The sequence below is a fragment of the Pedobacter sp. ok626 genome (assembly GCF_900100435.1).
In the GTDB taxonomy this organism is placed as follows: Bacteria; Bacteroidota; Bacteroidia; order Sphingobacteriales; family Sphingobacteriaceae; genus Pedobacter.
Genome location: NZ_FNEX01000007.1, coordinates 173,015 through 230,685 on the forward strand (window position 1 = coordinate 173,015; position 57,671 = coordinate 230,685).

At 40.2% G+C, this 57,671-nt stretch carries 46 protein-coding genes (2 of these 46 running past the window's edge); 29 read left to right on the forward strand and 17 right to left on the reverse strand.

The annotated features are described in order from the left end of the window. A protein-coding gene (locus BLS35_RS12090; protein WP_090781259.1) for a formimidoylglutamase crosses the window boundary here: on the reverse strand, positions 1–282 show its 5' portion. 900 nt of this gene lie to the left of the window's left edge; only the first 282 of its 1,182 coding nucleotides appear in the window; it begins with the start codon at positions 280–282; its stop codon lies off the left edge, out of view. Positions 283–317: 35 nt separating this feature from the next. On the opposite strand from BLS35_RS12090, the gene BLS35_RS12095 reads away from it, so the two are divergent. The 9 genes from BLS35_RS12095 (at position 318) to BLS35_RS12135 (ending at position 14,144) form a co-directional block, all read left to right on the forward strand. Then, a complete protein-coding gene (locus BLS35_RS12095) occupies positions 318–1,319 on the forward strand; it encodes an NAD-dependent epimerase/dehydratase family protein (RefSeq protein ID WP_371328243.1) in 1,002 nt (333 codons plus the stop codon). Between the two features lie 65 nt (positions 1,320–1,384). Beyond that, the gene (locus tag BLS35_RS12100; RefSeq protein WP_090781261.1) at positions 1,385–2,683 is read left to right on the forward strand and encodes an HAD-IB family phosphatase; all 1,299 of its coding nucleotides are present in this window, start codon (positions 1,385–1,387) and stop codon (positions 2,681–2,683) included. 48 nt (positions 2,684–2,731) lie between these two features. Continuing rightward, complete coding sequence (locus BLS35_RS12105; protein ID WP_090781265.1) at positions 2,732–3,688, forward strand: tryptophan 2,3-dioxygenase family protein; 957 nt, start codon at positions 2,732–2,734, stop codon at positions 3,686–3,688. 25 nt (positions 3,689–3,713) lie between these two features. Beyond that, on the forward strand, positions 3,714–4,778 hold the full coding sequence (locus BLS35_RS12110; protein WP_090781266.1) for a branched-chain amino acid aminotransferase: 1,065 nt from the start codon (positions 3,714–3,716) through the stop codon (positions 4,776–4,778). 91 nt (positions 4,779–4,869) lie between these two features. Next, complete coding sequence (locus BLS35_RS12115; RefSeq protein ID WP_090781269.1) at positions 4,870–6,990, forward strand: S9 family peptidase; 2,121 nt, start codon at positions 4,870–4,872, stop codon at positions 6,988–6,990. A gap of 146 nt (positions 6,991–7,136) precedes the next feature. Continuing rightward, positions 7,137–8,702 carry a tetratricopeptide repeat protein gene (locus tag BLS35_RS12120; RefSeq protein WP_090781271.1) on the forward strand — a complete coding sequence of 522 codons (1,566 nt, stop codon included), beginning with the start codon at positions 7,137–7,139 and terminating at the stop codon, positions 8,700–8,702. Between the two features lie 249 nt (positions 8,703–8,951). Then, positions 8,952–11,720, forward strand: a complete 2,769-nt coding sequence (locus BLS35_RS12125) for a TonB-dependent receptor (protein ID WP_090781273.1) — start codon at positions 8,952–8,954, stop codon at positions 11,718–11,720. 32 nt (positions 11,721–11,752) lie between these two features. Further along, positions 11,753–13,009, forward strand: a complete 1,257-nt coding sequence (locus BLS35_RS12130; protein WP_090781274.1) for a hypothetical protein — start codon at positions 11,753–11,755, stop codon at positions 13,007–13,009. Positions 13,010–13,070: 61 nt separating this feature from the next. Next, positions 13,071–14,144, forward strand: coding sequence for a phytase (locus BLS35_RS12135; protein WP_090781449.1), 1,074 nt, complete (start codon positions 13,071–13,073; stop codon positions 14,142–14,144). 38 nt (positions 14,145–14,182) lie between these two features. On the opposite strand, the gene BLS35_RS12140 is transcribed toward BLS35_RS12135, so the two are convergent. Together BLS35_RS12140 and BLS35_RS12145 are read right to left on the reverse strand one after the other, a co-directional pair. Further along, positions 14,183–15,973 carry an AsmA family protein gene (locus tag BLS35_RS12140; RefSeq protein WP_090781276.1) on the reverse strand — a complete coding sequence of 597 codons (1,791 nt, stop codon included), beginning with the start codon at positions 15,971–15,973 and terminating at the stop codon, positions 14,183–14,185. A 50-nt stretch (positions 15,974–16,023) separates the two neighbouring features. Continuing rightward, the gene (locus BLS35_RS12145) at positions 16,024–17,844 is read right to left on the reverse strand and encodes an AsmA family protein (protein WP_254778851.1); all 1,821 of its coding nucleotides are present in this window, start codon (positions 17,842–17,844) and stop codon (positions 16,024–16,026) included. Between the two features lie 190 nt (positions 17,845–18,034). Here BLS35_RS12145 and miaB point away from each other — a divergent pair, with 190 nt between their 5' ends. From miaB to BLS35_RS12200, 11 genes are all read left to right on the forward strand, one after another. Then, entirely contained in the window at positions 18,035–19,465 is a 1,431-nt protein-coding gene (gene miaB / locus BLS35_RS12150; protein WP_090781278.1) for a tRNA (N6-isopentenyl adenosine(37)-C2)-methylthiotransferase MiaB, read from the forward strand. A gap of 55 nt (positions 19,466–19,520) precedes the next feature. Beyond that, positions 19,521–20,753 (forward strand): sigma-54 interaction domain-containing protein, encoded by a 1,233-nt coding sequence (locus BLS35_RS12155; RefSeq protein ID WP_090781280.1) that lies wholly within the window; start codon positions 19,521–19,523, stop codon positions 20,751–20,753. A 1-nt stretch (position 20,754) separates the two neighbouring features. Next, positions 20,755–21,252: an LptE family protein gene (locus tag BLS35_RS12160; protein WP_090781281.1), complete on the forward strand. Its 498-nt coding sequence runs from the start codon at positions 20,755–20,757 to the stop codon at positions 21,250–21,252. Positions 21,253–21,285: 33 nt separating this feature from the next. After that, positions 21,286–22,401 (forward strand): hypothetical protein, encoded by a 1,116-nt coding sequence (locus BLS35_RS12165; RefSeq protein WP_090781283.1) that lies wholly within the window; start codon positions 21,286–21,288, stop codon positions 22,399–22,401. 12 nt (positions 22,402–22,413) lie between these two features. After that, positions 22,414–22,758, forward strand: coding sequence for a preprotein translocase subunit SecG (secG, locus tag BLS35_RS12170; protein WP_090781285.1), 345 nt, complete (start codon positions 22,414–22,416; stop codon positions 22,756–22,758). Positions 22,759–22,973: 215 nt separating this feature from the next. Next, entirely contained in the window at positions 22,974–23,264 is a 291-nt protein-coding gene (groES, locus tag BLS35_RS12175) for a co-chaperone GroES (RefSeq protein ID WP_090781286.1), read from the forward strand. A 107-nt stretch (positions 23,265–23,371) separates the two neighbouring features. Then, entirely contained in the window at positions 23,372–25,012 is a 1,641-nt protein-coding gene (groL, locus tag BLS35_RS12180) for a chaperonin GroEL (protein ID WP_090781288.1), read from the forward strand. 134 nt (positions 25,013–25,146) lie between these two features. Further along, positions 25,147–31,170: a PKD domain-containing protein gene (locus BLS35_RS12185; protein ID WP_090781290.1), complete on the forward strand. Its 6,024-nt coding sequence runs from the start codon at positions 25,147–25,149 to the stop codon at positions 31,168–31,170. Positions 31,171–31,172: 2 nt separating this feature from the next. Further along, complete coding sequence (locus BLS35_RS12190) at positions 31,173–32,201, forward strand: PorP/SprF family type IX secretion system membrane protein (protein ID WP_090781292.1); 1,029 nt, start codon at positions 31,173–31,175, stop codon at positions 32,199–32,201. A gap of 32 nt (positions 32,202–32,233) precedes the next feature. Continuing rightward, the gene (locus tag BLS35_RS12195; RefSeq protein WP_090781293.1) at positions 32,234–32,890 is read left to right on the forward strand and encodes an MgtC/SapB family protein; all 657 of its coding nucleotides are present in this window, start codon (positions 32,234–32,236) and stop codon (positions 32,888–32,890) included. Positions 32,891–32,946: 56 nt separating this feature from the next. Continuing rightward, entirely contained in the window at positions 32,947–34,374 is a 1,428-nt protein-coding gene (locus BLS35_RS12200; RefSeq protein WP_090781295.1) for an L-serine ammonia-lyase, read from the forward strand. A gap of 18 nt (positions 34,375–34,392) precedes the next feature. Here the strand turns inward: BLS35_RS12200 and BLS35_RS12205 are convergent, their stop codons facing one another. The 7 genes from BLS35_RS12205 to BLS35_RS12235 form a co-directional block, all read right to left on the reverse strand. Continuing rightward, positions 34,393–35,739 (reverse strand): DUF58 domain-containing protein, encoded by a 1,347-nt coding sequence (locus tag BLS35_RS12205; protein WP_090781298.1) that lies wholly within the window; start codon positions 35,737–35,739, stop codon positions 34,393–34,395. A gap of 7 nt (positions 35,740–35,746) precedes the next feature. Continuing rightward, positions 35,747–36,724 carry an AAA family ATPase gene (locus BLS35_RS12210; RefSeq protein ID WP_090781300.1) on the reverse strand — a complete coding sequence of 326 codons (978 nt, stop codon included), beginning with the start codon at positions 36,722–36,724 and terminating at the stop codon, positions 35,747–35,749. Positions 36,725–36,727: 3 nt separating this feature from the next. Beyond that, positions 36,728–37,909: a DUF4350 domain-containing protein gene (locus BLS35_RS12215; protein WP_090781301.1), complete on the reverse strand. Its 1,182-nt coding sequence runs from the start codon at positions 37,907–37,909 to the stop codon at positions 36,728–36,730. Next, positions 37,906–38,631 carry a DUF4129 domain-containing protein gene (locus BLS35_RS12220; protein ID WP_090781303.1) on the reverse strand — a complete coding sequence of 242 codons (726 nt, stop codon included), beginning with the start codon at positions 38,629–38,631 and terminating at the stop codon, positions 37,906–37,908. Before BLS35_RS12220 ends, BLS35_RS12215 begins: the two co-directional genes overlap by 4 nt. Before the next feature lie 2 nt (positions 38,632–38,633). Continuing rightward, positions 38,634–39,512: a hypothetical protein gene (locus BLS35_RS12225; RefSeq protein ID WP_090781305.1), complete on the reverse strand. Its 879-nt coding sequence runs from the start codon at positions 39,510–39,512 to the stop codon at positions 38,634–38,636. A 1-nt stretch (position 39,513) separates the two neighbouring features. Continuing rightward, entirely contained in the window at positions 39,514–40,464 is a 951-nt protein-coding gene (locus tag BLS35_RS12230; protein WP_090781453.1) for a stage II sporulation protein M, read from the reverse strand. A gap of 111 nt (positions 40,465–40,575) precedes the next feature. Continuing rightward, positions 40,576–40,986: a hypothetical protein gene (locus tag BLS35_RS12235; RefSeq protein WP_090781306.1), complete on the reverse strand. Its 411-nt coding sequence runs from the start codon at positions 40,984–40,986 to the stop codon at positions 40,576–40,578. Positions 40,987–41,647: 661 nt separating this feature from the next. Between BLS35_RS12235 and BLS35_RS12240 the strand changes: the two genes are divergently transcribed. Both BLS35_RS12240 and BLS35_RS12245 read left to right on the forward strand, forming a co-directional pair. Then, the gene (locus tag BLS35_RS12240; RefSeq protein WP_090781308.1) at positions 41,648–42,094 is read left to right on the forward strand and encodes a hypothetical protein; all 447 of its coding nucleotides are present in this window, start codon (positions 41,648–41,650) and stop codon (positions 42,092–42,094) included. Positions 42,095–42,233: 139 nt separating this feature from the next. Further along, positions 42,234–42,977 carry an RDD family protein gene (locus BLS35_RS12245; protein ID WP_090781310.1) on the forward strand — a complete coding sequence of 248 codons (744 nt, stop codon included), beginning with the start codon at positions 42,234–42,236 and terminating at the stop codon, positions 42,975–42,977. Here the strand turns inward: BLS35_RS12245 and BLS35_RS12250 are convergent, their stop codons facing one another. The 5 genes from BLS35_RS12250 to BLS35_RS12270 form a co-directional block, all read right to left on the reverse strand. After that, positions 42,978–43,595 (reverse strand): SGNH/GDSL hydrolase family protein, encoded by a 618-nt coding sequence (locus BLS35_RS12250; RefSeq protein ID WP_254778853.1) that lies wholly within the window; start codon positions 43,593–43,595, stop codon positions 42,978–42,980. Between the two features lie 273 nt (positions 43,596–43,868). Continuing rightward, positions 43,869–44,195: a DUF2752 domain-containing protein gene (locus BLS35_RS28280; RefSeq protein ID WP_090781312.1), complete on the reverse strand. Its 327-nt coding sequence runs from the start codon at positions 44,193–44,195 to the stop codon at positions 43,869–43,871. Next, positions 44,196–44,669 (reverse strand): DUF5684 domain-containing protein, encoded by a 474-nt coding sequence (locus BLS35_RS12260; protein WP_090781314.1) that lies wholly within the window; start codon positions 44,667–44,669, stop codon positions 44,196–44,198. 84 nt (positions 44,670–44,753) lie between these two features. Continuing rightward, entirely contained in the window at positions 44,754–45,449 is a 696-nt protein-coding gene (lipB, locus tag BLS35_RS12265) for a lipoyl(octanoyl) transferase LipB (protein WP_090781316.1), read from the reverse strand. Positions 45,450–45,459: 10 nt separating this feature from the next. Next, positions 45,460–46,101, reverse strand: coding sequence for a 4'-phosphopantetheinyl transferase family protein (locus tag BLS35_RS12270; protein WP_090781318.1), 642 nt, complete (start codon positions 46,099–46,101; stop codon positions 45,460–45,462). Positions 46,102–46,168: 67 nt separating this feature from the next. Between BLS35_RS12270 and dcd the strand changes: the two genes are divergently transcribed. The 4 genes from dcd (at position 46,169) to BLS35_RS12290 (ending at position 51,136) form a co-directional block, all read left to right on the forward strand. Further along, entirely contained in the window at positions 46,169–46,705 is a 537-nt protein-coding gene (gene dcd / locus BLS35_RS12275) for a dCTP deaminase (protein ID WP_090781320.1), read from the forward strand. Positions 46,706–46,785: 80 nt separating this feature from the next. Further along, a complete protein-coding gene (locus BLS35_RS12280) occupies positions 46,786–49,485 on the forward strand; it encodes a carboxypeptidase-like regulatory domain-containing protein (RefSeq protein WP_090781322.1) in 2,700 nt (899 codons plus the stop codon). 10 nt (positions 49,486–49,495) lie between these two features. Continuing rightward, positions 49,496–50,257 carry an enoyl-CoA hydratase/isomerase family protein gene (locus tag BLS35_RS12285; protein ID WP_090781324.1) on the forward strand — a complete coding sequence of 254 codons (762 nt, stop codon included), beginning with the start codon at positions 49,496–49,498 and terminating at the stop codon, positions 50,255–50,257. A gap of 3 nt (positions 50,258–50,260) precedes the next feature. Beyond that, positions 50,261–51,136: an SDR family oxidoreductase gene (locus BLS35_RS12290; RefSeq protein ID WP_090781326.1), complete on the forward strand. Its 876-nt coding sequence runs from the start codon at positions 50,261–50,263 to the stop codon at positions 51,134–51,136. Positions 51,137–51,139: 3 nt separating this feature from the next. Here BLS35_RS12290 and BLS35_RS12295 read toward each other — a convergent pair whose 3' ends face one another. Continuing rightward, positions 51,140–52,186, reverse strand: coding sequence for a 3-oxoacyl-ACP synthase III family protein (locus BLS35_RS12295; RefSeq protein ID WP_090781328.1), 1,047 nt, complete (start codon positions 52,184–52,186; stop codon positions 51,140–51,142). Positions 52,187–52,266: 80 nt separating this feature from the next. Between BLS35_RS12295 and BLS35_RS12300 the strand changes: the two genes are divergently transcribed. Further along, complete coding sequence (locus BLS35_RS12300) at positions 52,267–52,548, forward strand: ATP-dependent Clp protease adaptor ClpS (RefSeq protein WP_090781330.1); 282 nt, start codon at positions 52,267–52,269, stop codon at positions 52,546–52,548. Here BLS35_RS12300 and BLS35_RS12305 read toward each other — a convergent pair. Then, the gene (locus tag BLS35_RS12305) at positions 52,535–53,134 is read right to left on the reverse strand and encodes a thioredoxin family protein (protein WP_090781332.1); all 600 of its coding nucleotides are present in this window, start codon (positions 53,132–53,134) and stop codon (positions 52,535–52,537) included. The two genes, BLS35_RS12300 and BLS35_RS12305, sit on opposite strands and share 14 nt — an antisense overlap. Positions 53,135–53,226: 92 nt before the next feature. On the opposite strand from BLS35_RS12305, the gene BLS35_RS12310 reads away from it, so the two are divergent. Together BLS35_RS12310 and BLS35_RS12315 are read left to right on the forward strand one after the other, a co-directional pair. Beyond that, positions 53,227–55,722 (forward strand): TonB-dependent receptor, encoded by a 2,496-nt coding sequence (locus BLS35_RS12310; protein WP_090781334.1) that lies wholly within the window; start codon positions 53,227–53,229, stop codon positions 55,720–55,722. A 26-nt stretch (positions 55,723–55,748) separates the two neighbouring features. Further along, a protein-coding gene (locus tag BLS35_RS12315) for an outer membrane beta-barrel family protein (protein ID WP_090781336.1) crosses the window boundary here: on the forward strand, positions 55,749–57,671 show its 5' portion. Its footprint extends 495 nt past the window's final position; 1,923 of the gene's 2,418 nt are visible here — the first part of the coding sequence; the start codon lies at positions 55,749–55,751; the stop codon falls past the right edge of the window.

Genomic DNA, 57,671 nt, shown 5'->3' on the forward strand with positions numbered 1-57,671 from the left:
TTTGATGTTACCCAAATCGACGATTTTTGTAGTAAAAGCGCCTTCATTTAAACTGTAAAATTGAGACCTAAAATAATCCGGGGCCAATCCACAGCCTTCATTATTTACCGCAGCACGATCGTCCTGCACACCAAAAATGGCAATATCGTACTGTTTTTCGTCCAGCTGAGGGAATTTGTCGGTAAAAAACCCGGCCTTTAAACCTAGCTGACTGGTATAGAATCCCTGTTTAGGCGCAAATTTATCGGGGTTTACTGGAGAAAAAAAATCTGATAAAGACATATTGTGATATAATGTATGGCATCAAATATCTATTTTTGAGCGCATATTTTAATGAACATCCTAAAAAAAATGAAATGATATTGGTTACCGGGGCTACTGGGTTTTTAGGCGCTGAACTCATCCATCAGTTAACCAGCCAAGGCATAAAGCTTAGGGCATTGAAACGCGAACACTCCATTGTTCCGGATTTAATTAAGGACAATAACCTGGTTGACTGGGTAATTGCCGACATAAACGACATTTCGGCACTTGAAGATGCTTTTGAAGACATCCAACAGGTATACCATTGTGCAGCTCTTGTATCATTTGACCCTAAAGATAAAGCCAAACTTTTACGCGTAAACATTGAAGGGACCAGCAATGTGGTTAACCTTTGTGCAGATTTTGGTATTCGCTTACTACATGTAAGCTCAGTGGCAGCTTTAGGTGACGCAAAAAAAGGGGCACTCATTACCGAGAAAGATTCTTGGGAATATGATGCCAAAGCGCATACTTATGCCATTTCGAAATATGAAGGCGAGATGGAAGTATGGCGTGGCATAGCCGAAGGGCTTGATGCGGTTATTGTAAATCCATCAGTGATCATTGGAGCCGGAGCTGGCTTTGAAGGAAGCGGCGCTATTTTTAAATTGGTAAAGGACGGCATGGCCTATTACACCAAAGGAGCTACCGGACTTGTAGATGTAACTGATGTGGCCAAAAGTATGATCGCATTGATGGACAGCAAGGAAACAGCAGAAAGATACATCCTGTCAGCTGAGAATTACCACTACAAACAATTCTTTGGAGAGATCGCTGCAGGCTATGGATTAAAGGCCCCAAATAAAGAAGCAAAACCATGGATGCTAGGCATTGCCTGGCGGGCTGCAAAGCTGGCTTCGCTATTTACACGAAAGCCCGCAGCACTAACCAGCGACGCGGCCAGAAGCAGCTTAAACGAGAGTTTTTATAGCAATCAAAAGATAAAGCAGACTATTTCTATCGAATTTAAGAGAATTAAGCAAAGTATTGAAGAAATCTGCAGTCAGCAGTATTGAAATTCATATATTTGAGGCAATCATTTTGACGATTACGACCGAAAAATACCATTACCTCTAAAAGAATGAAGCAGAAGAATTTTTACATCATTGATTTTGACAGCACTTTTACGCAAGTTGAAGCTTTGGACGAGCTGGCACGCATTTCTCTTAAAAAGCACCCTGAAAAGGAAGCTATATTTCAGAAAATTGAAGATTATACCAACCTTGCCATGGAAGGTAAACTTTCTTTTGGTGAAAGCTTAGCCCAAAGGGTAAGACTTTTGGAAGCCACAGAAGACCATTTGAAACAGCTGATCAAAGTCCTGAAGAAAAAAGTATCTGCATCTTTTTCCCGCAACGCGGCATTCTTTAAGAAACATGCGGATGAAGTCCTGATCGTTTCAGGCGGTTTCAAAGAGTTTATTACTCCTGTAGTAAGTCAATACCACATTAAAAAAGAAAATATCTACGCCAACACCTTTGTAACTACTGGCGATGGCAAAATTATAGATTACGACCATTCTAATCCTTTGAGTGAAGAAGGTGGAAAGGTAAAACTGATGCAGCAAATGAACCTTGAAGGTGATTTGTATGGAATCGGTGATGGTTATTCAGACTTTCAACTTCGTGAAAGTGGCCTAATCAAAAAGTTCTATGCTTTTACAGAGAACATCTCGAGAGAGAGTATCGTTAAAAAAGCAGATCATGTGACCCCAAGCTTTGATGAATTTCTATATGTAAACAACCTACCGCGGGCAATATCTTATCCAAAAAACAGGATTTTATGCCTGATCATTGGAGAGGTTGATCCTAAAAGTATAGAGATGTTGAAGAAAGATGGTTTTTCTATTCGTCATAAAACCAGTTTTGAGGAAAAGTATGTGGCTGATGTACACATGCTGTTGCTAGCCGATGGAGAGAAGATCGCGGATGATCAACTGGAAAAAGCGGTTACACTTAAGACGATTGGTTACCTTGGAAATGCAAAAAACAAGATCGATCTTCAAAAATGCACGGAGCAGGGAATTGTCGTTTTTGATGACACTAAAGCAAACCCACGCAACAATAATTTCATTCCTAAAAGGATGATCGATTTTATGAATACAGGGACTACGCATCTGAGTAGCAACTTCCCTAACCTACAGTTGCCTAGAATTGAAAAATCGCACCGTCTGATTCATATCCATAAGAACGTTCCCGGAATTATGGCGAAGATCAACACGGCCTTTGCTTATCACGACATTAATATTGTGGGTCAGTTTCTAATGACCAATCCAAGCATCGGTTATGTAATTACGGACATCAATGCAGAGTACGACAAACAATTGTTTAAATTCTTAAAGAAGATTGAGCATACGATAAAATTTAGAGTATTGTACTAACAGCATAAGCCTTGGTTTAATTACATTTGTGGGAAACTAACTTACTAAATGGAACTTACACCACAAATCAAAGAAAAGCTGGATAAGCTGCAGGAAAAGTATGCTGCCATGGGGCAGGATATGGCGGCTTATCTGGATGGTCTGTTGTATGCTGACTTTTTAACTTACTGGGATTATATCCACCTGGACACCCTGCTAAGTCTGCAAAGTCCTAAAACCCCCTTCCCTGACGAGGAAATCTTTATCATGTATCACCAGATTACGGAGCTTTATTTTAAGCTTTCGTTACATGAGTGCAAGCAAATTGCTGAACATCCTTCGTTAACCGTCCAATTTTTCACAGAAAGAGTTAGACGTATCAATGCTTATTTCAATGCATTAACAACTTCTTTTGAGGTGATGGTGAACGGCATGGAAAAAGATCAGTTTTTAAAGTTCCGTATGTCGCTGTTGCCTGCCAGTGGTTTTCAATCTGGTCAATACCGAATGATTGAGATCTGTGCGACAAACTTTACCCAACTTATAGATAAAAGCAAAAGAGAAGAGTTGGCGAATGCCGATATTGAAACGCAGTTCGAAAATATCTACTGGAAATTTGGTGCTACTGAACTGGCAACAGGTAAGCAAACGCTGACCCTAAAACAGTTTATCAATAAATATGCCGCCCAGTTTTTACAATTGGTAAAAGACAGGAAGGAAACTAACTTCTCGGCCCTCTACCAGAAACTGGCTAATGAAGGAAGTGATGTTACTGCACTGGCTGACGAGTTGAGAAAGCTAGATCTATATGTGAATGTAGAATGGCCGCTCTCGCATTATAAATCGGCAGTAAGATACCTGGAGCGTGATCCAGTTGACATTGCAGCTACTGGTGGAACCAACTGGCAGAAATACCTGCCTCCGCGCTTTCAAAAAAGAATCTTCTACCCATTTTTATGGACAGCCGAACAGATGGAAGAATGGGGTAAAGGTTGGGTACTTGGTGTACTCAAGGATTTATCGTAAATTTGCATTAAGTAATACTACTACAATGAATGATACACTTGATATAACAATCACTAAAGCTGAAACCAGCAGACTTACAGTAACTGATTTCTCTCAGTTGCCTTTTGGAAAGGTATTTTCTGACCATATGTTTATTGCAGAATATGACAATGGAACTTGGTCTAACCTACAGGTCCTTCCTTACGGTCCTATTCCAATGAGTCCTGCAATTTCTGCTTTACACTACGGACAAGCAATTTTTGAAGGAATGAAGGCTTATCGCCAGGCTAACGGTAAGATCAGTGTTTTCAGACCTGAGAAAAACTTTGAGCGCTTCAACAAATCGGCGGCACGTATGTCTATGCCTGCTATACCTAAAGAAATCTTCATGCAAGGTATTGCTGCATTAATTGATATTGATGAAAAATGGGTACCTGCACAAGACGGTTATTCATTATACATCCGTCCGGTAATGTTCGCTACGGATCCTTATTTAGGTGTTAAACCATCTGATAAATATATTTTTGCTTTATTAACTACACCTACTGGCCCTTACTACAGCAAAGCTTTAAAAGTTAAAATCGAAACTGAATATACACGTGCTGATGATGGTGGTGTTGGTGCTGCCAAAACTGCCGGAAACTATGCCCGTTCTTTATTCCCTTTTGCAGAAGCGCAAAAAGAAGGTTTTGACCAGTTAATCTGGACTGATGCTGCTTCTCATGAGTTTATTGAAGAAGCTGGAACAGCGAACCTGATCTTTGTGATCAATGGTAAATTGGTAACACCTTCGGTAAGAAGTACGGTTTTAGACGGAGTAACTCGTGATACCATCATTACCCTTGCTAAAAAAGCAGGTATCGAGGTTGAAGAAAGACGTGTAAGCGTAAAAGAAGTAATTGAAGGAATCGAAAACGGAACACTTACTGATGCTTTTGCAGCAGGTACCGCAGCAACTGTTACTCCAATCGGTGAAATTGGTTACCAAGGTAAAACTTATACTTTAACTGATCCTTCTACACGTACAATTTCTGCAGGTATTGCAAAAACATTGAATGATATCCGTTACGGATTAGTTCCTGATGAGTTGGGTTGGAACTGGGTATTGTAAATACTAAGCTAATTTAAAATATAATACAGGCGCCTTTATTAAGGGCGCCTTTTTATTGTCAAATCATAAAAAAACTAACGTACTTAACCAAATGAAACTAACCTTAACCCTGGGCCTGGCTGGTGCATTACTGATCAGCATTCCGACATACGCTCAGCTTAAAAAACTGAACCAACAACAAATATTTGCAGGTCAACCTTCACTAACCAAGCCAATGAGTGTAATAACAGGCTGGAGTGATGACAGTCATTACATTGAAATGGACGCAAAAGATCGAAAATTGTATGCGGTTGATGTAAAGTCTGGCGCAAAAACCGCCTACACTCCCCCAGCTCAAAGCAATGTAAATGTAACTGTAGAGCAGAATGATATCTATATCAAATACGGAAAAAACGAGCCTAAGCGTTTAACGAATGACAAGGATGACGAAAAGAACCCAGTACTATCTCCCGATGGAAAATACGTAGCCTTTACCCGCAACAACGACCTGTTTGCTGTAGATACGGAGACCGCAAAAGAGATCAGGTATACCAGTGATGCGACCGATGTAATTTACAATGGTTGGTCATCATGGGTATATTATGAGGAAATTTTAGGTAGACCAACCAACTACCGTGCATTTTGGTGGGCACCCGACAGCAAGCACATTGCTTTCATGCGCTTCGACGACACTAAAGTTCCTATGTTTCCTATTTATGGATCAACTGGCCAGCATGGCTATGTAGAAAAAACACGTTACCCAAAAGCGGGAGATCCAAACCCAGAAGTAAAGGTTGGCTTTGTAAAAACAACCGGAGGTCCGGTAGTTTGGGCCGATTTTAATGAAAAAGACGATCAGTATTTCGGTACGCCTTTCTGGAGTTATGACGGTGCCAATTTAATGGTTCAATGGATGAATCGCGGTCAGGATAACCTGAAGTTCTATACGGTAAACCCAGTTACCGGAGCCAAAAAAGAGATATACGATGAAAAACAATCTTCCTGGATAAGCCTAGATGATCGCGACAGGATTGAGTATCTTAAGGATAAGAAACATTACATTCTGCAAAGTGACAAAACAGGTTGGGCACATTTTTACCTATACACCCTAGATGGCAAACTCATCAATCCAATAACTAGTGGTAAATGGCAAATAAGTCACCTTGTACATGTTGACGAGAAGATTAAGGTGGTTTACTTTATGGCTCGTAAGGAAGCTTCCACCAGAACCGATCTTTACCGTGTTGATTATAATGGAAAGAATTTAAAGCGTTTAACTTTTGGCGACTATACCCATCAGGTACAGTTATCACCAAATGGAACTTACTTCATCACTACCTATTCTAATGTTTCTACACCAACGAAACGTACTTTGCTAGACAATACCGGAAAAGTGATTAAAGAACTTGGAGATAGTAAATCAGCTGATTATGACCAGTATATTTTTGGTAAAACAGAGATGATCACCATCCCTACTGACGATGGCTACAACCTTCCTGCAGTAATCACGTATCCGACTAACTTTGATCAAAACAAGAAATACCCAGTAATCATGAGTATCTATGGTGGACCGAATGCTGGTACAGTAACAAACACCTGGAAAGGAACAGGCAACCAGTGGTGGGCAAACGAAGGGATTATACAAATTGCAGTGGATCACCGTGCCTCGGGACAATTCGGCAAGGCGGGTGTAGCTTTAATGCACCGTAACCTTGGCAAATGGGAAATGAAGGATTATACGACTGCTGCAAGATGGCTAAAAGCTAAACCTTGGGTTGACAACAAAAAGTTATTAATTACCGGGCACAGCTATGGTGGTTATATGACTTGTATGGCTTTAACCATGGGAGCTGGTGATTTTGACTTTGGTTATGCAGGTGCTCCTGTTACCAGTTGGGAGCTGTACGATACGCATTACACGGAACGCTTTATGGACACACCACAGGAAAACCCTGAGGGCTATAAAAATGGATCTGTATTAACCTATGTAAACAACTACAAAGGCTTATTGCGCATTATGCATGGCGATATGGATGACAATGTGCACATGCAGAATACCATCCAATTGATTGATAAACTTCAAAATGCCAACAAGCATTTTGAGCTAATGATTTATCCGGGCGGCAGGCATGGTTGGGGCGGCGTTAAAACTCCACATGACCGCGCTGAAAGGATTCGCTTTTATTACCAAAATCTATTGAACAAACCTGTACCAGAAGAGTTACTAAAGTAAATAACCATAAAGAGCCTGTTGATGAACAGGCTCTTTTTTTGTCCATCTTTATAGCCCCCCTTCAACTTCGATTTAACACTCGCTTAACACTACATGTTTTACTTTTAATTGTGAAACAGTCCAATCTCCAAAGCATTCAAAAACGAATGCTCATATGCCTCCTTTACATCCTTACCTGTTGCTCAGTTATACAGGCAAAGGTTATTGAAAAAAGTGTCATAGACTCCTTAATAAAAAAACAACCTAACGCCGCCTTTATAAAGATTAAAAATGCTTTAAACAAGGCGCTTGCTCAAAACGATTCTATTTCTGCAGCCAACTCTTATCTGTACCTGGCCGAATTATTTTACTATCAGGCCGCCTACCCACAAGCAGTCGACTATTACTACAAGGCAGACCGCATCTTTAGAAAAAGTAATGACTTGACCAACCTGGCAAAAACGGTCAACAAAACCGGGGAAGCTTATTATTATAGCAAGCAATACGACATCTCACTTACAAAATTTCAGGAAGGTTTAGCACTCTACAAAAGACTGAACAATGTGCGAGGGATCGCAGAGTCCTATGGCTTGATTGGTCAAACTTATGAAAAGAGTGGCAAGTATGCTCAGGCCATGAAATATCAACAGCTGGCGCTTAGTGAATTTAACAAAACAAAGGACAAGACCGGTATTGCGAAAATCTATGAAAATCTGGGCAGCATTTATGAAGATGAGCCAAAAATGGACTCTGCCCTAAAGTATTATAATCTTGCGCTAAATCTAAACAAAGCAAACTCAAACGACCTCGCCCAGATAGAGATTATCAATAACATTGGCGATGTTTACAGAAAGACCGGAAAATACAATGAAGCACTCGGTTATACACGTAAGGCCGCACAAATGGCCCTTAACATGAATGATCAATACCAACTGAGTAGTGCATACCGCGATCTTTCGAAAAACTTTGACCTGATGAAAAGGTATGATAGCGCCTATCATTACAGCGAACTGGGTAGGAATATCTTTCTGAGAATCTTCACTGAAGATACCAATAAGCAAATGGCGTTACTACAAACGCTATTTGAAATCCAGCAAAAGGATGCCGCTATTACAGGTTTTGAAAAAGAGAAAAAAGCAAATCAGTTTATCATCATCGCTACAATATTGATTGTTGTTTTGCTGGGCCTATTGGCGGCTAGTATCTTCAGCCGACAACGCCTTAAAATCAAAAACGAGCAACAGCTCAATGAGCAGAATCATGTGCTTTACCTGGCCCAAAAGGATGCCATAGAGGCCGAGCTCGAACTAAAAGGTAAGGAACTAACCAGCAACACGCTCCATGTGATACAAAGCAATCAGTTCTTAGAAGAGTTACGTACTGAGCTGGAGGAAATGATAAAAGACGATAAAAGAGATCAGAAAAAAAGGTTACAGCAAATCGTAACAAAGATTAACCAAAGCACCAGTCGCGATAAACACTGGAAAGAATTCAGCAGCCTGTTTGAACAAATCCATCATACCTTTTTTGACAACCTGAAGAAATATAGTGATGAATTAACCGCAAGCGATTTACGTTTGGTTGCCCTTATTAAAATGAATTTAAACTCGAAGGATATGGCTACTCTTTTTGGTATATCACAGGATAGTTTACGTGTTGCCCGTTACCGTTTGCGGAAGAAACTGGACATCCCGCAGGGCGAAAACCTGAGCACTTTTATACAGACTTTATAGCTGAAAAACGCGATCCACCCGAACTTAACAAATTGTTAATATTACGCTAACCTAATGATAACGGCGTTTTTTGCTACAAATAAAGCCTTAAAAAACAAGCAATTAAGCAAAAACAGTATACGATGTATACGTTCTGTATATAGTCGCTGTAACGCTGTATACATTTTGTACACGGTCGAAATTGACAAGTATCTGCTGGGCTTTACACATTTGCAGCATAATTAAAAACACAAACAAATTATTCGCAAGATGAAGTCAACTTTACAAGTTCTTTTATGCTTATTACTAAGCATAGCCACCGCAAAAGCTACAAGCTTGAAGGGCTATGTTTACGATCAGAAAACCGGAGAAGCCATAACGGGGGCCTCGGTACGTCTGGAAAACACGGACAAAGCAGTGCTCACAGGACTGGATGGGTCTTTCGAGATCAAGCATCCACCAGTAGGGACTTATACACTAAAAGTATCCTATTTAATGTACAAAGCGGTCTTAAAACAAATCGTCATCTTAAAAGAAGACAATCCTACCTTAAAAATTTATCTGTCTGAAAGTAAGGACAAAGATTTAAGTGAGGTTATCATTTCAAGTAAAAGTGATGGGGCTACAGAAAAAACAGCCCGTCGAATTGAGCAAAGATCATTACAGATCGTGAATGTAGTTTCAGGCCGGGCAATAGAGGTTTCTCCTGATTTGACCGTGGCAAACGTTATTCAACGTGTATCAGGCATATCTATTGAAAGAAGCAATAGTGGCGACGGACAGTACGCCATTGTAAGGGGGATGGATAAAAGGTACAATTATACGCTGGTTAATGGGGTAAAGATTCCGAGTCCTGATAACAAATACCGCTACGTGCCATTGGATATTTTCCCTTCTGAATTGTTAGAAAGACTGGAAGTATACAAGACATTAACACCAAACATGGAAGCTGACGCCATTGGTGGTGTTGTAAATATGGTGATGAAAGATGCGCCGGAGAAACTGCGAATCAACGCAAACCTTGCCGCAGGTTACAGCCAACTATTTATAGACAGGGATTTCCTGAGCTTTGATGCTTCCGGGATCAATCATAAATCGCCTTATGAGATCCATGGTAAGAATTACCAGGCGACTACCTCAGATTTCCCAAAAGGGATGGTAGATTATGCAGCTAAACATCCTGCACCAAACGTAGTTGGCGGACTCTCTATAGGCAACCGATATTTCAATGATAAACTCGGAATTTTACTTGCTGGAAGTTATCAGAACAACTACAGGGGAAGCAACAGTACTTTTTACAACACTCAGGTAGTATCAACCGATAAGGTGAGCTCCGTGATGAGCAAAGGCGAAAGGCAGTATTCTGAGCAGGTAAAACGTTATGGTGCGCATGCAAAATTGGATTATGTATTCGACAAAAACAACAAACTAAGTTTGTATAATGTATATGTTGATCTAAACAGCTTGCAACTTCGCGATTCAAAATCAGTTGATTTTACAAGCGGATATGATCCGGAAAAAGGGAATGCCAAACTTAATTATGCCACCCGTACACGTTTTACAGAGCAACAGATTTACAACAGCACCTTACAAGGAAATCACCAGTTGATTCCGGAAAAATTAAAGCTTAACTGGTCGGCTGTTTATTCTTCTGCTAAAAATGATGTACCTGATCAAAATAACATCAATATCCTTGGTGTAAGAGAAAACTTTATAGACAAACGTACTTTCGCTCCAGCTATCGGAGATGCTTACACACGACGCTGGGAACGCAATACAGAGGAAGACAAAGCTGGTTATGTAGATCTTAGCTACAATACGACCATCGCAGGTACAAAGGTTGAATTTAATGCAGGTGGTTTATACAGAGATAAACAACGCAGCAGCTTTTACAATCAGTATGTATTGACTTCCAGCAATCCAGAAGCATTATACGGCCGGGAATTCAATAACTATACAGAAATTGCCTGGACCATAAAAAACCCTACGGGATCAGTTGACAACGCATTAACCTATGATGCATCGGAAAAAATATCTGCAGGATACGGAATGGTTACTTTAACCGCTAAAAACCTTCAGGTGATCGGTGGTCTTCGCGTTGAGCATACTGACCAAGGTTACAAAATGCTTTTCCCTGCAGCAGAATTACGCCCTATAGGATCACAGGTCTATACAGATTACTTGCCAAGCTTAAACCTAAAGTATAAACTGGCGGAGACACAGCAATTACATGCTTCTTATTTCCGCTCCTTAAACCGTCCTGGCTTTTATGAGATCGTACCTGGAACAGGTTTAATTCAGGATGACTATAAAGAAAAAGGTAACCCGGATTTAAAACGTGTAATTGCCGATAACTTTGACCTGCGTTATGAATTGTTTCCTGATGGAAATGACCAATTGTTAGTAGGCGCTTTCTACAAAAAAATAAAGGATCCTATTGAATACAGCATTCAGGCAGACCCTACCCGCCCACAGGACACCTACTATTTACCGGGTAACTTCGGCGACGCCCGCAACTATGGTTTGGAACTTGATTACATCAAATTCATCCATAAGTTTGGAATTAAAGCCAACTATACCTACACACACTCCAGGATTACCACCCCGAAAAGCTCAAGATATAGAGACGGCAATGGCGACTTAAAAACAGCTTCTGTTGAGCAAAGCAGACCGCTATACGGACAATCAGAGCATATCGGAAATATTTCCTTATTATATAAAGAAGGAGGAAAAAAAGGTTTTGATATCCAACTGGCCGCAGCCTTCACTGGTCCCCGCATCAATACAGTTTCCCAGTTTTTAGACAATGATCTATGGCAGCAAGGATTTGTTCAGATGGATTTTTCTGCAGAAAAGAGATTCAAAAATAACGTCAGCATTTTTATAAAAGCAGGAAACCTACTGAATACACCTTCAAAACTATTCATTAAAGGCACCAACCCTAATGAAACCAATGCAACATTATTTGATGGCAAAACATTAGTCCGTGCTGATTACTACAAACAAACCTATTTATTAGGTCTACGCTACAAAATATAAACCATTTGATCATTCATCATAAAAGACAAAAAATGAAAGCAAAACAAATGTTTACCTTCCTTGCCCTATTCATGGTCATGCTTACCAGTTGCGAAAAGGCAAATATAAATGTAGATCCTGATACAGGAAATGGATCTGCCATCGGCGAAGTTTCGGGAATATGGAAAAGAGGAAGTGTACAGCACATCACTGGAGATATTATCATCCCGGCAGGTCAATCGCTAACCATAGAAGAAGGTGTAACCGTGATTATGGACGCCGCAACTAAACCAGAAATCATTGTAAAAGGAAACCTTTATGCAGAAGGTACCTTTGCATTTCCTATAAAATTCACTGTTGATGAAGCTTTAAGAACCGAAGAGAACAAATTCGGACGACTATGGGGTGGAATATTAGCCGCATCAAGTTGTAGTGAGCTATTACTTAACTATACCATTGTTGAATATGCCGGAGCGACAACTTCCGATGCCTCAACCTCTGTAAAACAAAAATTGTATAAAGGAAAAGCAGGTGAAAACCTGCCAGCACTATGGTTTGCCAATGTTAAAGGTAAGCTGGTGGTAACAAACAGCATTTTCCGAAATCTACAGGAAGATTGTACCTACATAGAGGGCGGAAAGATTATTTTCTCGAACAACCAGTTTTATACGACAGGTTTAACTGGTGGTGAAGCCATTAACTTTAAGTCAGGATGTCTTGCTGATGTTGCCAACAATATAGTGTATAGTACAAATACCAATGCGCTAAAATTATCGAATAGCGGCGACAGGGATCCTCAAGCTTATATTATAGCCTATAACAATACGTTTGTGAACACCGGCTGGCGCCGACCAACCGCAAAAGGTGGATCTATATGGGTTGAAGCCACAGTTAGGGTTAGCATATTTAACAATATGTTTATCAACACCCGCTTTGGTATCAAACGCGACACCAAAGCCCCGGAAGATGTCAGATCTATATTCAGTAATAATTATTATTACGGGTATAATCAGACTACCGTAAATCAGTTTCAGCCAACGACAGAAATCATAGCTGGAACGAACGATATCATTGGCAAAACTGCGGGCGATAACGAACCTAAGTTTGTAAATTATCCGACCAGTACAGATGTCAACAATGCCGTATTCAGTTCAGCCTGGGACTTCCATTTGCAATCTGGCTCTCCTGCAATCGGCAAAGGTAAAACAGATATTAAACCACAGCATACCGCAGGGCTAGTACTGAACGGAGTTACCTATAAATCACCAGATCCAGCGAGCTATATTGGTGCTTTCGGCACTGCTAACTAAACAAATTATCAATAATGCTGTTGTTCCGTACAACCGGGCAACAACATACAAACCTATATTAATGAATAAACACAATTCAATCCTCTGCCTTACAACATCCTTATTATTATTTACAGCAGCTTGCAGCCAAAATCAACCAGTAAACACTGCGGCAATTAAACCTCTTTACGTAACTGAACCTCTACAATTCGACTCTGATGATCCTGCGATATGGGTAAATCCGGCAGATAGTTCCAAATCACTAATCATTGGAACTGACAAAGATGAAAACGGCGGTTTGTACGTTTTTGACTTACAAGGAAAGGTCATCAAAGAAAAAACAGTTAAAGGACTAAAGCGACCTAATAACGTTGATGTGGCCTATGGTTTAAACCTGGGTGGAAAGAAAGTAGACATTGCCGTGGCTACTGAGCGAATGACGCACAAACTGAGGGTATTCTCTTTACCTGATATGAAGCCGATCGACAATGGAGGTTTGCCGATGTTTGAAGGCGAAACGGGCGAACTTTACAGGGACCTAATGGGAATTGCCATGTACACAGATCCGCAAGGCCAAATTTATGCGATTGTAGGCCGGAAATCAGGTCCTAAGGAAGGCGAATATTTGTGGCAATACTTATTGGAAGACAATGGCAAGGGCCAATTGAAAGCTACCTTAAAAAGGAAGTTTGGTAAATATAGCGGCAAAAAAGAGATCGAATCTATAGCGGTAGACAACGAGCTAGGCTATATCTACTATTCAGACGAGCAATTCGGGGTTAGAAAGTATTATGCTGATCCGGCAAAAGGAAACCCGGAACTGGCTTTGTTTGCTACAACAGGGTTTAAAGAAGATAACGAGGGGATTAGTATCTACAAGACTTCTGACAGCACCGGTTATATATTGGTTTCAGATCAGGCCGCAAATCACTTCCAGGTATTCAATCGTGAAGGCACGAAGCAAGATCCGAACAAGCATGTGCTGATCACCAGCATCCCTACCTCAACCAACAATAGTGATGGTTCTGATATTTATTCAAAAGGACTGAACAATGACTTTAAGCATGGAATCTTTGTTGCGATGAGTGATAACAAAACGTTCCAGCTTTATCGTTGGGAAGATTTGGCCGGCAAGAAACTGCAGGTCAATAAATAAAAACAGGATAAGGGAGCAAGGATTAAAGAATTGCTCCTTTATTTTCTCATTTTTCGCGCTGCCCGCCGCTTCTGCCGCTCTTGCCGATCGGCTTTGATCTTTTCAAATTTAGCAATCTGCGCTTTAATCTTTTTCTCCTTTGCAGGCGTAAAGCCTACACTATATTTAACGCCCTGAAAAAGCGTTTTCCATATAAAATTAAAAAAGGAGGCCGTTGGTACGCGTTTATAATCAACAGTAGCTGCAACAAACTTCCCATCTACTCCAGGATTTGAAGAATTGATGACCAATGCGTTCGCCAAAAAGGAGATCAAACCTTGCTTCACCAGTCGATCCTCTCCCTTTACCCTTTTAAGCACAGCCAGAGAAAGATCTTTGTAAGCAAAATTCACTGTCCCTTTCGCCACTGCATCATTCGCCTTAACATCAAATTCCAGCTTATTGATATACCCACTAGTTACCCGCACCAATCCCAAGGGCTTAGTAATCCTATTAAATGCTTTTCCTTGCATATTGACTAGAGCACCGGCATAGGAGAAAGCGCCATCTTTGGCGGCAAGATTAAATTTAAAATTTACATCCAGTTTCCCTGAGCCCATCACGTTAGACGTTAAGGTCGCTACAACTAAAGAATCCTTAGCGATTACCTTTTTCACATTGGTCACATTGGTAATCGTGCCTTTTGTTTCTTCAAACATAATGACGCCCTTGCCTTTCCCTTCCGGACTAAATTCGCCATAGCTGATGTCGATATTATCCAAATTCAGTTTTGCTACAGTGAGTTTAGTATTTGCCTTTTGCAATAATTGATGCGGATAGGTCCCTAGTTTATTGACTACTTTTTTAGGAAGCGTATTGTTATTTACTACAGCGAGCGTCCCATCAGCAATGGTCACTTCTTTAGCAAATAGCTCTTGTTTCAAAACATACAGAGGTAGGTTAATTCCAGTAAAACCGATATTACTGATCTGTATGTTATACCGATCTTTAGCATAGCCCAGGGCGCTACCAAACTGCGGTTCACTCTCCCGAGGCTCAAGACTAAAATTCTTCACTTCTAGCTTACCCGAAGATGCTGCAAAATCAAGTCGGTTAAACTTGACAAAGTACAAGCTATCGGAAGTGGCATAGGAATAGTCATTTAGATTAATAATCACATCTTTTAACAGGTAGATCCTGCTGCTGTCGTTAGCCGAATTCCGATCAATTAGCCAATCTTTCAATGTGATGTTTAAACTATCCACATCATCAATTTTCGGCTGATCAGGGTTGTTATTGTTGATGTATTTAAAACTGGCATTTTTGAAATCTACCGTATTTATGCGTAGCTCTTTAAGATACTTTTCAATATAATCATAGGGAGATTTTTTAGGATGAGGGAGCTTCTCGTCATTATAATCGAACTGCCTGTTGGTCATTTCAATACTTGGGTTGTCAAACAACAGCTGATCAATATTCAACTTTTTTTCCCGCCACAATTTAAAAGGATGAAAGTTTCTTACGGCTAATTTTTTAAGTTTTATCTTATATAAGTTGTTTGGGGCATGTTTTAGCGCAATAAGCTGGCGATAAACGGCCGTATCAGGTGTAATCGTTACATCCGACAAAGATGAAATGCCCGTTAATACATTCACATTAACCGAAGAAAACTCTATTTGATAGAGGTTGTTTGTGGTTTTCAAAACCAATTCCTTTAATTCGGCCCGAACTATAGGTTTCAACTTTACACTAAAGTACCAGGTTACGGCTGTTAGCATGAATGCAACAAACAACAGGGCGGCAGCGAACCATTTAAGTATGATGTATTTTTTTTCAACATTCACAACCATAAGCAACTTGTAGTATAGCCTAATATACAATTATTGTGACAGCTTAGGTATTAATTCTTCTTTGTTGTTTCTTTTTCTTTTCGCCGTTCTTTTTTCTTATTTTTTATTTTTTCCATGGCTTGCTCCGGAGTCTTAACGGGAACAATATCTAAGCCTACGATTTCGCGCATACCTATGAAAATGCTTTTCCACATTAGGTTAAAGTAAGAGGCCGCAGGAGTTCTTTGAAAAGTAATATTCGCCGAACGGGCCGCCTCGCCCTTAGTGGGATTCGCATCTTCAATCAAGAGTTTGTTGGCCAGAAATGATAAAAATCCTTTCTTTTTAGGAGCCATTCCGCCCTCCCCTTCTTTCAGCAATTTTATTTTAAGATCGGTATAATAGAAATGAACCTTACCTGAAGAGCCTTTGGCGTTAGCGTGTATATTAAAATCTACTTTCTGCATTTGCCCGCTTTCGATCTCCACAAGTCCCGTATTTTTGGCCATTGGATTTAAAACCTGCAAATTCATGGGCGCGACATTCCCTTTATAACTAAAAGCCGCGTTCTTATCCGTAAGGTTAAAATTGATCCGCACATTTATGCGACTGGTTTTCATCACCAGCGCAGTCAAATTTGCTACGGCATGGTTATTTTTAGCCAGCTGCAGGCTATCATTAGTCACATTGAGTATGCGGCCACTTAAATTTTGAAAGTATACGGTTCCTCTTTTCTGACTGATTGGGTTGTACTCTGTGTAAGCCAGGTCAATATTATTCAATTTCACCGTATCTACAACAGCAGGTATGGACAACCGCTTAAGTGCCACGTGGGGGAAATTCCTGACTTTATCAAGCTTCGGTGGAGGGGGCAACTCTCGGTTTACAAAAATATTCACTTTGGCAGGCCCTATTTTTAAAGCTTTTGCCTGCAATTTCTCTTCGGCATTTAATAAAGCAAAGTCTACGCCTTCGAGGCTAATGCTATTAAACTTAAGATTATAGCGATCTTTCCCATAAGTGTATTTACGGGTAAAGGCCAGATCAGGATACATAGGGATCATCTGAACCCCTTTAATATCGATAGATTTATGTAAGGCCGAACCTCTGATCGTGTCGACTTTTATGGTATACATCTTATCCTTACTAATCGATTTATAGCCTGTCAATTCGAAGCCAATATCCTTTGCATAATAATATCTTGTGGTGTCAAACTGGGAAACAGAATCGACCAAAAAATCATTGACGTTAATGCTCAGATGTTTTACCGAATGCATTTTCTTAAAATTCTCACCATTGATATAGTCGAAATCTGCATCTATGATTTTAATGGCCTTAACATTAATGGATTTAACTCTATTGGAAATCAGTTCGTATAAGGTCTTATCCTCCTTTTCAAGTGCTTCGGGGCGTTTTCCTACCTTATAGTGAATCATGTTAATAGATGGATTCTCTAAAATAATCGCTTTAATCTCTACTTTTCTTTTAAAATAGGCAGTTAACAAGGCCACTCTACTCAGTTGTAAGCGCTCAAGTTTTACCTGAAAGATATTAGCCGGAGCAACCCTTAGCTTCTTAAGCTGATTATAAACAGTAGTGTCTGGGACTAATGACACTTCGTGCAATTCGACCGTTCCTGTGAGTAGATTAAAGCTAATGTCTTTAAAATCGAGCTTATAAAGATGAAGGGAGCGATTATATACGCCATCTTTTAGTTTTTTAGAAAGTACAGGTTTCCACCTCATTGTTAGCAAGCCCATTCCGGCTACTACAATAATCAGCACAGTCAAAATGGAAATTATCCATATTCTCTTCTTGTTTTTTCCTGATTTACTTTTAACATTAAGTTCCTGCATATGTGTAACACTAACAATTTCAGCGCCAAAACACATATGTAGTCCTTTATCTACCCATACAAATCAAGCCTTAAGGGCTTAGTTGCGAGCTGAAAAATCAATCACTCTTAACTGTTCAAGTGCTCCATTCTGGATATGATTTCTAAATTATTTTTCAGCCTCTGCCAATCTGTCATTTGTAAATTAAATTCCGTATTTTTGGAGCCCATAATAATGTTAACCATTTATGATTGATTTACAGCTTACAGATAAAACACACGATGAAGAGCGCCAGGGAGAGGCTTTGGTTATTGATGCACCTTTAGTGCGTAATGGACGAAAGCTGTATATTGAAAGCTACGGTTGCCAGATGAATTTCGCGGATAGCGAGATTGTAGCCTCTATTTTACTAGATCAAGGCTTTGAAACTACAGGCGACTATAAAGAAGCTGATGTGGTGTTTATCAATACCTGTTCGATCCGTGAAAATGCTGAGCAAAGGGTACGCAACAGGCTATCACAATTTGGTGCAGAGAAACGCAGAAACCCGAAACTGATTGTTGGGGTGTTGGGTTGTATGGCTGAACGTTTAAAATCAAAGTTTCTGGAAGAGGAAAAATTGGTTGACGTTGTTGTAGGCCCAGATGCTTATCGTGAGCTTCCACAATTGTTAAGCGAAGTAGAAAGTGGTCATAAAGCCATCAATGTATTGTTATCTCGTGAAGAAACTTACGCAGATATTAGTCCGGTTCGTTTAAATGGAAATGGCATTACTGCTTTTATTTCTATTATGCGTGGTTGCGACAATATGTGTTCTTTTTGCGTGGTTCCTTTTACTCGTGGCCGCGAAAGAAGTCGCGACCCATATTCTATATTAGCAGAAGCCCAGGACCTATTTGATAGAGGTTATAAAGAAGTAACGCTATTGGGACAAAACGTGGATTCCTATAAATGGAAAGGCGCTGATGCAAATGAAGATGCAGAAATCGAAGTTAACTTTGCGCAATTACTTGAAAAAGTAGCGCTAATCAGTCCTGATTTAAGGATTAGATTTTCAACTTCACACCCTAAAGACATTACGGATGAAGTTTTGCATACGATAGCGAAATACGACAATATTTGTAATTATATCCACCTACCTGTTCAATCGGGAAGCACCAGAGTTCTGGAGCTAATGAACAGGACATATACAAGAGAATGGTATATCAACAGAGTTGATGCCATCAGAAGAATTATACCAGGTTGTGCAATTTCATCTGATATTATTGCTGGTTTCTGTACTGAAACTGAAGAGGAACATCAGGAAACGTTGAGCATCATGGATTATGTAGGTTATGATTTTGCTTTTACTTTCAGTTATTCTGAAAGACCTGGGACATTGGCTGCGCGTAAGTATGCCGATGATATCCCTGAAGAGGTTAAAAAACGCAGACTTGCAGAAATTTTATTGAAGCAGCAACAAACTTCTTTGTTCCGACTACAACAATTTGTTGGAAAAACTGTTAGAATTTTGGTAGAGGGTACATCTAAAAAATCGGATAAAGATTTTTGTGGTAGAAACGACCAAAATGCAATGGTTGTTTTCCCGGCAACTGAAGGAGTAAAAGCGGGTCAATACGTAAATGTACACGTTGATCGCTGCACATCTGCCACGTTATTGGGAACTGTAGTTAACTAGAGTAAAGAAAAAGGAATTAGGAACAAAGCACATCCTTTCTCCTAAATACAGATAAATGGATATACAAGACATTAAAAACCGTTTTGGAATTATTGGGGGCTCTCCTCTACTAAACCGTGCAATAGATATAGCCAGACAAGTTTCACCGACTGATATGTCTGTATTGATTACCGGAGAAAGTGGTAGCGGTAAGGAGGTTTTCTCGCATATCATTCATCAGCTGAGCACCCGCAAGCACGGGGCTTTTATTGCCGTAAACTGCGGTGCAATTCCTGAAGGTACAATTGACTCCGAATTATTCGGTCACGAAAAAGGCTCTTTTACAGGTGCTCATGAGGCCCGTAAAGGTTATTTTGAAGTCGCCAACGGGGGTACCATATTTTTAGATGAGGTAGCCGAATTGCCATTAGGTACTCAGGCACGTTTACTTAGAATTCTGGAAAGTGGAGAATATTTACGGGTAGGTTCGTCAAAAGTTCAAAAAACCGATGTCCGTATTATTGCGGCTACCAATGTTGATGTATACAACAGGGTAAAATCGGGCAAGTTCCGGGAGGATCTTTATTACAGATTAAACACTGTTCCTTTGCGCATTCCTGCTTTGCATGAGCGTAAGGAAGATATCTATCTTCTTTTTAGGAAATTCTCTGCAGACTTTAGTGATAAATACAGAAGTCCGGGCATACAACTTGAGCCTGATGCCATACAAATCTTAAGTAACTATAGCTGGCCAGGAAACGTAAGACAGCTAAAAAACATAGCTGAACAAATCTGTGTATTAGAAAAGGATAGAAATGTAACTGCTGCGGCTTTGCTAAATTACATCCCAAATGAGAGCGCTAATAACTTGCCTGTGGCCATTAATGGCGGCGGTAAGGAAGATTTCACGGAACGTGATATCCTTTACAAAGTTCTTTTTGACATGAAAAAGGATATGATGGAGTTGAAAAAACTAGTTGCGGAGATTATTCAAAGTGGCGGCAATACGGCTCACATCATGGCAGACAATCCGCATTACATCAATCAACTTTATCAGGATGTCGATCAGACGATGGGTCATGATTCGACCTTAACGATTAAGAATCCTTCTCAAAATTCGCCAGTAGAGTACAACTATACGCAGGATGCTGAGGAAATAGAAGAATCCTTATCCTTAATTGACAAAGAATCGGACCTTATTAAGAAAGCGCTGAAAAAACATAAGGGTAAGCGTAAATTTGCTGCACAGGAACTGGGCATCTCGGAACGCACGCTATATAGAAAAATTAAAGAATTGAACTTAAACTAAGATGAAAAACCTAGGTATACTCGTCATTTTGTTTTTTGCGTTGAGTGGATGTAAAGTATCACTAAACGGAGCTTCTACTGTTGGGATGAAAACAGTGAACGTACAGGTCTTTGAAAACAATGCCCCGCTGGTAGTACCTTACCTTAGTTCTCAATTTACGGAGGAGTTAAAGACAAGGATCAGAAACCAAACCAGTTTATCGATTTCACAAAATGATCCTGATGGTGTTTTTTCGGGAAACGTTACCGGATATAGCATCACTCCGGAAGCGATTGCGGACAGCAACAACCCTATTGCTGGCGCCAATAGATTGACGATCAGTGTTATGGTAAAATACACGAATAACCTAAATCCTAAGCAGAGCTTTGAAAGATCATTTGAACGCTATAAAGTGTTTAAACTTGTGGGGAGCATTCAGTCGATGGAACAGGGCTTGATCAAAGACGTAACAGCGCAATTGACTGAAGATATTTTTAACGCAGCTTTTGCACAATGGTAGGCTAAAGTAGAGATCAATTATTAACTTAGCGACGTGGAGCAGGAATTAGATATAAAACAACAATTGGGGGTATGGCTTTCATCGCCTGAAGAGGTAAGCGGGAAAGATGCTCCTGTGTTAAAAGATTTGGCATTGCTGTATCCGTATTTTCAACCATTGCATCTGCTATTGGCTAAGGCTACGTTACAGGAACCAGAACAAAATAACAATCTGGCCACCGCAGCTTTGTACACCAATGGGCAATTACTTCATACTTTACTTCATGCTCCTGAAGATCTTCATACTGCTGATTTTGAAGTGACCGGCCCTGCATTTGATCAGAGCAGCAGTCAGGCTGAGTCGATTGAATCCGCAGCGCTAGACGAAGTGCAAGCCGAAACTACTGAGCCGGTTGAAAACCTGAACAGCATGGATGAGCAGGAGGTGTTTGAGGAAATTACTGAGGTTAGCATTAAAGCAGAGGATGATTTGGTGATGGAGAACATCGTTGCATCAGATTTCTTTGCTTTTCAAGAGAACTTTATTGCTGAAACTGTGATTCCTGATCAGGAAGATCCAAATTTCAGACCATCTTCTCCAGCACCAACACCGACACCAGCATCTTCTAAAATTGAAGAGCCTATTGTGATCAGCAAGTATGACGATGATCAGTTGCCTTATACATTTTTATGGTGGTTAGCTAAAACAAGGAAAGAACATCAACAGATATTTCAGCCTTATGCTGCACCAAAAAGAGGAAATTCGGCCGAAGAGAACCAGCCTGCTTCGCCTCAGCGCCCAAATGAATTGCAGCAGCAGTATGTGGAGCATATATTCCATCTTCAGAGCCCATTTAATGAGGATTCGGAAGAAGCGTATAATACGGATGGATTTAGGGCCACGAGTAAGGGCAATGAGATTATAGAGAGCTTTATTAAAAACGATCCTCAGATCAGTCCACCGAAGCCAGAACAGATCGACAACGAGAATAAAGCTAAAAAGAGTGCTGAGGACCATAATGACCTGGTATCAGAAACTTTAGCTAAAATATACATCGAGCAAATGCTTTACGACAAGGCAATAGAGACCTACGAAAAATTAAGTTTGAAGTTTCCAGAAAAAAGACGTTACTTTGCCGACCTTATCCAATCTATAGAAAAGAAAATTTAACAATATAAGATTATGCTATTTTTAATTATTTTATTAATCATCATTTGCGTTGCTTTAGGTCTATTTGTTTTAGTACAAAATCCTAAAGGCGGTGGTTTGGCTACTGGCGGATCAGGTAGCAACATGTTTGGTGTACAACGTACAGGTGATGTTTTAGAAAAAGGTACATGGGTTTTATTGACGCTAATTGTAGTACTTACTTTATCGATTACAACAATCGCTAAATCAGGAAGTTCTTCTACAGGTGAAGCTTCAAAAATCCAAGAGCATTTAGACAAAACACCTACTCCATCTCCTATTGGTGGCAGAACTGCACCAGCTGCGGCTCCTGCAACTGGAGATACTTCAAAAAAATAAAAATTCTATTTTAGAATGGAAAGCCTGGTATAAACAATACCGGGCTTTTTTGTGTCCTGCCACTCTGACACAAAAATACTTTATGAAAAAGTGTTAGCTGACAATGCTTGCAATTTTGTCAATCCGATTTGCATTGGCATAAAAACTGATATACTTTTACCACGTAGTTTATACGATTTTAAATTTTAACTTAAAAAATAAATTAATATCAAGTTATGGCTTTAAACCTTAAACCCATCTCAGGTACAGCAAACAGAGTTATTGTTGAACCTGCTGCGGCAGAAGAAAAGACGGCATCTGGAATCTATATTCCTGACACTGCAAAAGAAAAACCATCTAAAGGAACTGTTGTATCTGTTTCTGATGAAGATTCAGAAGGTAAAAAACCAACTGTAAAAGTAGGTGACGTTGTTCTTTATGGCAAATACGGTGGCACAGAGCTTCCTATTGATGGTAAAGACTACTTAATCATGCGTGAAAGCGATATCTACGCAGTACTTTCTTAGTACTGAGATATTAGATTAATGGCAGAGCTGATCTGGCTTTGCTCTTGAAAACCAATTAATTAATCTTAAACACAGTATTTTTTCTAGATACTTACTATTAAAAAACAATGGCAAAACAAGTAAAATATAATGTAGAAGCCCGTGACGCCCTGAAAAGAGGTGTTGATACTTTGGCTAATGCAGTAAAAGTAACTTTAGGTCCAAAAGGACGTAACGTAATTATTGACAAGAAATTTGGTTCACCTGCAATCACTAAAGATGGTGTAACTGTAGCAAAAGAAATTGAGTTGAAAGACCCAATTGAAAATATGGGTGCTCAAATGGTTAAAGAAGTAGCTTCTAAAACTGCAGATATCGCAGGTGACGGAACTACAACTGCTACTGTATTGGCACAAGCAATTGTTACTGCTGGTATTAAAAACGTTGCTGCTGGTGCAAATCCAATGGATTTGAAACGTGGTATCGACAAAGCGGTTACTGCAATTGTTGAAAACTTGAAAGCTCAGTCGCAGACTGTAGGTGAAGACAATAACAAAATCAAACAAGTAGCTTCTATTTCGGCTAACAATGATGAGGTTATTGGTGCTTTAATTGCAGAAGCAATGGGTAAAGTAGGTAAAGATGGTGTCATTACTGTTGAAGAAGCAAAAGGTACCGAAACTGAAGTAAAAACAGTTGAAGGTATGCAATTTGACCGTGGTTACTTATCTCCATACTTTGTAACTAATGCTGATAAAATGGAAGCGGAATTAGAAAACCCTTACATTTTGATCTATGACAAAAAGATCAGCAACATGAAAGAATTATTGCCTGTTTTGGAGAAACAAGTTCAAACTGGTAAACCTTTATTGATCATTGCTGAAGATTTAGATGGTGAAGCATTGGCTACTTTAGTAGTTAACAAAATCCGTGGATCTCTGAAAGTGGTAGCTGTTAAAGCTCCAGGTTTTGGTGATAGAAGAAAAGCAATGTTAGAAGACATCGCTATCTTAACTGGTGGTACTGTTATTTCTGAAGAAAGAGGTTATAAATTAGAGAATGCTGACCTAACTTATTTAGGTACTGCTGAGAAAGTTCTTGTTGATAAAGACAATACAACTATCATCAACGGTGCTGGTCAGTCTGACGATATCAAAGCTCGCGTTAACCAGATCAAAGCTCAAATCGAGACTACTACATCTGATTACGATAAAGAAAAATTACAAGAGCGTTTGGCTAAATTAGCTGGCGGTGTTGCTGTTCTTTACGTAGGTGCTGCTTCTGAAGTAGAGATGAAAGAGAAAAAAGACCGTGTTGATGATGCTTTACATGCAACTCGTGCAGCGGTTGAAGAAGGTATTGTTGCTGGTGGTGGTGTTGCTTTCATCCGTGCTATTGAGGCATTAGAAGGTATGAAAGGATCTAACGATGATGAAACTACTGGTATCCAGATCATTCGTCGCGCTATCGAAGAGCCATTACGTCAAATCTGCCAAAATGCAGGTATTGAAGGTTCTATCGTAGTTCAAAAAGTTAAAGAAGGAAAAGGTGACTTTGGTTACAATGCACGTACTGATGTTTATGAAAACTTAATTTCAGCAGGTGTTATTGATCCTACTAAAGTTGGTCGTGTAGCATTAGAGAACGCAGCTTCAATTGCAGCGATGTTGTTAACAACAGAAGTTGTATTGGCTGATGATCCAGAAGATGCTCCTGCTGGTGGCGGTATGCCTCCAATGGGCGGCGGCGGCATGGGTGGCATGATGTAATCAGCCTCCATTTCATTGATTTTAAAGAAAACCCACAAGTTAATTCCTGTGGGTTTTCTTATTTAATCTCATTTCCTTCTAATATTCTTAATTGAAGTAAAAAATTCTATACATTTATACAATAATCTGTATATATGGTGAAACGTCTACTTCTTTTAACCATTCTTCTTTCTTTTCTCCAAATAACTGTAGGCTTTTCTCAGATTACAATAGGCACAGTTGATCCGGGGCCTTATACGCCGGGATCGAGTATTGCAGCGACTTTTACGATGCCTATATCGTTTTGTGTAAAACCAGGTAACGTGTTTGAACTTTATCTCTCGGATGCAACTGGTAATTTTAGCAGAAATAATCGTATTGGAACATATAATGGCTTTTATTCAACCTTTATAAATGGAGTTATTCCTACAACAGTTCTTCCAGGATCCAATTATCAGCTACAAATAAGGTCTACCAACCCTGCTTCTGTATCAACTAATTCCATACCGTTTCAGATCACCGGTACTGTTCCCGTTAAAGCAGAAGTTACGTCTAGCCGCACCCTTGATGAAAATACTTTTGGCTATTGTCCAGCAAGGGACAATGCTGCTTTTACTTTTGAAAATGCCTCTACCGCATTAAGTACAGTAACAGGGATAATAAAAAACGAAATAACTGGTTCCATTGCAGCAAATTTAGATTTTGCAACATCACCAACGACGTTTTCAGCAGCAATCGGCTACTATACATTATTAGTGACGGCTAAATTAAATGGTAGCGTTGCGACAAGGGCTTATTTAATATTAAATTCAAGAACGAATAATAGCTTTGGTACTACCGGCGGTGCCATCGTTTGTTTACCAGGGGGCTTTCTGGAGTTCCCCGTTAATTTAGATGCGAATGGTATTAAAAATAACTATCCAGGAACCACATATGAAATAGACTGGGGAGATTCAAATGGCATAAAGACAGTCTATACGCGTTGCGACCTCCAAGCAGGCTTCGTGAGACATGAATACGAAACATCATCGTGCGGAAGACCAGTTTATAATACTGGAGCTGGGCCCCAGTACAATGTCTTCGGAATAAATATCGAGGCAATCAGCCCCTATTGTTCCGGAGCATCAGGAGCACTTGCTACATATGTGAAGGTTGTTAAAAAACCCGAAAACAAATTCATAGTACCACCTGATGGAGGTTGTGTTGGCAAAATGGTAAATTTTATAAACACTTCAGATCCGGGTCAGAACGATGCAAACACTCCTAACTGCATTGACAATGATGTTACATATAATTGGTATGTCGATGATGTACTAATCAAAACAGATCAGCCAAGGTCGGCCAACTTCCAATATTCATTTCCTTCAGCAAAAACTTACAGAATAAGGTTAGAATCAATTAACAATAATGGACTCTGTAATGGTGAACCTGTAACTCATGAGATATGCATACATAATCCTCCAATTCCTAATTTTGAGTTTAATGGAAATACCACACCGCATTGTGCACCTTATTCGATCACTGCTATTGATAAATCTTATATTGATAATAGTTGCGGCACTACTCATACATACAATTGGATCGTATTAAAATCCGGCCAACCTGTGTTAGCCTCAGAGGTTAGTTTCACTAACGGGATCAAAGAGCCAACATTTAATTTTTTAAAACAAGGTAGGTACGAAATTACACTCCAAATTACGAGTTCGCCATGTACCGTTGTCAGTACTAATCCACCTCAAACGGTAGTTATAATTGACAGTTCTCCCATCACGACTTTGGCCCCAGTGGTCAATCTATGTAATCTTAGATCATATACTTACAGTGAAACAACTCTAGATCCAACTAAAGTACAGTTTTCAGGGACTGAAGTTGATGCTTCGGATACTTATACTTGGTCCATTACTACAGAAAATGACCTTCCACTCAGCAATACAGACTTTGAATTTGGTCCGGGATCAAATTCAAACACAAAATTCCCTACTATTCAGTTTAAACAATATAGAACTTACAAAGTATCGGTCACGCACAAAAATAGTTGCGGATCACTGCCTAAATCACAACTTATCACATTTTTTCCTTCTCCTGTTGTTAAGATAACTGCGGATAAAAACCCTATCTGTTATAGTGCTTCCGTTGAGTTATCCGCATTGGTGACGAATGGCACTTATTCGAGCTCGAGATGGATAGGTGCAGGAACTTTTTCTTCACCAAATAACAGCACAACTACAATCTATACTCCTACTCAAACTGAACGTGATGCACATAAAGCCATAGTTAGATTTGTAGTTACTACTGATCTTGCTGAGCCTTGTAAAGAAGTTGAAGATGTTATTCAAATAGATATTTTTCCTAACAATACAGGAACTGACACTGACCAAAGGGTGTGTACAGGAACGAAACTCAATTATGATCCTGCCCTAGGAACAAGTTTGCCGGGAAGTACATACACTTGGACAGCAACGAATAGTGATTTGAATGCAGGAACTTCTTTTACAGCTTCTGGATCGGGCAAAATAGAAGACGTTGTTGTAAACTCAAACCCAACCGCAAATGCAGTAATTATTTATAGAATCACGCCAATACTCAATAATTGTCCAGGAGTTCCTTTTACTTTTACAGTAACGGTTTACCCTAAACCCTCAGTTTCTGCAGCTGTTACAAATACAACAATTTGTAGTGGTGAGCAAGCTGGAATTATTTTAACTCCTTCCTTCTCAGATATAAAATATACATGGACTACCAGTTCCACAAATGGTGTGACAGGAAATACTCCGGCAAATGTTCCAACCGCAACAGCTGCAATAAATCACGTACTTATAAATAACGGCACCATACAGGGCACAGTGACCTATAGGATTTCACCAATATCAGCAACTGGCTGCCCAGGAGATGAAATCGTAGTAAATGTAAATGTTGACCCCGGCATTACTCCGTCAATTGCAGGTACAAGTGGAAACGAATGTGAAGTTTCTACATATAAATTAAACGGGAATCAACCTAAGTCAAATGAAACCGGCACTTGGGAACTTATCTCTGGTCAGGCAGGTGTTACATTTTCGGACGTAGATCTCCATTCTCCATCTGCAGTAGCTAATGGTCTAGTAGCAGGCGAATCCTATGTCTTCAAATGGACAATCTCTGCACCTGGAGTATGTTCTTCTTCTTCTTCTTCAGTTACCATTACAATTAACCCTCCTACAGTAGCAGGTACAATATCATCAGCAGATCCTTTAACAGTATGTTCTGGTAATAATAGTGGAACTATAAATTTAACTGGTAATGTAGGTAGTGTCATTCGTTGGGAGGCTTTACCTGCAGGAGAAGTAATATGGCAACCTATTGCGAATACTTCTACCACTTTAAATTATAGTGCGCTTACTTCTACCACGCAATATCGTGCGGTTGTACGAAATGGGAGTTGCAGCGAGCTAAAAACAAATGTTATAACTATCGCAGTAACGCCTGCAGACACTCCTGCAGATGCAGGAATGCCTCAAACTATATGCGGTGGAACAACAGCAAAACTTGATGGAAATCCTGTTAACGCACTTAATGGAGAAACAGGCGTTTGGTCGGCACCCCCTGGCTCACCTATTCACTTTGTCGATGCCACAGATCCCAAAACTGAAGTTCAAAATTTAGTAGCCGGACAATCTTACACATTTAAATGGACTATTACAGGGCCTTCGGCATGCGGACCAAGTAGTTCAACGGTTACTATCAACATTCTCCCTTTAATCCAACAAAACACCATTAACAGTGCTGCCATACTTGTCTGCTCGGGTCAACAGATTAACATAATTGGAAGCCCGCCTATCGGTGGTAATGGCACTTATAATTATAAGTGGGAAATAAGTACAGATAATGGAGTTACCTGGACGGAAACCGGCGGGAACACTCAGAATTTAGACTTTCCTATAACCGTTTCAACAAGGTTCAGAAGAACAGTAACAAGTGCTACATGTTCAGATACCAGCCCCGAATTTAACATCACCGCACTACCTCCAATAAAGGATAACGTTATTTCAGCAAATCAGGCTGTCTGTACCGATGAAACTCCTATACGACTAACAGGAACGCCCCCTACAGGCGCTGATGGCAACTTCAATTATGAATGGGAGTTTAGTATTGATGGAGGAACGACATGGGCAAGCACCAATAGTTTTCAACCGGATTATCAAGCCACCGTACTTACCAGAACAACTCAGTATAGACGTATAGTAAGTACTATCACATGTAATGGAGATCAGAAAAGTATAAGTAATGTAATCACCATCACCCTAAAACCTGATGCAATAGCCAAATTTACCTTCACCAAAGATAAAAGTTGTGCCCCATTCGATATTACTGCATTAAATGTAGTAGCAGAAAATCATCCCATTGAAAATGCAACCTATACATGGTTTGCTGGCAGTACTCAGATTGGAACTGGAGTTACCTTTCCTGGCTATACAATCCCAAATAGTGGTGACAATATCATCATCAAGTTGGTTGTAACACCTAAAGTCGGATGTCACCCTGCCGAGTTTGCATGGACATTCAGTACAAATCAAGCTGTTCCTGCGTCCTTTACACTTAGCCCTACAACTATTTGCGGGCCAAACGATGTCGCTTTTACAAATACGTCCCCACAAGGAGCAGGTGCTATATTTCGATGGAAAGTCGGTAACACCCAAATTTCAAACAATGCCAACCCTCCACCTTATACCTTCCAGCCAGATCCTACTGGAAAAGACACTACTTATACCGTTACACTTTATTCAGAAACGAGTTGTGGTATTGATTCTGCCAAAGCCACAGTATTGGTAAAGGCTAAGCCGCAAGCTCTATTTTCACCTCGTGTAACCGTAGGTTGCTCACCTTTAACTGTTGTCTTTACCAATACCTCCCCAAATCAATCAGGAGTAGAGTATTTCTATGATTATGGTGACGGTAATAACAGTGGCTGGGTAAGTAACAAAAATGATGTTTCTCATACTTATTTCGCAACTACAAAAATAGAAACCTACCATGTAAAAATGACTGCAAGAAGTGAGTGCGGAATTGATGTAAGTAGAATATATGACATTGTAGTTTCACCCAAAAATGTTCAAGCAGAACTGGTCGTTTCAGGAACTCAGAAAAAAGGTTGTGCACCATTTACAGTAGATTTCGACAACAATTCTAAAGGGGCAACAGAATATCTTATCGATTTTAAAGATGGCCTTGGCCTAAGGCCACTCGCCGGCTCGCCCAGAATATTCCAACACACATTTACTGAAGGTGGTGATTATGATGTAATGTTAATTGCCAAAAATGACTGTTCTAGAGATACCACTTACGAAAAAATCATAGTGCTTGCCCAACCTAAACCTCTTTTCGTCGCAGATGTTAGCACAGGTTGTCCGAATCTCCCAGTTACATTTAAAAACACTACGATAGATTTAGACATTACCAGTTTTGTATGGAATTATGGGGATGGAAGTACGCCCTTTATTGGCTTTGAACCTCCTGCACCGCATATCTATACAGGGAATCAGGAATACTATACCGCTACGCTTACAGCTACAAATGCTTTAGGCTGTTCGAATACTCATGAACTAATCATCCACATTATTCAACCGCCAAAAGCAGCCTTCAATATCAGCCCTTCAGCCAAAATCAGCATACCTGATTACACCTTCAATTTTGAGGACAAAAGCACCAACAACCCTACGAATTGGGAATGGGATTTTGGAGATAAATCATTCGGTTCCAAGTTAAAAAATCCAAGCCACACTTATTCGGATACAGGGACCTACATTGTAAAATTGAAAGTTTTAAATCAACAAGGTTGTTTCGATACAATCTCAAATAAGGTAACAATCATTGGTGTTCCGGGATACCTATTTGTACCCAATTCATTTATACCAGGAGATACGAGACCGGAGCTTCGCGACTTCCACGCCAAAGGATCAGGCATTGCATCATGGCGTTTCAGCATATTCAACAAATGGGGACAAATACTCTGGGAAACTACCAAACTAGATGAAGGAAGACCCACAGAGGGTTGGGATGGCACATTCAATGGCCAACCTATGCCACAAGGGGTTTACTACTGGAAAATCGATGTACAGATGATAAACGGAACAGAGTGGAAAGGCATGACCTATGACAAATCTGCGCCTAAACGTACAGGAGCAATACATTTAATCAGATAAGGATGAGCGGGAGATTAAGATATACAATAGCATTAATTATAACGATGATCAACCTGTCAGCCATGGCACAGGATCACGTGTATTCTCAATTTTTTAATGCCCCCATTTATCTGAACCCTTCATTAACCGGGCAGTTTGAGGGCGACATCAGGATGAACCTGATTTACCGGAACCAATGGTCGGGCCTTAGTGGCGACTTATCCTATATCACTGCTTCTGCCGACCTCAACATCTCTAAATTTGCCGGAGGAGTTGGCCTGATGTTTAACCGCAGCAGCGAGGGTACAGCTTATTTAGTTAAAAATAATGCCGCGGCCACCTATTCCTACAGCGTAGGCGGAGATGATTTTATTGCCTCTTTTGGGATACAAGCAGGCATAACCAGTCGACAAATAGACTGGAGCAAACTGGTTTTTTCTGATCAGATAGATATGCGTTTGGGATATATTCCCGGCAGTGTGTCCTCGGCCCAGCCCCCCGATATTTCTAACAAGTATTACTTTGATGCCGCAGCAGGTACAACCATCGTCTATCATAATTTCCTGGCAGGCGTTGCAGTTCATCACATCAACCAGCCTGACGAATCCTTTACCGGAACTGTTGCCAAACTTCCTATGCGTATCACCGCAAATGCGAGCTACAAGATTCCCTTAAGCCCGGGCATGTATTACAACAATGATGAAGGCTCTTACCTGATCCCTTCTGTCGTTTATTATAAACAAGCATCCTCCAACTCTATAAGTGCTGGCGCGCAGTTTAAATTTAAAGGGCTAAACGCAGGATTATGGTACAGGACCAGCGGACAAGGCGGGCCGGATGCAATAGTTGTTTCTTTAATATTTGATTTGTTTAAAGGAAGTAGAAACAGCGAAAAACTAAGATTAGGTTTAAGTCATGATGCTACAACCTCAAAAATTAATTATACCAATACCAGTGGTACCACCGAAGCAAGCATTGGCTACGAAAAGTATTTCCCCAACAGTTCGGGCTATAATAAGTTTAACGGGCTAAGATGCTATGATTTCTATTAAATAATCTTTTATATTAGGTTATTCAAACAGATATGGAGAACATTCTTGAAAACAATCATTTCCTGACCCAATCAGAGGTAAACAAGTTTTTAATGGCTACGCTACTTTGTGGCCTTATTGGTGCCGAAAGAGAGTTTAGAAGCAAGCAAGCCGGTTTAAAAACCATGATTATGATTGGCTTGGGCTCGACCCTATTTACTATCCTTTCTATCAAAATTGGATTAAGCAGTCACGATCGGATTGCTTCTAACATAGTTACCGGGATTGGCTTTCTAGGTGCTGGCGTGATCTTTAAAGAAGACAACCAGGTAAAAGGCTTAACCACTGCTTGCGTGATCTGGATTGTGGCAGCAATAGGCATGGCCATTGGTTCAGGCTATTTCGAACAAGCGATTGGCGTAACACTCGTAGTATTGCTAGCCTTATTGATTTTCCCTTTTTTAGAAGAAATGGCCGAACGTCGCTTCACCAAAAGGGTATACCGAATTGTAAAACGATACGAGGGCGAAAGCCTTGAAAAATACGAGCAGGACATTAAAACCTCTAAACTCAAACTTAGCCGCGGCAAACAAGAATTGGCCAATGGCATCATCAGCGGAACCTGGATTGCAATTGGCAGTCCGAAGAATCATAAAACATTTGTGGACCGGATGCTACGCGACAAAAACATCATCGCCTTCGACTTTTAGGCCGTATCATTCTTGCAAATATTAATAATCTCGCCAAACTGTAGTAGCTTTGTATTATGCAAAGGGAACAGATCTCGGTATTCGACATTTTTAAGATAGGTATTGGCCCATCAAGCTCACACACTTTGGGCCCATGGAGAGCAGCACAGCAATTTACGGCTTCGCTAAAACAAAACGGACTATTGGCCCAAGTGGAACAGGTGAAAATCCTGTTGTACGGTTCATTGGCTAAAACCGGAAAAGGACACGGAACTGATGTAGCCATATTGTTGGGGCTAACAGGCGCTGATCCGGTTACTTTTGATGTAAATGCTATCGACAGTACCATCGCTTCGATTAAGGATGAACAGTTATTATCTCTTTCTGGTGAGCAACTGATCTCGTTTAATTACAATGACGACATGGTTTTCCTTTTCTTCGAAAGCCTGCCTTTTCACCCCAATGCAGTTACTTTTCAGGCATTTTTAAATACTGGGAAGGCCTTTTCCGAAACTTATTATTCGATAGGTGGAGGTTTTGTGGTAAAAGAAGGAGAAAACGGAAATGAGAAAGAGCAGGTTGATTTACCTTTTCCTGTCGAAAAAGCCAGCGAATTACTACACTGGTGCCTGTCTACCGGTCTTAAAGTTTCAGAAATCGTGATGGAGAATGAACTGTCATGGCGTACTGAAGCTGAAACAAGAAAAGGGATTATGCAGCATTTCAATGTAATGAAAGATTGCACCTACCGTGGATGTCACACTTCTGGATTTTTACCCGGTGGACTAAATGTTGGTAGAAGAGCTGCAGCCTTAAATAAAAGATTAATTGGCAGTAGCGTTTATAACGATTACGCAAGCTGGATCATGGCCATCAGAAACGGCGGAAACAGCTTTAACTATATTTTAGACTGGGTAAGCTGTTTTGCTTTAGCCGTAAATGAAGAGAATGCCTCTTTTGGCCGTGTAGTTACCGCGCCTACCAATGGTGCCGCTGGGGTTATTCCGGCGGTATTGCAATACTATATTGCTTTCTGCGATGGGTACTCAGATGAAAAAATCACCCAATTTATTGCCTGTGCTTCTGAAGTAGGCAGCATCTTTAAAAAAGGAGCCACGATATCCGCTGCAATGGGCGGTTGTCAAGCCGAGATTGGTGTATCATCAGCAATGGCGGCAGCAGCTTTAACCGAGTGTTTAGGCGGCTCACAGCGTCAAGTGCTCATGGCGGCAGAGATTGCCATGGAACATCATTTGGGCTTAACCTGCGACCCGATAGGGGGCTTAGTTCAAATTCCATGCATCGAAAGGAATACGATGGGCGCGATAAAAGCCATTACCGCCAGTCAACTTGCCCTGCAAAGCAATCCTGATAAAGCAAAAGTTAGTTTGGATGCCGTGGTAAATACCATGTGGGAAACGGCACTAGATATGAACTCAAAATATAAGGAAACATCTGATGGAGGTTTGGCAACAAACATCCCAATCAGTTTACCTGAATGCTAAAATAAGCGCAGCAAGAAATTAGATTTTTTGCTGTGCCTTAATGGCCAAATACCTGTTCACCACATTTACCGTTAATTTGTCGGGAGCTGTAAGAATGCTCAGGATACCATGTTTGGCCAATTCCTTTACCATCAACTTTTTCTCGTAAGCAAACTTAGTGGCTATGGTTTGTATATAAATCGCCTCTACATCATGCACTGGCTTTTCGGTGATCGCCTTAAGCTCCGTATTCTCAAAAAACACAACCAACAACAAATGGTATTTGGCCATCCGCTTTAAGTAAGGCATCTGTCTGTTTAAGGCCGACACGCTTTCGAAATTGGTGAAAAATACAATCAAGCTTCTTTGTCGCAATGTACCACGGATACTGGTATACAAAGCTTCCATGTTCAGTTCAAGGTAGCGACTCTTTTCCTTGTATAAAACCTCCATGATTTTACCCAGCTGCGCAGGTCTGCGGTCTGCGGGCACAATACTTCCCGTTTTCTCCGATATGGTAATTAAGCCCGACTTATCTTGTTTTAACAGCGCAACATTAGAAAGCACCAGACTGGCATTAATCGCATAATCCAACAAGCTCAACCCCTCGAAAGGCATTTTCATTGCCCTCGACTTATCAATGATGCAATACATATGCTGAGCTTTTTCATCCGTATAGGAGTTCACCATCAACTCCCCTTTTCGGGCGGCAGCTTTCCAGTTTACGGTACGATAATCATCGCCCTGCACGTAATTCTTTACCTGATCAAACTCCATGCTATGGCCAACGCGTCGGATCTTCTTAATCCCAAACTCGCTCAACCTATTAGATATGGCCATAAGCTCATACTTACGCAGCTGTAAAAAAGAAGGATAAACCGGTACGGTTACCTCTTCACCGAAATTAAACCTTCGCGTAACTAGTCTCAATGGCGATTGCACATATAAACGGATTTGTCCGAAAACATATTCCCCTCTTTTAGTCGGTCTTAAGAAATAGGCAATTGTCTTCCGCTCGCCCGATTTCAAGTCGCTTTTAAACCATAGGTCTCTTTTTTGAAACTGAAAAGGGATTTCATCAATAATGCCGATGTGGATGCCGAAAGAATAAAAGTTCTCTACATAAATCTGAAGTTCATTGTCATCCCCGTTGCTCAACCTTTCCGGCACATCCCTGCGCAAAAAGACATCGCGTTTTGTTTGGTACAACAGCACAAAATCAATCAACACCAACACGGCCAATACGCCCAGAAAAACATAAGGCAAATCGCCAAGCCATGGCAGGAAAAAAGAAAACATGAATAAACTCACACAGAAGCCTATCCCGGCAAAAAGTCTTTTGCCCAGAAAAAGGTCGCGATAGTATTTTCTAAAAAAGTGTTTCAATCCTGTTTTATCTAGGTACTTCTATTTTTTGGAGAATTTGAGCAACAATATCATTAGGTGTTAAACCTTCCATTTCCTTATCAGGACTGAGCATAATTCGGTGCGCCAATACCGGTGGTGCAACTTTAATGATGTCTTCCGGCGTCACAAAATCACGCCCCTGCATAGCAGCAAACGCCTTGGCTCCATTTACCATGGCCAGGGAAGCGCGTGGCGAAGCACCCAAATAAAGTGATTTATTATTCCGCGTTTCATGCGTAATCTTGGCTACATATTCGATCAGCTTTGGCTCTACATGCAGCCCTTTGATAATACCTCGGCAAGCTTTGATCTGATCGATACTTAATACCGCTTTAACGGCGTTCAGTGCATCGTCCAGTTTAAACTGGTGCTGGTTTAACAAAATAGCCGTTTCTTCCTCTAGCGTAGGATATTTCACCTCAATCTTAAATAGAAAACGATCCAACTGCGCTTCAGGCAACCTGTACGTGCCCTCCTGCTCTATCGGGTTTTGAGTGGCCAGCACCATAAATGGTTCATCCATTAGATAAGTATGTCCATCAACAGTAATCTGCCTTTCCTCCATTACCTCAAATAAGGCAGATTGAGTTTTGGCCGGGGCGCGATTAATCTCATCAACCAATACAATATGTCCAAATATTGGGCCTTTACGATATTCAAAAGAGGCCGACCGGGGATCAAAAACTGAAGTTCCAATTACATCAGAGGGCATCAAATCAGGGGTAAACTGAATACGGGCAAAAGAAGCATCAATACTTTTGGCTATCAGTTTTGCACTTAAAGTTTTAGCTACACCCGGTACACCTTCCAAAAGCACATGCCCATCGGCAAGCAATCCTGCGATTAAAAAATCAATGGTGTCTTTCTGGCCAACAATAATACTGCCCAGCGTTTGCCTGATTTGCTCTACGGCAGTATTAAGCTGTGTAAGGTCGGTTCTTTGGGTAAACATTTCCGCTTCCATAATTTATTGGGCTTGTTTATAAAATTTCTCTATTAATTTATTCAGGTCGATGAGTTGACTATCATTAACCATAACGGCGTTATTTACGCGGTTTATCATTTCAATCAATTGCTGTACTACAGCTTCGTTTACACCAGATTTAAGTGTCAGATCGGCCACAAACTCTTGATCCAACTTTGAAGTCTTTAAGCGATAGCTAGTCCGCACGTATTCTAAAAAATAACTGATCTTCTTCTGGACAATATCACGATTGTCGCGTTGCTGGTAATAAACCTTACCCACCACCTTCACAAAGTCTACCGAAGTATTCTTTAATGGCGCGATAATAGGGATGATGCGCTGCCTACGCTTCATTTCAAAAAGAACAAATAGCAATAATCCGGATAAGGCCAAATAATAAGCCCAGCGCAATTGATCGTGTTTAAGCAGCACCCTAAACATGGATTCATCATTTACATTTCCTTTGGTATTGTTCTCGTCCCAGATTACCCTTTCGGCAACAGGCAGATAAGAAAGCACTTTAGAAATGTAACTAGCCCCGGCAGGATTTAACAAATTGTAATTGCTTAACAATTGCGGACTTGGCAGCATATACAATGCCCCTTTCCCATAATTATATTTTACAAAATTAACCTCGCCAGTAGCATTGCGGCCCAGTGCAGCAGCCCTCAGGGTATCTACCTTACTAAAATATTGATCACCTAGCCCTTTATTAAAAACATAAGGGCGTTTTTCTTTTAAAAGCGGATTAACAAAATTAATCGGAGTTCCCTTCTCGTTATTAAAATAAGCCACTGAGTTCATTCTCAGATTAAGCGTATCCGCTAAAACATCGCTTAATTTATAAGCGGCAATAAATACATTATTGCCCTTCTCCATGTATTTAACCAATTCCTGATAATCATAAGCATCCATTTGAATCTCTCCGGCAACAAGCAGATAGTTGGTGTGCTCAAAATCTTTATCCTTTAGCGTGTTGTAAACAGGCAAATTTGATGGACTGATTAAAGACTTCGGGAACAGATTTTCCAGCTCATGATATAAGATATAAGTGCCGAAAGGATTTTTATCTTCCTTTAAGTAAGTTGGGGTCCAATCGGTAGGCTTTGGCTTATAATATTGTGCAATTACATAAAGGAGCATCACCACCGCACTTCCAACTAAATATAGTTTTAATCCCTTCATAGCGCTTTCACATTAAATCGTTCAAAACTACCTTTAACAGCAATGAAGCTTTCTTTATCGATAAAAAACTCTCCGTACCAGATGTATTCGAACTGCCGGGTTAGCACCGTAAACTGTTCTTTCCTATCGGGATCAATAATCTCATTGATATAAGCTTGGTTTGTTTTTTCTGGCTGCCAATTGATCAATTCTTGATCGTTCAACAACTTTAACGAGCGCAAGTAGGACAAGCGCACAGCCAAACGGTAATTACCATTTGCGACAGCCTTTTCTATCTCCTCATTAAAATTTATCTCATGAATATTTTCCAGCGATTCATTATAGGGGACATCGATAGATTTAGATTTTGTGGTAAAGATTTTCAAATCGAGGCCGATCAATTTAAATACAGCAAAAACAACCAGGCCAACAACAATAAAAATGACTATGTACTTTATAAGTCCACCCGAATATTTGTTCGTAAAAGCACCGTTCAACAAATCCCAAAACCACGCCCAGAAACGGTCCCACCAGCTGGTATTGATCGGGGTAATATCATCATATCTAAATTCTTTTTGGCCGCTATATTCCTTTATTTTTTGCAAATCAAAGCTTCTGACCGAAATAGCCGTTGTATCATTTTTTAAGGCTATGTTTTTCACAGGCTTATGCTCGGGTAAGCTTGCCGAGAAACCACGGATACTTATGAAAAAGAATAAGAATACAATAAGAGCTTTATACATGTTTAGTATTCTTCTAAGCCAGAGAAATGGTCTTTTTCTTCTCCAAATTGATTGATCCGATCCATTAACCCCGTGCTTTCTTGTATTTCAACCAGGTTAAAATAGCAAAGCGAAACGCCAATTATAGGAATCATCATAAAAACGTAACTCAAATACTGAAGGACGACACCAATTATAGTAAAGATCTTGCCCCAGCCCGCAAGTCCGGGCAAAAACGCGCCCCCCATTTTTAATACCAATGTAGGAATAGCCGCGAAACTCATGCAGGCATAAGCAATTACCCAAATAATAAACATGGCGCCAGCAGTTACCCACCATTGATTTTTCAGTAATTTAAATGAGCGGCTAAAAGCATCTTGAAAATTAGTGTTCTCCAATACCATGATCGAGACAAGCAAGGACATGGCTGGAAACAGGTAAATACCCGGCAAAAGGCAAAAGAGAAAACCTAGCGAGATGAAAAGTATGGCAATGATATTGCTAAAAAATAACCTGAAGTAATAATATTTAAAATATCCCCAAACTTCATCCGGAGTTGGCGCTATGTTCCCTTTTTGAATGTATAAGGCAATATAGCTAAGCGTAGAAACCAATATTGCAGCAGAACTACCAAAGGAAAATATCACAACCAATAAATAGTTAAACGTTAAAACATTTGCCATGAAAGTCTGCCAGCCACCTTTACCCTGCTTCAAACCATCTAGCGCTGTTTCCATCTCTAACTGTTGCATAATCGCGGCAACCATTCCGGCAAGGATGAAGAAACCACATAAGTATGCAAACACCTTTAACAAGGGCTTGAAATTTTGTCTGATAAATAAAAATGTATCGTTAATGATCTCTCCGAATTCTCGCGCTTTTTTTAATTCTAAATTTGGCATACTAGCTGATTTGATTGCGTTTCTTTAATTGTAAAGGATAGATAATCACGTACCAAATGATAAATACAAATGATCCTCCTAAAATACTTATGCTTAGCCACAAAGGCATGTTGGTATATCGTGTAATAAAACCCTCGAAAAATGCCGCTACTAAAAGAATTGGAACAATGCCAAGGGCAATCTTTGTCCCATCCTTTGCGCTATTCTTAAATGCCTGTAAACGGGTATAGGTTCTGGGAAAAAGTAGACCATGTCCAAGTACCAGGCCCGCAGCACCCGCAATAATAATCGCCGAGATTTCTAACGTTCCATGGATCCAGATCACCAACACCGATGCTGCCCCCAAACCTTTACTGAAAAAGTAATATTCAAATGCCCCTATCATAACGCCGTTTTTTAATAACATAAAAACAGGGCCAATACCCAAAAATATACCACTTAAAAACATGACTAAGGAGACGTAAGTATTATTAGCGGCAATAAAGAAGAACATTGTAACTGGCCCCTGCTTTTTATAAACCCCAAAAGGATCGCCTTTTGCAATGTTTTCATTCGTCATATTTACATAGCCATCACCAAGAATCAACCTTACAAAAGCATCGTCATATTTTGCAGATAGTGCACCGATAGCGCCAAATATCACAAAGAAAATAAGGGAGTACAGGAGTTGCCTACGATAAGTGTAGAACAAGACGGGCAGTTCAAACTTCCAAAAGGTTAAAAAGCGATTGGTATCTTCTTTTTTATTCTTATAAATAGACTGGTGTAGCACCGATGCCAAGCCATTTAAATAAGCTGTAGTTTTAGATTTGGGATAAAAAGTTTTAGCATAAGCCAAATCGTTGGTAATGTCTATAAAGCGCTCGGCAACTTCATCAGGATTACTTGTTTTCAACTGCTCATAGGATTTCCATTTCCCAGAATTCTGTTTAACAAACAATGCCTCTCTCATAGATTTTATTAAAAGCGTAATTTTTTTGTTAAAATAACTGTTTTTATTCAACATAAAAAATAAGCTTCTTTTTATGTGTCAAATATGCAAAGGCACACACCCACATTGAGCTTATTTAACGCTAAACCTTTTCTGATCTTCGTGATGTTGTTCGTATCGAGTCGCAGTTCCTATTTTAACAATCTCAACTTCAATACTTCCAAGTCGATTTCCAACTTCCTTAAAATTAGTTGATGTTTCATCTGTTAAAACATTGAGCTTATTTTCAATTTTATCCATCCGGTCTTCCATTCGGTCCATTCGATCTTCCATTCGATCCATTCGAACTTCTATTTTACCCATCCGGTCTTCCATTCTATCCATCCGATCTTCTATTCTATCCATCCGATCTTCTATTCTGCCCAACCGATCTTCTATTTTACCCAGCCGAACTTCTATTTTACTGAAGTTTTCATCGACCTTAATCGCCAAGCGGTTCAGCATAGCACCCAATTCAGTTAATCCTTTTTCTAAATTTCCCATATTCTTTCTCCTTGATTAACCAAAGCTCCCTAGTTAGTCTAAATTATCAAAGAAAATCGTTTAAAATTTATTAAAAAATTATATTTTATCATTAAAATCATGTTTAAACAATCCTAGCCACAAAACCATTTCCTTCATTGGCTATAATATACCAAGTTGAGTGTTTATATCCAGTCGGATTCCATTGGTCAAAATATTGCATTTTAATACAACATTTCACAAAAATGAACCGTCAGTTAATTTTATAGATAATTTTGTTATTCAAAGTTTTCTCAGGATATTTGAATTGAGGTTATAGCCCTGTACAAAAACCAAAAAGTCAAGCCAATGAACTAAAGAAATATAAACAACATATCAATTACTTCTTAAATGAGGTATTAATTTAAAGAGTCTCTCCTGCAGAATTACCACAAGTGCATGGGAAGGGACGATAGATTAATGCCCATAACAAATATTGTTGTACTTTTGAAGGTGCGCTATAGCGTTATGGGCTCTATCGTAATCCCGTTTCCAAGGCTGTGGTAAGCCATGCAGGGCGGTATTTAGAGCTTGCTATAGTCGCATCTTCGTTTTAGCCTCTTCTGTGGGTAAAACAGATCGTAAAGCCTCCTGCTCAAATCCCGTCCGGACTCCTATTATTAACTGTTTAACAAACAATAATATGGAACTCAAAGACGACGAAAACAATGAAATCCTTTATTTTATTCTGGAACCAAATGCCGAAACGGACATCCCCGTCCATGTAGTTTTTGATGATCCATTTGCCGCTAAAGCTTACTTCAACAGGTTTCGAACATTTAGCGATGCTCAGATTCTGGAATGCCGCCTTAACCCAGGTTTTTACACCGACATCACCAAGGACTGCTATTTTATCCAGCTAGAGAGAAACTCAAATGTACATACGATTTCTTTGGCTAATGATTTGCAAAGATCTGAACTGGCTATCAAAGGACATTACTTTTTTGAAGGAGACCAAATTTGCATTTATCTGATGGCGCAATGTGAAGAAGATGCCATAAAGGCGGCTCGTAAAATCCGAGATAAGGCTATTGCAAATAATGAATTTATAAACCACCCAACTTTAGGTAAAGTCTTGGGAATAGGCTAAAATGGAATGTCAGGTGTTCCAGCGCGCAGGTGCATCTGACATTCACTTATTCAACCTACTGAACCTAGTCATTAAAGCCCTTACCTTTTTTCTTAACGTTTACGATAAATATGATCTTGAATATTATATTTGAATAAGAATGGAAACAATAAAGGTAAACACCAGTCAGTATGTAGACATAGATTATCCTGTTGCAGGTCTGGGCGAGCGCATAGCAGCAAGATTGATCGATTTAGGCATATTCTTAGGTTTATATGTAATTTTCATACTCTTGGTTTTAGTTACCGGCCTTTCCGTAGGTATGGAAAGCACACCATACCTTATCATTGGCTTGGCTATCTTATATGGCGCAAGCTATGTTTTCTACAACTTGGTTTGCGAGATCTTTATGAACGGTCAGTGTGTAGGAAAACGCTTAATGAAAATAAAAGTGATTAGCTTGGATGGCAGTCAACCCAGCATAGGTCAGTATTTTATCCGATGGCTATTTCGCCTCGTTGACTTTGCGTTTACAGCACAGGTGGGTGGATTAATAGCTGTTGCAGTAACAAAGAACAAACAACGAATTGGAGATATTGTTGCCGGGACAACAGTCATCAAAACTGTTCCTCATACAAATATTAACCATATCGCTTTCCATCCTGTTGAAGAAGATTACATTCCCGTTTTTAATAATCTGACCCTGCTTACCGACCGAGATATAGAGTTGATACATGAAGTGATTTCCACCTATTATAAAACCCACAATACCGAGTTGATCTACACCATGTCGGCAAAAGTAGCGGCTCTGCTTGCTATCAGCATCCCGGCGGGCATGAATGAAATGGAGTTTTTAAAAACGGTTATTAAAGATTACAACCACCAAACGGCTATTGCCTTATAGTTATTTAAATACCTTTACCACCGCAGGCAACAAGCTTGCGACCCATTCGACATGCATTTTTGCAGAATAATGTAAGCCATCTGTAGCTACGAGTTCCTGATCAGAAAGCGCCCTTCTTGAAGCCGCCGTAATATCTGTATAACTAACACCCATAGCCAGCGTTTCCTCCTTATTGATCGCATTAAAGGCATCTATTTCAGCAGCAATAGTCTGCTGATCGCGACCGCTATTTAATCCATAAGGCGTAACACCCCAATCGGGGATAGACACGACAAATACATGTGCTTTATCACCATTAGCAAAGTCAAGGGCGGTTTGTAATAATTCCTTAAATTCCTTACGATAGGCACTTAAAGACTCTCCCCGATATTGATTATTTACCCCGATCAACAAAGTAACCAGATCAAACTTCTGTTTTAGTGCAGCTTCTTTTATCGCTGTCTGAAGCTCGCTGGTTGTCCAACCGGTTGTGGCAATAATGTGCGGTTGGCCGACATCCAGGCGCTCTTGATTTAGTTTCGCTGCCAACTGATAAGGAAAATTGCTTTCCATAGCTACGGATTCACCAATGGTATAAGAGTCGCCAAGCGCCAGATAAGATCTTTTATGTTCCGTCATGCTATTTACACTGTTTTTATCGCAGCCCAATATTACAACTATTGAAAGAATTATTACAGAGAATTTCATTAGAATATTTTCAGTTTTAAACAGACATGTAACTGTATATACGAGAAAAAAAGAGATCAGTATTGGCTGCTGCTCAATAGTAAAGTAGTATTGCTTATATATTGCCTCCATTATGCTTTAAACCTACTTTTCCATTGCTTGAGCAAAAGGATAGCAAAACAATAGCAAAAGGATTGCAAAAGGAAAGCAAAAGAAAGTACAGCGCTAACACTGTCTAAACAGGTAGCTACCTAATACAATGGTACCGGTAATTAAGTACATAGTTTTAATCAATATCGTATGATCTTTTTTTGAGAAATAATTAACCGGTATAACTACGATAAAGGTAAGAAGTAAGGGAATTGTTGCTGGGTACAAATGAAAGCTCTCATGCAAGTCACCCCTAAGCAAAGCCACAAATGAGCGCTGAAAACCACAGCCCGGACAGTCAATGCCGGTTAAAGCTTTAAATGGACAGCGCAGAAAAAAATTATCCGCCTGATCTAATAAAAAAGACCAGGCGGATAATAGATATATGTATAAAACAAACAATTAAGCGTTTGGAGTTTTTGGAGGTTGATTAAATGGGTCGTTTGAACCGAAAGGGTTATTTCCACCAAAAGGATTATTAAATCCATTTTGTGCTTCAGCAGCCGAAGGACCTAGGTATTTCGCATCGCCAAAACCTAAAATCGGGAAAAATACGATTGGCAATATCAGTAAACCTACAGTGAAACCTTCTGTTTTACCAAAACTTTTGCTTAGTAAATTTGTAAGCCATATACCAAAAACGACATTTACGCAAGGTATAAGCATCCACAATACCCAAATCGTAGGTTTTCCTACAATTTCTATCATAACAATTAGGTTATAAATTGGTATAATTGCTGCCCAACCAGGTTTCCCTGCTTTAACAAAAACTTTCCATAGTGAGGCATAGACCAGCACCATAACGGCAAGCCAAAAAATGACCATTCCGGCGCCAATGCCAGCTCCGGCGGCTGAGTACTCTGAGTTGTAATCCATAGTTAATAGTTTAAATGATTTAGTGTAAATATAACACTTGTTACAAAAAAACAAGCCTATGCTATTACCTTTTTTCGAGAATGTTTAGAAAAGTTCCATATTGAACAATGTAGAGATATGATATTTCAATCGATCCTTAACCTCTCCCACGTCAAGCGCGTACCCCAATTCCCGCTGCATTGAGGTTACATCCTTATCATCTATCCCACAGGGAACTATGTTTTTAAAGTAATCCAGATCCGCATTTACATTAAATGCAAAGCCATGCATAGTTACCCAGCGACTACAACGAACGCCCATTGCACAAATCTTGCGGGCGCGTTCATTATCGGCATCCAACCACACTCCAGTGAAACCCGGATAGCGACCTGCCAGAAGACCATAATCGGCCATCGTTAAAATAACAGCCTCCTCCAGTGTTCTTAAATATAAATGTATATCTGTAAAGAAATTATCCAGATCTAATATCGGGTAACCTACAATTTGTCCCGGTCCGTGATAAGTGATATCACCACCCCTGTTTATTTTATAATAAGTAGCTTCCTTAGCCAATAATGCTGCATCATCTAGTAACAGATTTTCAGGCTTACCACTCTTGCCCAGTGTATATACATGCGGATGTTCGCAAAAAATAAGATAATTAGGTGTTTCCAGTTGCGTATTATTGGTCCGGTTCTGGGTTTTCAAAGCTACAGTCTGGTCAAAAATAGCCTCTTGCCTACGCCATGCCTCCTGATAATCCACAAGGTCCCAATCTATAAATTCAACTTTCTTATTCATTTCGAAAAAATTAAGCTACCACATAGCCCAGCATGTAACCGTCAGTAGTTTTAAAATAATGAACTGTTAGTTCCTGTGTACCAACAGGTAAATCAACCAATGCGTTCAACTGGCCTTCATTTTTCAATTTAAAAGGCTTAATGTGGATGTCTTGCTTAAACTCCAATCCTTTCCTACCGTTCCACTTATAAATAGCTTCCTTGGCACACCAGCAAACATATAAGCCATCAATATTATCGCCCACATATTTCTGCGCAAGCTCAACGTCCGAAAGAAATTTATGCTTAATGCTTTTTATTTTATGCTTGATCAACTCGATATCTACGCCAACTTTCCTGGTTTTACCGATAATTACCGATGCATAATCATAAGAATGGCTTAGCGAAATATGATAGTCAAAGTCTGGAAGATATGGCTTCCCATGATCGTCCATTCTGCAATCAATATACTCATCTGTATTCAGCATAGTCCTGAGCAACACGCGGGTACTTAACCAGTGCAGCAGGCGCTTGCCATTATTTAAGGATGAAATGAAATCGAGTTCATGTTGTTTCAACTGTAACCCTGAGATCAGCTGTTCTTCGGTTTCCTCGATTTTCCAGACCGCCAGTATGGTGTCCTCGTCAATATTTTTATTAAAAACTACAGGCATCTCTATTTTAGACAACTTTGCAAAAGTATCTTAAATTAATCATAATTTCGTCCAAATACTATATAAAATGATCCTGTCTGACAAACGAATTCTCGAAGAAATAGAGAAGGGCACAATTATCATTGAGCCTTTTAAACCCGAAAGCCTTGGAACAAACTCCTACGATGTACATTTAGGTAAATATCTAGCTACCTATACAGACCGGATACTTGATGCAAAAAAACACAATAAAATTGAACATTTTGAAATCCCTAAGGATGGTTATGTATTGCATCCCGGCACTTTATACCTTGGTGTAACCCTGGAATATACCGAGACTCATGCCCATATCCCTTTTTTGGAAGGCAAATCGAGTACCGGAAGATTGGGTATTGACATCCATGCTACTGCAGGAAAAGGTGATGTTGGCTTTTGCAATACCTGGACGCTAGAAATCTCTTGCGCACAGCCTGTCCGCGTATACGCAGGCATGCCGATAGGTCAGCTGATTTACTTTGTGGTAGAGGGCGATATCCAGACGATGTACAACGCAAAAGAAAATGCTAAATACAATAATAAAACAACCAAACCGGTTGAAAGTATGATGTGGAAGAATAAGTTTTAGCCGCTGCGGCCTAAATTTTAATTGCTTAATAATTAGCCTCAATATTTGTATATTGAGGCTTTGTTATTTATGCTCAAAATATGAAATTTAAATTCGTCATCCCTGCTGTATTAGTGCTTGGAATCTGTTTTTCATTCGTCTATAAATTAGCCGACGATCCCTTTTCTGATTTGATTAAGCGCTTGCAGGAATATAATAAAAAATACGCACAGGAAAAAGTACACTTACATCTCGACAAACCCTACTACGCTATCGGCGATGACATCTGGCTAAAAGCATACGTCATCAACACCCTAACCTCCGAACCCAGTAACATTAGTAAGGCCTTATATGTTGAGCTGATCGATGAAAAAGACAAGATAAAAACCCAATTAAAACTTCCTATGAATGGTGGGATAACATGGGGAGACTTTAAACTTCCGGACACCTTAAGCGAAGGAAATTACCGCATAAGAGCCTACACACAATGGATGAGAAACGCAGGTTCTGAGTACTTTTTCGACAAAACCATAAAAATAGGGAACTCATGGGCTAACAAAGTTTTTACAAACACCGCCTATAGCTTTACCAAAGAAAACACAACCGAAAAGGTAAATGCGAAGATTAAGTTTACGGATAAAAATGGCCAACCCTATATCAACAACGATGTAACCTACGAAATACAGCTCAATGCCCGGAACATCACAAAAGGCAAAGCCACCACCAATAATGAAGGCGAAGTAAGTATCAATTTCTCCAACAACCAACCTGCCTTATATAAATCAGGTAAAATTATCGCTACAATCAACCTACCTAACAACCAAAAAATAGTAAAAAATATACCCATAACGGCAACATCCAATAACATCGATGTTCAGTTTTTTCCAGAGGGCGGTAACATCGTTGAAGCGCTGCCTAATAAAATTGCCATAAAAGCAGTAAACGCAGCTGGAAAGGGCGAAGATGTGAACGGTATAATTGTAGATAACGAAGGTACTGAAGTAAACAGATTTGAGACCCAGCACCTTGGCATGGGCAATTTCATCATTAACCCGCAGCCTGGTAAAATATACAGTGCAAAGGTCAAATTTAAAGATGGTTCAGAACAAACGCTTGCTTTGCCAAAAGCACAAAAAAGTGGTTATATTTTATCTTTAAATAACAATAGTCCAGACAAGATCATCGTTAAAATAATGATGAGCGAAGATTTGATGGGTACTAACGAATTGAAAATCGTAGCGCAGAACAGCGGAAACGTATACTTTGTAACCCGATCACCTTCACAAAAACAAATCATCACCGCCACTATCCCTAAAAAAGAACTTCCTTCGGGCATTGTACAATTTACTTTATTTAATGCGAGCAACAATCCAGTTTGCGAAAGGCTCGCTTTTGTAAACAATGTCGAAGATCGAATCAATACAACAATAGAAAATTTAAAACCAAGCTATACTAAAAGAGAAAAAGTAGACATTAACCTACTTACCCTCTTTAATGGCAAGCCCATACGAGGTAGCTTTTCGGTGGCTGTAACCAACACCGCAGCGGTAAAACCTGATCCCGAAAATGAAACCAACATTTTCACCAGCATGTTACTTACCTCAGACCTGAGTGGTTATGTTGAAGATCCTAACTATTATTTCCTTGATAAGGAAAATAAAACAGTACAAGACCTTGACAACTTAATGCTTACGCAAGGCTGGCGCAGGATATTATGGAAAAACATCATCAGTAATATTCCTCCTCCCGAAACTTTTAAACCCGAAAAATCTATTGGCATTAGTGGTACCATCACCAGCTATGGCGGCAAACCACTCCCAAATAGCAAGGTATCGCTATTCTCCTCTTCTGGCGGCTTTTTTGCCATTGACACTTTAACGGATGCACAGGGACACTTTAATTTCGACAACCTCGTGTTCACCGACAGCACCAAATTTATTGTACAAGGCAGGACAGCGAAAAACAAAAAGAGTGTAGACATTAAACTAGACATTGTACCGGGGCAAATTGTAACTAAAAACAAAAGCACCGGAGATCTGGAAGTAAACGTAAATGAAGCCTTACAAGGATACCTAAAACGCAGCAACAGCTACTTTGACGAGATGACTAAGCGTGGCTTGCTGGAACGAACCATTGTGCTGAGCGAAGTAAATATTGTGGAGAAAAAGAATCCTGCTCAGAATTCATCAAACCTAAATGGCGGAGGTCGTGCCGACTATGTGGTGACTGCCGATATGCTTCAAAATTGTGTTACCCTTGCACAATGTTTACAGGGTCGCGTTGCAGGCCTAATGTTTGAAGGTAGTGTGCCTTACCTGATGCGAAACATGTCTGCCGGTAAACGGCCGATGCAAATCATCCTGGACGGAATGAATGTAGACTCCGATTTTCTTGATAACATCCAGCCTTCTGATGTAGAAACCGTTGAGGTTTTAAAATCTATTGGAAATACGGCCATCTATGGCTCGCAAGGTGGTGGCGGTGTATTGATCATCACAACCAAAAGAGGCGGCGGTTCTACAAGTAACATCTTTGCCCCGGGAATCATCACTTATTCACCTAAAGGTTACCACATGACCAGAGAGTTTTACTCCCCGAAATATGATCCTGCAACACCTGATAACAGGCTGGATTTGCGCAGTACAGTTTACTGGCATCCGCATATTGTAACCAGTACCGAAGGCAAAGCGCCATTTAGCTTTTTCAATACAGATGAAGCTGGCACCTATAGGGTGGTTGTGGAAGGTATTGATATGATGGGCCATTTGGCTAGAGCCGTATACACTTATGAAGTAAAATAAACACCTATCAATGAATACGATTAAAGTTACCATTAAAGACCATTTAAGCCTGATTACTCTAGACAGAGGTAAATCCAATGCTCTAAACAGGGAAATGATTACAGAGCTAAATGATATACTGAACAATATTGCAACAGACCCAAATATAGCCGGAGTAATCATCACCGGAAAAGAACCTTTCTTTTCGGCCGGACTGGACCTTATCGAGTTATACAATTACAATGAAGCCGAAGCGGAATCCTTTTGGCACCTGTTTTTGAATTTTGTAGCCAACATTACTTCATTTAAAAAGCCTTTAGTGGCTGCTATAAATGGACATAGTCCTGCCGGTGGTTGCGTAATTGCACTAGCTTGTGATTACAGGGTTATGGCTGAGGGGAAATACATCATTGGTTTAAATGAAGTTCCGGTTGGGATTATTGTACCCAACAGCATATTTAACTTATATGCGTTCTGGATAGGAACGGCAAATGCATCGCGTAGCTTACTCGAAGGGAAACTATTTAGCCCCGAAGAAGCATTGCAGGTTGGTCTGGTAGACGAGCTGGTAAATCCGGCAAGCATCCTTACCGCTGCGGAGCGAAAGATTAGAAAATACATGGCCATGGAGCGCAACACCTGGGAACAAAGTAAACTTAGCATCAGAAAAGACCTGATTGCCAGCACCAGTGCTGATCAAGGCGAAGCGCTTGCGCTTATGTTGAAACAATGGTGGGCACCGGCTACCAGAAGTATACTAAAAACAATTATTGATAACCTGCAAAAGAAGTAAGCCATGTTTAACGAACCTATGTTAAGAGATGATGCCCTAAAAGGTAAAACTATTGTGATTACAGGCGGTGGTACTGGCCTTGGAAAGGCTATGGGTACTTATTTCCTTAAGCTAGGTGCCAACCTGGTAATTACCAGTCGCAAACTTGAGGTGCTACAAAAAACAGCAAAGGAGATGGAGCAGGAAACGGGTGGAAAGGTGCTTGCTCTGGCTTGCGATGTAAGGGAATATGAACAGGTAGAACATGTGCTTGCCGAAAGTATTAAAGCTTTTGGCAAGGTAGACAGTTTATTAAACAATGCTGCCGGCAACTTTATCTCTCCTACCGAACGTTTATCAGCCAATGCCTTTTCCAGCATCATTGATATCGTATTAAAAGGTTCGGTAAACTGTACGCTGGCTTTTGGTAAACATTGGATCAAGGAAAAACAATCCGCAAGCGTTTTAAATATTGTAACTACGTATGCTTTTACCGGATCGGCTTATGTTGTGCCTTCGGCTTGTGCAAAAGGTGGTGTACTGGCTATGACTCGCTCTTTAGCAGTCGAATGGGGCAAATATGGTATCCGTACCAATGCCATTGCACCAGGTCCATTTCCGACAAAAGGAGCTTGGGAAAGGCTATTGCCAGGTGATCTTGCAGAGAAGTTCGACTTTAAAAACCGGGTTCCTTTAAAACGCGTAGGCGATCATCAGGAACTAGCCAATCTGGCTGCATTCCTTGTTAGTGATTTCTCGGGCTATATCAACGGCGAGGTGATCACCATTGATGGTGGTGAATGGTTGCAAGGAGCTGGTCAGTTTAATGGCTTAGAGGCCATCCCTAACGAAATGTGGGATGCTTTTGAGCAAATGACCCGATCGGCTAAAGGAAGCTAAAGCTTACCAACTGAGTAAAGCACTTGCCCAGGTAAAGCCAGATCCAAAAGCGGCCAGACATACCAGGTCTCCATCTTTAATTTTACCTGATTCCCATGCCTCACAAAGCGCTATGGGCACCGAGGCGGCAGTGGTATTGCCATATTTTTGTATGTTATTAAACACCTTATCATCTGGCAGCCCCAGCAATTGCTGCACGTATTGGCTAATTCGTAAATTGGCTTGATGTGGCACTAACAAATCAATATCGGCGGCTGTTAAATCATTCGCTTTTAGTGCTTCATTAATCACCTCAGGGAATTTGACTACTGCTTTTTTAAATACCGCAGGCCCATCCATAAAAGGTAATGCCGCGCCACTTTCCAATTGTTCAGTTGTCATAAATAAGCCACCTAGCTCCTGATCAGGGTATCCAGGTTTATCTTTTAACCATTTATTAGCATTGGATCCAGGATAAAACATAGCCAATAATTCTGCATCGGCACCATCGCTATGCAAGTGTGTACTTAAAATCCCCTGACCTTCCTTTTGTGTCGGCTGTAATACTACAGCACCAGCACCATCCCCAAATATTACAGATACGTTGCGACTCCGTGTTTCAAAATCCATTGCAAATGAGTGTTTCTCGCTGCCCACCACCAATATATTCTTATACATACCAGTTTTAATGAACTGATCGGCAACCGATAAAGCATAGACAAACCCAGAGCATTGATTGCGAATATCCAGCGCGCCAACCTCCTTCATTTTCATTTCTCGTTGCAGCAAAACGCCGCATCCTGGGAAATAATAGTCAGGACTTAGCGTCGCAAAAATGATAAAATCAACATCTTGTGCAGTAATACCAGCCCGTTCGATAGCAATTTTAGCCGCTTCGATCCCCATAGTGGTGGTCGTTTCTCCGAGTCGATCTGCAAAGCGGCGCTCCTTAATTCCCGTACGTTCCTGTATCCATTCATCACTGGTTTCCATGAAACGCGATAAATCAGTATTGGTATAGACATTTTTGGGAACATAGTATCCTATCCCGGCAATCTTTGAACGCTGCATATTCCTTGGCTTTAAGAATAATTTTAAGCAAAATTTACTTTAACTACAACATTATTTTGAAATTAGCTTAAATTTGTACCATGTCAACAGAAACAAAAGAGGAAACATTTACACTGGAAGAAATACTTACTTCGTTAAAAACTGTTCATCGTTTAATACTTTGGAATGATGATGTAAATACTTTTGATCATGTCATTTACTGCATGATGAAATACCTAGACTACTCTGAAAGCCAGGCGGAAAAAATCGCATGGGAAGTACACAATAAAGGTAAGTGTGCCGTATTGGAAGGCTCGTTTACCGAAATGGAAGTTTACCGGAAAATTTTACAACAAGAAGGTCTGACCGTTACGGTAGATTAGCAAACAATACTGCCAGTTCTTCCTGCGTTGTTCTAGTCTTATCTTTGGCATACCAGCCATGAAGCTTTTCGGCAAGTGCCATCATATCGCTTTCCTGACTTTTCCAGCCGTCCAAAAGATCCTTTAATATTTGTGGTCTTGGGCCCCATTTGGCAACAACATTACCGTTATTATCCACTACCAATAATATAGGAATTGCTCTACCTCCATTGGTAAGATGCGCATCAATTAAAGGAAGATTGGTATCCCTAAGCACAAACCTCAAGTCGAACTTAGTCGGGAAAGTAGTTGCAATCTTATCAAATACAGGTACGATTTGCGCGGCATCACCACACCATCCTTCAGAAATCACCAGGAAACGATAATGACCTTGTACCTTGTTTAAAACACTGTACAAATCGGGATCAAGTTGAACCGTCTTGTCTACCCTGCTCATTCTCTGCACGTTCATTTTAGTATAATGTAACATTGCATCAGAATGATCAGTTCCAGTAGTTTTTTTAGCCACCAGAAGTTCATCTATCAAATTCCTATAAGCTAAATAGCTTAACCCCTCATTGTTAAAAATGTCGTTATAATTGACCATATACCTGTAATAAAATAGTTACTCCACGTTTTTTAAACCACGGCGTCATTTTTTTGTCCATATTTAGACACACACAAAAACTGAACCCTTTAATGATTACTTACTTCTACAAAGTTCTACTTTTAACGCTTGCCATTTGTACGCTCTCTGTAAAAATTAATGCACAAAGCCCCGGCGAAGGGAAAATTACCGCAAAGGTTGTTGATGCCCAAAGTAATGAGACCATTCCATTTGCCACTGCAATAGTCATCAACCGCAAAACCAAAGCAGTTGTAAAAGGTATGCAAGCCGATGTGAATGGAAACTTGCTGATCAACGCCCTGCCTAATGGCGTATTTACTTTTAAAGTGAGCTATGTGGGGTATCAAACTATGGTTAGAGACTCTGTTTCCATCTCGGATGCGCAAAACACCATCAACCTGGGTACTGTAAAAATGAAACCTGCCAAGGGAACTGCCCTAAAAGAAGTTGCCATTACCGCTCAAAAAAGCACCATGCAACTGGGCATAGACAAAAAAGTATTCTCTGTAGATCAGAGTTTGGTTAGCGAAGGTGGATCGGCCTCCGATCTGTTGCAAAACGTGCCTTCCGTACAATCCGACATTGATGGAAATATCAGTTTAAGAGGCTCTACTGGTGTAAAAGTATTGATCGATGGAAAGCCATCTATGATTGCCGGCGGTAATGTCGCTCAAATTCTGCAATCCCTGCCTGCCAGCTCTATCGAGAGTGTAGAATTAATCACCAACCCATCGGCAAAGTACGATGCTGAAGGGCAGTCTGGGATCATCAATATTGTGCTAAAGAAAAATAAGAAATTAGGTTTTAATGGCTCCGTTGCGCTTACCGCTGGTAACCGCGACAATTACAACGCAAATACCAGTTTAAGTTTTCAGAATAGCAGGGTAAATCTTTATGGAAACTACAGCTATCGCTATGGTAACCGATTGAGTAATGGATTTACCAACAACACATATGACACAGAAAATTTTCCTTACCCATATGCGTTTGTTAATCAAAACACTGATTCCAAATCAACAGACAAGGGGCATAACATAAAAGCTGGACTGGATTATTACCTGAGTCAAAAAGACATCCTTAGTTTTACCGGAGGTTTTAACCGAAGAGACAACAATCAAAATGAGTTTTTAAATATCAATAGACTAAACTCAGCTAAGGATCCAATTGAACTGAGCAAAAGAAAAAACATCAATGATGGCTCGGGTTATACCTACGACCTCGGTCTTGATTTTGTACATAAATTTAAAAAACCAAAAGAAGAGCTTACCTTCAATTTTAGCTACTCTAATGGAACAAATAACAATGACCAGAACTATACTACCGATATATACAATCAAAATGGTATACCAGTAAGCAACTTACCTCAAATACAGGTAAATAATGGGTCGGGCGACAACAGTAGCTATAATATACAAACAGACTATACCATCCCAGTAGGTAAGGCAGGCAAATTTGAAGCTGGTTATAGAAGCCAGATCCGTTATGCAGAGAATGATATGTTCTCGGCTAATTACAACGATGCCACTGGCGAATATGTACCAAATTACAATCTAACCAACAACTTTAACAGCAAAGATCAGGTTCACGCCTTATATGCAAACTTCCAAAACCAGTTTAAAAACTTTGGTTACCAGGTAGGCTTAAGAGCTGAAGATGCAACATTAGATACCCGTCTAGGCGCATTCAGCAACAATGGTGAGCTAAGCTATTCGCCAGGAAAGATCGCGTACAAACGCTTATACCCAAGTATTTTTTTAACTCAAAAATTTGAGAAAGAACAGCAATTACAATTGAGCTACTCCAGACGTGTAAACAGGCCGAGAGCCTGGGATACCAACCCTTTTGTGGATGTATCTGATCCAACAGTTCACCGTCAGGGTAATCCAAACTTAAAACCAGAGGACGTACATGCCTACGAATTGAGTTATAGCAAATTCTGGAAAAAGATCACCTTTATTTCTACTGCTTACATGCGCCAAACCAATGATGTTGTACAGAGAATCAGAACAACAGCCGGCGATGGAACTGTCACGGTTACCCCTCAAAACTTAACAAGTGAACTGTCTAGTGGATTAGAACTTATTGGTCGTTTTGATGTGCTTAAAGCATGGAACTTTACTAGTAATGTAAATTTATATCAAAAGGAAATTAAGGGAGCACCTGCTTTTGGTGTGCAAGAAAGTTCGGGTTTTAGTTGGAATGCCAACTTAACCAACAACTTTGTACTGCCTTACAACATTACCATGCAAATAAAAGGTGATTACCGCTCAAAAGAGGTAAATGCCCAAGGTAGGAGAAATGCAATGTATGCAGTTGATGCGGGTGCGAAGTACGACTTCAAGAACAAAAAATCATCGTTAAGCTTAAACGTGAGAGACGTATTTAATACCAGAAACTGGAGCATGACCAGTACTGCAAATGGTGTAACTACTGATTTTAGACGAAATATGGTGGGGCCTACGGCTAGTTTAACCTTCTCGTACCGTTTTGGTAAAAACGATTTTACTTTTAAGAAGAGTAAAAAACCTGACCAGGGCGAAACGCGCTCTGACGAAGAATCTTTCTAGGCATCCACCACAAGCATAACCAAACATTGAAAAAACTATTAACCCTCATTTTTTGCCTGCTGCTGTTGTTTATCGGTGTTGCTGATTTGTACGCAGCCGCCGACAAAGGCATAATTACCGGTAAGGTGGTGGAAGAGGTGGGTGCACTTCCCATCCCATCGGCCGTTGTTGCGGTTTATGAGGCCGATTCTGAGCGCCCATTTACTACCACATCTACAGATGAGAATGGCGTCTTTAAATTTAATGCCCTAAAGTACGCCACCTACAGAGTAAAAATCAGCTATGTTGGATTTACCGCTTTAACGGTTAATGAAGTGATCGTTACCGAAAAAAATGCGGAACGCAACCTGGGCACACTAAAACTAAGCAGCGAGCAGAACAATTTAAGCGAAGTAACCATAACGGCAGAAAAGCCGGTTATAGAGTTTGCAGCCGATATGATTACCTACAATGTAGATAAATCCATTTTGGCAGAAGGAAGCACGGCTACTGATATTCTTAAAAACGTACCGATGGTACAGGTTGATATTGACGGGAAAGCAACAATTGCAGGAAAGCGATCAACCCGGATTTTTATCGATGGGAAACCTTCGGATTACATGACTTCTAACATCGCTGATCTGCTAAATGTATTGCCTTCTGATGCGATTGAGAAGATAGAAGTAATGACAAATCCTCCAGCGAGGTATTCTGGTGATGGAGAGGGTATCATCAACATTGTGATGAAAAAAGGATTTGCAATTGGCTTTAATGGCAATGCTGGTATAACTGCCGGTCTGCAAGGAAACACCAATACAAATACCAATGCCTCTTACCGCAGTAAAAACTACTCACTAACAGGTAGTGCAGCTTACAGAAGCAATATCGGCAGAAGTACGTCTCACTCCTACCGCGAAAACTTTGACCTGATTAAAGACACAACTTTCTATTACGATAATTACGGTAATAGCAGAAGCAACAGCAATGGCGGAAACTTTAGAGCTGGACTCGACTGGGACATTACAACACAACAAAATCTTCGCGTAAGCACTAACTTTAACACCAACAGCACCAGCAGCAGGTCGGGTACCGATTTTAATTTCTTAAGTGAGGAGTTGGTATTAAAGCGTGTCCGTAACCAATTGAGTACGGCTGATGGAGGTAACCATAGCTTGGTTTTCAATGCCGACTATAGTTTAAAGGGAAACGAAAATGGAGATAAGTTGACCATCGGTTTAACCTTTAACAATAATGTTAACGATAACCTCAGGTTATTGGATCAGCATTACAGTTTACCAGTTACTCTTAAGCCTTCATTACGCGAAAACACTGATGAAGTAAGTAACAATGGCCTTACTTTTAACCTGGATTACGACAGGCCGGTTTTTAAAAAGCGGGATCAGTTTGAAGCGGGACTGATGTACACCCAAAGGAAAAATGATAACGACATGTTGGTGCGGGATTTTAACTTCGCGACTCAGGAGTATCTAATTGCCGAAAAGTTAAGCAATCAGTTCCTTTACAATGAAAGGATCATTGCTGGATATACTTCCTACAGTTATAAAGTTAAGAGCATTGGTGTTAAAGCAGGCCTTCGAGCCGAGCTAACAGATGTAGACTTCGACCTATCCACTGGCGACAGCTACAATATTAAACCCTACTTAAGTTTGTTCCCAAATATCTCCATCAACCATTTTTTCAAGAAAAGATATAACATTGGGGCTACTTATAGCGTACGGGTAAACAGGCCAAGGGAAAATACCCTAAATCCGCAGATCAATAACAACGATACACTTAACGTTTCGTTTGGTAACCCTGGACTGGTACCTGCTTATACGCAGCAAATGGATATTAGCTTTGGTGCATTTGGTGAGAAATGGTCTTTTACCCCCCGACTGTCTTACTCGACCAGTAGTGGTGTAATTGAACGTTACCGCACAGTAAATGTAGTAAACGGCGTAGCGACTTCC

Coding starts and splice junctions, on each gene's coding strand:
- BLS35_RS12140 (WP_090781276.1), bottom strand. CDS start 15,973: ATGGTTGTGAATGTTGAAAAAAAATACATCATACTTAAATGGTTCGCT.
- BLS35_RS12130 (WP_090781274.1), top strand. CDS start 11,753: ATGAAAGCAAAACAAATGTTTACCTTCCTTGCCCTATTCATGGTCATG.
- BLS35_RS12260 (WP_090781314.1), bottom strand. CDS start 44,669: ATGGATTACAACTCAGAGTACTCAGCCGCCGGAGCTGGCATTGGCGCC.
- BLS35_RS12230 (WP_090781453.1), bottom strand. CDS start 40,464: ATGAGAGAGGCATTGTTTGTTAAACAGAATTCTGGGAAATGGAAATCC.
- BLS35_RS12235 (WP_090781306.1), bottom strand. CDS start 40,986: ATGGGAAATTTAGAAAAAGGATTAACTGAATTGGGTGCTATGCTGAAC.
- dcd (WP_090781320.1), top strand. CDS start 46,169: ATGATCCTGTCTGACAAACGAATTCTCGAAGAAATAGAGAAGGGCACA.
- BLS35_RS12305 (WP_090781332.1), bottom strand. CDS start 53,134: ATGGTCAATTATAACGACATTTTTAACAATGAGGGGTTAAGCTATTTA.
- BLS35_RS12290 (WP_090781326.1), top strand. CDS start 50,261: ATGTTTAACGAACCTATGTTAAGAGATGATGCCCTAAAAGGTAAAACT.
- BLS35_RS12110 (WP_090781266.1), top strand. CDS start 3,714: ATGAATGATACACTTGATATAACAATCACTAAAGCTGAAACCAGCAGA.
- BLS35_RS12120 (WP_090781271.1), top strand. CDS start 7,137: ATGCTCATATGCCTCCTTTACATCCTTACCTGTTGCTCAGTTATACAG.
- BLS35_RS12245 (WP_090781310.1), top strand. CDS start 42,234: ATGGAAACAATAAAGGTAAACACCAGTCAGTATGTAGACATAGATTAT.
- BLS35_RS12250 (WP_254778853.1), bottom strand. CDS start 43,595: ATGACGGAACATAAAAGATCTTATCTGGCGCTTGGCGACTCTTATACC.
- BLS35_RS12100 (WP_090781261.1), top strand. CDS start 1,385: ATGAAGCAGAAGAATTTTTACATCATTGATTTTGACAGCACTTTTACG.
- BLS35_RS12160 (WP_090781281.1), top strand. CDS start 20,755: ATGAAAAACCTAGGTATACTCGTCATTTTGTTTTTTGCGTTGAGTGGA.
- BLS35_RS12310 (WP_090781334.1), top strand. CDS start 53,227: ATGATTACTTACTTCTACAAAGTTCTACTTTTAACGCTTGCCATTTGT.
- BLS35_RS12240 (WP_090781308.1), top strand. CDS start 41,648: ATGGAACTCAAAGACGACGAAAACAATGAAATCCTTTATTTTATTCTG.
- BLS35_RS12125 (WP_090781273.1), top strand. CDS start 8,952: ATGAAGTCAACTTTACAAGTTCTTTTATGCTTATTACTAAGCATAGCC.
- BLS35_RS12280 (WP_090781322.1), top strand. CDS start 46,786: ATGAAATTTAAATTCGTCATCCCTGCTGTATTAGTGCTTGGAATCTGT.
- BLS35_RS12285 (WP_090781324.1), top strand. CDS start 49,496: ATGAATACGATTAAAGTTACCATTAAAGACCATTTAAGCCTGATTACT.
- BLS35_RS12270 (WP_090781318.1), bottom strand. CDS start 46,101: ATGCCTGTAGTTTTTAATAAAAATATTGACGAGGACACCATACTGGCG.
- BLS35_RS12115 (WP_090781269.1), top strand. CDS start 4,870: ATGAAACTAACCTTAACCCTGGGCCTGGCTGGTGCATTACTGATCAGC.
- miaB (WP_090781278.1), top strand. CDS start 18,035: ATGATTGATTTACAGCTTACAGATAAAACACACGATGAAGAGCGCCAG.
- BLS35_RS12300 (WP_090781330.1), top strand. CDS start 52,267: ATGTCAACAGAAACAAAAGAGGAAACATTTACACTGGAAGAAATACTT.
- BLS35_RS12225 (WP_090781305.1), bottom strand. CDS start 39,512: ATGCCAAATTTAGAATTAAAAAAAGCGCGAGAATTCGGAGAGATCATT.
- BLS35_RS12215 (WP_090781301.1), bottom strand. CDS start 37,909: ATGAAGGGATTAAAACTATATTTAGTTGGAAGTGCGGTGGTGATGCTC.
- BLS35_RS12185 (WP_090781290.1), top strand. CDS start 25,147: ATGGTGAAACGTCTACTTCTTTTAACCATTCTTCTTTCTTTTCTCCAA.
- groL (WP_090781288.1), top strand. CDS start 23,372: ATGGCAAAACAAGTAAAATATAATGTAGAAGCCCGTGACGCCCTGAAA.
- BLS35_RS12200 (WP_090781295.1), top strand. CDS start 32,947: ATGCAAAGGGAACAGATCTCGGTATTCGACATTTTTAAGATAGGTATT.
- groES (WP_090781286.1), top strand. CDS start 22,974: ATGGCTTTAAACCTTAAACCCATCTCAGGTACAGCAAACAGAGTTATT.
- BLS35_RS12195 (WP_090781293.1), top strand. CDS start 32,234: ATGGAGAACATTCTTGAAAACAATCATTTCCTGACCCAATCAGAGGTA.
- secG (WP_090781285.1), top strand. CDS start 22,414: ATGCTATTTTTAATTATTTTATTAATCATCATTTGCGTTGCTTTAGGT.
- BLS35_RS12155 (WP_090781280.1), top strand. CDS start 19,521: ATGGATATACAAGACATTAAAAACCGTTTTGGAATTATTGGGGGCTCT.
- BLS35_RS12210 (WP_090781300.1), bottom strand. CDS start 36,724: ATGGAAGCGGAAATGTTTACCCAAAGAACCGACCTTACACAGCTTAAT.
- BLS35_RS12295 (WP_090781328.1), bottom strand. CDS start 52,186: ATGCAGCGTTCAAAGATTGCCGGGATAGGATACTATGTTCCCAAAAAT.
- BLS35_RS12145 (WP_254778851.1), bottom strand. CDS start 17,844: ATGTGTTTTGGCGCTGAAATTGTTAGTGTTACACATATGCAGGAACTT.
- BLS35_RS12105 (WP_090781265.1), top strand. CDS start 2,732: ATGGAACTTACACCACAAATCAAAGAAAAGCTGGATAAGCTGCAGGAA.
- BLS35_RS12220 (WP_090781303.1), bottom strand. CDS start 38,631: ATGTATAAAGCTCTTATTGTATTCTTATTCTTTTTCATAAGTATCCGT.
- BLS35_RS12135 (WP_090781449.1), top strand. CDS start 13,071: ATGAATAAACACAATTCAATCCTCTGCCTTACAACATCCTTATTATTA.
- BLS35_RS12190 (WP_090781292.1), top strand. CDS start 31,173: ATGAGCGGGAGATTAAGATATACAATAGCATTAATTATAACGATGATC.
- lipB (WP_090781316.1), bottom strand. CDS start 45,449: ATGAATAAGAAAGTTGAATTTATAGATTGGGACCTTGTGGATTATCAG.